The 57,671-nt window shown below is 74.2% G+C and carries 45 protein-coding genes and 2 pseudogenes (1 of these 47 running past the window's edge); 21 read left to right on the top strand and 26 right to left on the bottom strand.

Translation table 11 applies throughout. The annotated features are described in order from the left end of the window. Nucleotides 1-107: 107 nt before the first annotated feature. From ACFV0O_RS15645 to ACFV0O_RS15685, 9 genes are all read right to left on the bottom strand, one after another. Entirely contained in the window at nucleotides 108-2,939 is a 2,832-nt protein-coding gene (locus tag ACFV0O_RS15645) for a condensation domain-containing protein (RefSeq protein ID WP_380341448.1), read from the bottom strand. Continuing rightward, on the bottom strand, nucleotides 2,936-4,843 hold the full coding sequence (locus ACFV0O_RS15650) for an amino acid adenylation domain-containing protein (protein ID WP_380341451.1): 1,908 nt from the start codon (nucleotides 4,841-4,843) through the stop codon (nucleotides 2,936-2,938). The genes ACFV0O_RS15645 and ACFV0O_RS15650 overlap by 4 nt, the downstream gene beginning before the upstream one ends. Nucleotides 4,844-4,909: 66 nt before the next feature. Further along, nucleotides 4,910-6,736, bottom strand: a complete 1,827-nt coding sequence (locus ACFV0O_RS15655; RefSeq protein ID WP_380341454.1) for an amino acid adenylation domain-containing protein — start codon at nucleotides 6,734-6,736, stop codon at nucleotides 4,910-4,912. Nucleotides 6,737-6,763: 27 nt separating this feature from the next. Further along, the gene (locus tag ACFV0O_RS15660; RefSeq protein WP_380341457.1) at nucleotides 6,764-7,939 is read right to left on the bottom strand and encodes an acyl-CoA dehydrogenase family protein; all 1,176 of its coding nucleotides are present in this window, start codon (nucleotides 7,937-7,939) and stop codon (nucleotides 6,764-6,766) included. Nucleotides 7,940-7,953: 14 nt separating this feature from the next. Next, nucleotides 7,954-11,094 carry an amino acid adenylation domain-containing protein gene (locus tag ACFV0O_RS15665; protein WP_380341460.1) on the bottom strand — a complete coding sequence of 1,047 codons (3,141 nt, stop codon included), beginning with the start codon at nucleotides 11,092-11,094 and terminating at the stop codon, nucleotides 7,954-7,956. A gap of 326 nt (nucleotides 11,095-11,420) precedes the next feature. After that, on the bottom strand, nucleotides 11,421-12,779 hold the full coding sequence (locus ACFV0O_RS15670) for a non-ribosomal peptide synthetase (RefSeq protein WP_380341462.1): 1,359 nt from the start codon (nucleotides 12,777-12,779) through the stop codon (nucleotides 11,421-11,423). A gap of 48 nt (nucleotides 12,780-12,827) precedes the next feature. Continuing rightward, nucleotides 12,828-14,258, bottom strand: coding sequence for an MFS transporter (locus ACFV0O_RS15675; protein WP_380341465.1), 1,431 nt, complete (start codon nucleotides 14,256-14,258; stop codon nucleotides 12,828-12,830). A gap of 401 nt (nucleotides 14,259-14,659) precedes the next feature. Beyond that, the gene (locus ACFV0O_RS15680) at nucleotides 14,660-15,790 is read right to left on the bottom strand and encodes a PP2C family protein-serine/threonine phosphatase (protein ID WP_380341468.1); all 1,131 of its coding nucleotides are present in this window, start codon (nucleotides 15,788-15,790) and stop codon (nucleotides 14,660-14,662) included. Between the two features lie 290 nt (nucleotides 15,791-16,080). Next, nucleotides 16,081-16,743: a maleylpyruvate isomerase family mycothiol-dependent enzyme gene (locus tag ACFV0O_RS15685; protein ID WP_380341471.1), complete on the bottom strand. Its 663-nt coding sequence runs from the start codon at nucleotides 16,741-16,743 to the stop codon at nucleotides 16,081-16,083. A gap of 71 nt (nucleotides 16,744-16,814) precedes the next feature. Here ACFV0O_RS15685 and ACFV0O_RS15690 point away from each other — a divergent pair. Then, nucleotides 16,815-17,828: pseudogene (locus tag ACFV0O_RS15690) on the top strand (LysR family transcriptional regulator); the annotation flags it as partial. A gap of 11 nt (nucleotides 17,829-17,839) precedes the next feature. Here the strand turns inward: ACFV0O_RS15690 and ACFV0O_RS15695 are convergent. Then, entirely contained in the window at nucleotides 17,840-19,093 is a 1,254-nt protein-coding gene (locus ACFV0O_RS15695; protein WP_380341474.1) for an erythromycin esterase family protein, read from the bottom strand. Between the two features lie 112 nt (nucleotides 19,094-19,205). Here ACFV0O_RS15695 and ACFV0O_RS15700 point away from each other — a divergent pair, with 112 nt between their 5' ends. After that, complete coding sequence (locus tag ACFV0O_RS15700) at nucleotides 19,206-19,967, top strand: TioE family transcriptional regulator (protein WP_380341477.1); 762 nt, start codon at nucleotides 19,206-19,208, stop codon at nucleotides 19,965-19,967. 61 nt (nucleotides 19,968-20,028) lie between these two features. Beyond that, a complete protein-coding gene (locus ACFV0O_RS15705) occupies nucleotides 20,029-20,475 on the top strand; it encodes an SgcJ/EcaC family oxidoreductase (RefSeq protein ID WP_380341594.1) in 447 nt (148 codons plus the stop codon). A gap of 174 nt (nucleotides 20,476-20,649) precedes the next feature. Here ACFV0O_RS15705 and ACFV0O_RS15710 read toward each other — a convergent pair whose 3' ends face one another. The 4 genes from ACFV0O_RS15710 to ACFV0O_RS15725 all read right to left on the bottom strand — a co-directional run bounded on the left by ACFV0O_RS15710 (nucleotide 20,650) and on the right by ACFV0O_RS15725 (nucleotide 24,592). Continuing rightward, nucleotides 20,650-21,168, bottom strand: coding sequence for a hypothetical protein (locus ACFV0O_RS15710; protein WP_380341480.1), 519 nt, complete (start codon nucleotides 21,166-21,168; stop codon nucleotides 20,650-20,652). 366 nt (nucleotides 21,169-21,534) lie between these two features. After that, nucleotides 21,535-22,284: a C39 family peptidase gene (locus tag ACFV0O_RS15715; protein ID WP_380341483.1), complete on the bottom strand. Its 750-nt coding sequence runs from the start codon at nucleotides 22,282-22,284 to the stop codon at nucleotides 21,535-21,537. A 302-nt stretch (nucleotides 22,285-22,586) separates the two neighbouring features. Next, nucleotides 22,587-23,441 (bottom strand): AfsR/SARP family transcriptional regulator, encoded by an 855-nt coding sequence (locus tag ACFV0O_RS15720; RefSeq protein WP_360264476.1) that lies wholly within the window; start codon nucleotides 23,439-23,441, stop codon nucleotides 22,587-22,589. 428 nt (nucleotides 23,442-23,869) lie between these two features. After that, nucleotides 23,870-24,592: a ScbR family autoregulator-binding transcription factor gene (locus ACFV0O_RS15725; protein ID WP_380341487.1), complete on the bottom strand. Its 723-nt coding sequence runs from the start codon at nucleotides 24,590-24,592 to the stop codon at nucleotides 23,870-23,872. A gap of 462 nt (nucleotides 24,593-25,054) precedes the next feature. Between ACFV0O_RS15725 and ACFV0O_RS15730 the strand changes: the two genes are divergently transcribed. Both ACFV0O_RS15730 and ACFV0O_RS15735 read left to right on the top strand, forming a co-directional pair. Next, a complete protein-coding gene (locus tag ACFV0O_RS15730; RefSeq protein ID WP_380341490.1) occupies nucleotides 25,055-26,053 on the top strand; it encodes a ScbA/BarX family gamma-butyrolactone biosynthesis protein in 999 nt (332 codons plus the stop codon). Between the two features lie 801 nt (nucleotides 26,054-26,854). Beyond that, nucleotides 26,855-27,379: a DUF5959 family protein gene (locus tag ACFV0O_RS15735; protein ID WP_380341493.1), complete on the top strand. Its 525-nt coding sequence runs from the start codon at nucleotides 26,855-26,857 to the stop codon at nucleotides 27,377-27,379. A gap of 20 nt (nucleotides 27,380-27,399) precedes the next feature. Here ACFV0O_RS15735 and ACFV0O_RS15740 read toward each other — a convergent pair whose 3' ends face one another. After that, entirely contained in the window at nucleotides 27,400-27,774 is a 375-nt protein-coding gene (locus tag ACFV0O_RS15740) for a hypothetical protein (RefSeq protein ID WP_380341496.1), read from the bottom strand. Between the two features lie 1,174 nt (nucleotides 27,775-28,948). On the opposite strand from ACFV0O_RS15740, the gene ACFV0O_RS15745 reads away from it, so the two are divergent. After that, a complete protein-coding gene (locus ACFV0O_RS15745; protein WP_360264491.1) occupies nucleotides 28,949-29,617 on the top strand; it encodes a response regulator transcription factor in 669 nt (222 codons plus the stop codon). A 203-nt stretch (nucleotides 29,618-29,820) separates the two neighbouring features. Here ACFV0O_RS15745 and ACFV0O_RS15750 read toward each other — a convergent pair whose 3' ends face one another. From ACFV0O_RS15750 to ACFV0O_RS15760, 3 genes are all read right to left on the bottom strand, one after another. Further along, nucleotides 29,821-31,053 carry a sensor histidine kinase gene (locus ACFV0O_RS15750; protein ID WP_380341499.1) on the bottom strand — a complete coding sequence of 411 codons (1,233 nt, stop codon included), beginning with the start codon at nucleotides 31,051-31,053 and terminating at the stop codon, nucleotides 29,821-29,823. A 330-nt stretch (nucleotides 31,054-31,383) separates the two neighbouring features. Next, nucleotides 31,384-32,775, bottom strand: coding sequence for an FtsX-like permease family protein (locus tag ACFV0O_RS15755; protein ID WP_380341502.1), 1,392 nt, complete (start codon nucleotides 32,773-32,775; stop codon nucleotides 31,384-31,386). 5 nt (nucleotides 32,776-32,780) lie between these two features. Further along, nucleotides 32,781-33,554: an ABC transporter ATP-binding protein gene (locus tag ACFV0O_RS15760; RefSeq protein WP_380341505.1), complete on the bottom strand. Its 774-nt coding sequence runs from the start codon at nucleotides 33,552-33,554 to the stop codon at nucleotides 32,781-32,783. Nucleotides 33,555-33,908: 354 nt separating this feature from the next. Between ACFV0O_RS15760 and ACFV0O_RS15765 the strand changes: the two genes are divergently transcribed. The 9 genes from ACFV0O_RS15765 (at nucleotide 33,909) to gndA (ending at nucleotide 41,812) form a co-directional block, all read left to right on the top strand. Then, a complete protein-coding gene (locus ACFV0O_RS15765) occupies nucleotides 33,909-34,562 on the top strand; it encodes a class I SAM-dependent methyltransferase (RefSeq protein ID WP_380341509.1) in 654 nt (217 codons plus the stop codon). Between the two features lie 207 nt (nucleotides 34,563-34,769). Beyond that, on the top strand, nucleotides 34,770-35,345 hold the full coding sequence (locus ACFV0O_RS15770; protein ID WP_380341512.1) for a hypothetical protein: 576 nt from the start codon (nucleotides 34,770-34,772) through the stop codon (nucleotides 35,343-35,345). Continuing rightward, a complete protein-coding gene (locus ACFV0O_RS15775; RefSeq protein ID WP_380341515.1) occupies nucleotides 35,342-36,091 on the top strand; it encodes a hypothetical protein in 750 nt (249 codons plus the stop codon). Before ACFV0O_RS15770 ends, ACFV0O_RS15775 begins: the two co-directional genes overlap by 4 nt. 39 nt (nucleotides 36,092-36,130) lie before the next feature. Next, the gene (locus tag ACFV0O_RS15780) at nucleotides 36,131-37,036 is read left to right on the top strand and encodes a ketopantoate reductase family protein (protein ID WP_380341516.1); all 906 of its coding nucleotides are present in this window, start codon (nucleotides 36,131-36,133) and stop codon (nucleotides 37,034-37,036) included. A 113-nt stretch (nucleotides 37,037-37,149) separates the two neighbouring features. Further along, the gene (locus tag ACFV0O_RS15785; protein WP_380341519.1) at nucleotides 37,150-37,785 is read left to right on the top strand and encodes a DUF6817 domain-containing protein; all 636 of its coding nucleotides are present in this window, start codon (nucleotides 37,150-37,152) and stop codon (nucleotides 37,783-37,785) included. 108 nt (nucleotides 37,786-37,893) lie between these two features. Next, nucleotides 37,894-38,292, top strand: coding sequence for a hypothetical protein (locus ACFV0O_RS15790; protein ID WP_380341522.1), 399 nt, complete (start codon nucleotides 37,894-37,896; stop codon nucleotides 38,290-38,292). 190 nt (nucleotides 38,293-38,482) lie between these two features. Then, entirely contained in the window at nucleotides 38,483-39,442 is a 960-nt protein-coding gene (locus ACFV0O_RS15795; RefSeq protein WP_380341597.1) for a DUF5996 family protein, read from the top strand. Nucleotides 39,443-39,964: 522 nt separating this feature from the next. Further along, on the top strand, nucleotides 39,965-40,228 hold the full coding sequence (locus ACFV0O_RS15800; protein ID WP_360264513.1) for a hypothetical protein: 264 nt from the start codon (nucleotides 39,965-39,967) through the stop codon (nucleotides 40,226-40,228). A gap of 138 nt (nucleotides 40,229-40,366) precedes the next feature. After that, nucleotides 40,367-41,812 (top strand): NADP-dependent phosphogluconate dehydrogenase, encoded by a 1,446-nt coding sequence (gene gndA / locus ACFV0O_RS15805; RefSeq protein ID WP_380341525.1) that lies wholly within the window; start codon nucleotides 40,367-40,369, stop codon nucleotides 41,810-41,812. Between the two features lie 430 nt (nucleotides 41,813-42,242). Here gndA and ACFV0O_RS15810 read toward each other — a convergent pair whose 3' ends face one another. The 6 genes from ACFV0O_RS15810 to ACFV0O_RS15835 form a co-directional block, all read right to left on the bottom strand. Further along, nucleotides 42,243-43,130: a branched-chain amino acid aminotransferase gene (locus tag ACFV0O_RS15810; RefSeq protein WP_380341528.1), complete on the bottom strand. Its 888-nt coding sequence runs from the start codon at nucleotides 43,128-43,130 to the stop codon at nucleotides 42,243-42,245. Continuing rightward, entirely contained in the window at nucleotides 43,127-44,407 is a 1,281-nt protein-coding gene (locus ACFV0O_RS15815) for an ATP-grasp domain-containing protein (RefSeq protein WP_380341531.1), read from the bottom strand. Before ACFV0O_RS15815 ends, ACFV0O_RS15810 begins: the two co-directional genes overlap by 4 nt. Next, nucleotides 44,404-45,450: a DMT family transporter gene (locus ACFV0O_RS15820; protein WP_380341534.1), complete on the bottom strand. Its 1,047-nt coding sequence runs from the start codon at nucleotides 45,448-45,450 to the stop codon at nucleotides 44,404-44,406. The genes ACFV0O_RS15815 and ACFV0O_RS15820 overlap by 4 nt, the downstream gene beginning before the upstream one ends. After that, nucleotides 45,444-46,712, bottom strand: coding sequence for a DUF6421 family protein (locus ACFV0O_RS15825; protein WP_380341537.1), 1,269 nt, complete (start codon nucleotides 46,710-46,712; stop codon nucleotides 45,444-45,446). The genes ACFV0O_RS15820 and ACFV0O_RS15825 overlap by 7 nt, the downstream gene beginning before the upstream one ends. Next, nucleotides 46,709-47,266 carry a bacilysin biosynthesis protein BacA gene (locus ACFV0O_RS15830; protein WP_380341540.1) on the bottom strand — a complete coding sequence of 186 codons (558 nt, stop codon included), beginning with the start codon at nucleotides 47,264-47,266 and terminating at the stop codon, nucleotides 46,709-46,711. Before ACFV0O_RS15830 ends, ACFV0O_RS15825 begins: the two co-directional genes overlap by 4 nt. 427 nt (nucleotides 47,267-47,693) lie before the next feature. Continuing rightward, on the bottom strand, nucleotides 47,694-48,131 hold the full coding sequence (locus ACFV0O_RS15835) for a PPOX class F420-dependent oxidoreductase (protein WP_380341543.1): 438 nt from the start codon (nucleotides 48,129-48,131) through the stop codon (nucleotides 47,694-47,696). A 231-nt stretch (nucleotides 48,132-48,362) separates the two neighbouring features. On the opposite strand from ACFV0O_RS15835, the gene ACFV0O_RS15840 reads away from it, so the two are divergent. The 4 genes and pseudogenes from ACFV0O_RS15840 to ACFV0O_RS15855 form a co-directional block, all read left to right on the top strand. After that, nucleotides 48,363-49,058, top strand: a complete 696-nt coding sequence (locus ACFV0O_RS15840) for a transcriptional regulator (RefSeq protein WP_380341546.1) — start codon at nucleotides 48,363-48,365, stop codon at nucleotides 49,056-49,058. 721 nt (nucleotides 49,059-49,779) lie between these two features. Next, nucleotides 49,780-51,072 carry a hypothetical protein gene (locus ACFV0O_RS15845; protein ID WP_380341549.1) on the top strand — a complete coding sequence of 431 codons (1,293 nt, stop codon included), beginning with the start codon at nucleotides 49,780-49,782 and terminating at the stop codon, nucleotides 51,070-51,072. 94 nt (nucleotides 51,073-51,166) lie between these two features. After that, nucleotides 51,167-52,351: a macrolide family glycosyltransferase gene (locus ACFV0O_RS15850; RefSeq protein WP_380341551.1), complete on the top strand. Its 1,185-nt coding sequence runs from the start codon at nucleotides 51,167-51,169 to the stop codon at nucleotides 52,349-52,351. A gap of 99 nt (nucleotides 52,352-52,450) precedes the next feature. After that, nucleotides 52,451-52,730 (top strand): annotated as a pseudogene (locus tag ACFV0O_RS15855) (hypothetical protein); the annotation flags it as partial. A gap of 514 nt (nucleotides 52,731-53,244) precedes the next feature. On the opposite strand, the gene ACFV0O_RS15860 reads toward ACFV0O_RS15855, so the two are convergent. Together ACFV0O_RS15860 and ACFV0O_RS15865 are read right to left on the bottom strand one after the other, a co-directional pair. After that, nucleotides 53,245-53,469, bottom strand: a complete 225-nt coding sequence (locus ACFV0O_RS15860) for a LuxR family transcriptional regulator (protein ID WP_380341553.1) — start codon at nucleotides 53,467-53,469, stop codon at nucleotides 53,245-53,247. 161 nt (nucleotides 53,470-53,630) lie between these two features. Then, nucleotides 53,631-54,392: a thioesterase II family protein gene (locus ACFV0O_RS15865; protein WP_380341556.1), complete on the bottom strand. Its 762-nt coding sequence runs from the start codon at nucleotides 54,390-54,392 to the stop codon at nucleotides 53,631-53,633. 367 nt (nucleotides 54,393-54,759) lie between these two features. Between ACFV0O_RS15865 and ACFV0O_RS15870 the strand changes: the two genes are divergently transcribed. Both ACFV0O_RS15870 and ACFV0O_RS15875 read left to right on the top strand, forming a co-directional pair. After that, nucleotides 54,760-55,596, top strand: coding sequence for a metallophosphoesterase family protein (locus ACFV0O_RS15870; RefSeq protein WP_380341559.1), 837 nt, complete (start codon nucleotides 54,760-54,762; stop codon nucleotides 55,594-55,596). Between the two features lie 260 nt (nucleotides 55,597-55,856). After that, nucleotides 55,857-57,671 carry the 5' portion of a BTAD domain-containing putative transcriptional regulator gene (locus ACFV0O_RS15875; protein ID WP_380341600.1) on the top strand. 12 nt of this gene lie beyond the right edge of the window, so the window shows 1,815 of its 1,827 coding nt (coding positions 1-1,815); it begins with the start codon at nucleotides 55,857-55,859; the stop codon falls past the right edge of the window.

The raw sequence follows: 57,671 nt of genomic DNA on the forward strand, positions 1-57,671 counted from the left end.
TGTCGCCCGGGGGGGCCGGGGGGGGGCGGCCCCCGCGCTGGGGGGGGCGGGGGGGGCGGCGGGGCGGGGGGGCCCGCGCCCGGGGCCCCCCTCCGCCCGGGGCGGGCTCAGCCGACCATCGCCGCGAGCACGCTGCGCCAGTCCTCGCCCGGTTCCGGCGTGAGCGGGCCGGCCAGCGCTTCGGCCCGGTAGCGCCAGGGGCGGCGCAGTTCCTCGTCGGCGTCGGGGCCGACGACGAGCGGGCTCGCGGAGCCGAGCAGCCGGACCAGCTCGGCGGTGAAGTCCGCCCAGGAGACGTGTCCGCTCACCGCGTTGACGACGCGCCCGGCCGCCGGGTGGTCCGGCGCGGCGCAGACGGCGAGCGCCCGGGCGAGGGCGGCGGCGTGGACCCAGGAGGCTCCGTACCAGTCGTCGGCGGCCGGGAGTGCGATCGGCCGGCCGGCCAGGGCGGCCTGGTAGAGGGCGCCGGTGGAGCCCCAGCGGAGCTGGTCGCGCAGGCGGTGGTGCGGGCCCCAGACGATCGGGGCGCGCACCGACGTGGCCGGGCCGCGACCGCCGGCGGCGGCCTCGAACAGGATCCGCTCGCAGTCCAGCTTGGCCTGCCCGTACGGGGTGACCGCCTCGCCGCTCGGGCTGCCCTCGACGACCTCGGTGCCGGCCGGGCGGCCGTACGCGTCGATGCTGCTGACGAAGACGAACGGGCCGCCCTGCCAGCCGTCCACCAGGGTGCGCATCGCGGCGAGGTCGGTGGCGTGGTCGGTGAAGGTGCAGGCGGAGTGGATGACGGCGTCCACGCCTTCGACGGCGCGGCGCAGACTGTCCAGGTCGGCGAGGTCGCCCTCGGCCACCTCGGCGCCGTGCAGGGCGGGCAGGTGCGCGGACTCGGGCCGGACCAGGGTGCGGACCGGCCTGCCCTGGGCCATCAGCTCCTGCAGGACCGCCGCGCCGACCCCGCCGGTGGCGCCGGTGAGCAGGACGGTGCCGGTGCGGGTGCGGGTACGGGTGCTCGGACGGGCGCCGGTCCGGGTGAGGGCGGTGCGGCGCTCGTCCGCGCGGGTGGCGAGCACGGCGGCGAGGGCGCGCGGGGTGCGCTGCTCCAGGATGTCGAGGCCGGTGAGCGGCAGCCCGGTGCGGGTGCGCAGCCGTTCGGCGAGTTGGACGGCGACCAGGGAGTGACCGCCGAGGGCGAAGAAGTCGCCGTCGGCGGGCGGGGTGGTGCCCAGGAACTCGCCGAAGGCCTCCCGGACGTCGTCCACCGGGCCGTCCCCGTGCGGGCCGTCCGGGGCGGGCCCGTGCGGCGCGGCGCCGGGCAGCGGGCCGGGGTCGGGGGTGCCGTCGGGGTGGCGGGGGATCCGGTCCACCAGCGTGACCGCGAGGGGGAGTTCGCCGGCCGGGACCCGCCCGCGCAGGGCGGCCCGCAGCTGGGCGCCGTTCGGGGCGACCGGCCCGCGGACCACCGCGTAGGCGAGCGGCGGGCCGTCGGCGCGCTCGATCACGGCCGCCTCGACGACCCCCGGTTCGGCCGACAGGGCGGCCGCCACCGGGTGTTCGGCGGCGACCAGGAGCCGGCCCGGCAGCTCGGACAGGCGCGGGTCGGTCTCCCCCGCGACGGCCGTGAGCAGGGCGGCGAACGCGTCGAGCAGCTGCCCGGCGGTCGACTCGTCGAGCACGTCCCGGTCGTGCTGCACCAGGCAGCGCGGCGCCGGGCCGTCCTCCAGGAGCAGCGCCAGGCCGAACTTGGCGAGCCCCAGGTCGAGTTCCACGTTCGTGGAGTCGAGGCCCGGCAGCGTCAGCGGCGCGACGGGCTGGACGAGGTCGCAGGTGACCGAGAGCAGCGGGGTGCCGTCGGCGCTCCGGGCGGCCGCTCCGAGCCGCTCGACCACGAGGTCGAACGGCACGTCGTGGTGCTGCTGGGCGTCGAGCAGTGCGCCGCGGACCTCCGTCAGGAGTTCCGCGAACGACCGGTCCCCGGCCGGACCGGTCCGTACGGCGAGCGTGTTGACCGCGAGGCCGACGGTGTGTCGCAGGTCGGGCCGGGCCCGGTGGCCGCTGGCACAGCCGAGGACGAGGTCGTCCTGCCCGGAGGCGGTCCGCAGGGTGGCGAACGCGGCGGCCAGGACGACGGTGAACAGGGTCGCGCCGTGCCGGGCGCCGAGTGCGCGCAGGCCGTCGACGACGGCGGGGGCCAGCGGGGCGGCGTGCAGCACGGCCCGGCGCTCGCGGGCGCCAGTCGGGGCTGGCCGCAGCAGGGCCGGCGGGCGGGCGCCGGCCAGCCGGGCGGCGAGGGTGTCGGCGGCCGCCGTCAGCTCGGCGTCCCGGGCGCGCTCCTGGCGGGCGTAGTCGGCGTAGGCGGGCCCGGGCGGCGGGAGTTGCGGCGCCACGCCGTCGCGCGCGGCGGCGTAGAGCGCCGCGAGGTCGGCGGCGAGGACGGGCAGCGAGCCGCCGTCGACGGCGATGTGGTGGATCGTCAGTACCAGCGTGTGGTCCTGCGGCCCGTGCCGCAGCAGCAGGGCGCGCAGCACCGGTCCGGTGGCGAGGTCGAACGGGCGGGCGGCCTCGGCGGCGAGCTGCTCGGTGGCCGCCGTGTCCGTCTTCGCGTCGACGACCGGCAGCGGCACCGGGGTGACCGGGTCGGCCTGCTGGTACGGCTGTCCGCCCCGGCGCGGGTAGCGGGTCCGCAGGACGGCGTGCCGCTCGGTGAGGCCGGTGACCGCCGCGGCGAGGGCGACCCGGTCGAGCGGGCCGCGCAGCCGGGCGGCGATCGGGACGTTGTAGAGGGCGCCGCCCTGGCCGAGGTGGTCCATCAGCCACATCCGCTGCTGGGCGTGCGAGAGCGGGGCCGGGCCGTCGGCCTCGGCCGGGCGCTGCGGCTCCGCCGGGGTGGCACTGCGCCGGCTGCGGGCGCGGCGCAGCAGGTCGGCCTGGTCGACGGCGGTCATCGGACGCCTCCCGGGCCGGCGACAGCGGTCGGGGCGACTGCGGTCGGGGCTGTTGCCGCGTCCGGGCCTCCCTGGTTGTCCGGGCCGTCCGGGCCGTCGGCGGCCTGCAGCGCCCGTTCGAGCAGGTCCGCCTGCCCGGCGACGGTGGGGTGGCCGAGGAAGTCGGCGAGCGAGAGTTCGACCCCGAGGTCCTCGCGCAGGTCGTCGACGACCCACATGGCGAGCAGCGAGTGCCCGCCCTCGGCGAGGAAGTCGGCGGCCGGGTCGGTGATCGGGCGTTCCAGCGCCCGGCTCCAGGCTTCGGCGACGACCTGCTGGATCGGGGTGAGCACACCACCCCCGGCGGGGCGCTGCCCGACCGGGGCGTCGGCGGCCAGGGCCCGCCGGTCCACCTTCCCTGAGCCGGTCAGCGGCAGCGCGTCGAGCACGGTCCACGCGGTGGGCACCAGGTGCGCGGGCAGCCGCTCGGCGAGCCGGTCGCGCAGCGTCCCGGCGGCCGGGCCGGCGCCGTCGGCGAGGACCAGGCAGGCGGTGAGGGCGGCATCGGGCTGTCCGGCGTGGCGGACCACGACCGCCGCCTCCGCGACCTCGGGCAGCCGGAGCAGGGCGTGTTCGACCTCGCCCGGTTCGATCCGGAAGCCGCGCAGCTTGACCTGCTCGTCCGTCCTGCCGTGGAACTCCAGCGTTCCGTCCGGGAGTTGGCGGACCAGGTCGCCGCTGCGGTAGGCGCGGCCGACGTCCGGCAGCTCGCGGAAGCGCTCGGCGGTCAGCTCGGGCCGGTTGAGGTAGCCCAGGGCGAGGCGGTCGCCGGCGATCCACAGCTCGCCGACCGTGCCCGGCGCCACCGGCGCCAGCTGCTCGTCCAGGACCAGGGCGCGGGCGCCGCCGAACGTACGGCCGATCGGGATCGCACCCGCGCAGTCGGCCTGGGTGACCCAGTGCAGGGTGGTGAAGGTGGTGGCCTCGGTCGGTCCGTAGACGTTGACCAGTTCGAGCCACGGGAAGGCGCGCAGCACCGCGCCGGCGTGCTCGGGCGAGAGCACCTCGCCGCCGACCGCCAGGGTGCGCAGCACCCCGAAGATCCGCGACTGCCGGGCGGCCAGGTGGTGGAAGAGCGCGCTGGTGAGGAGCAGGGTGGTGACTCCGAACCGCTCGACGTCGCGGCCGAGTTCCTCGGCGGTGGGCCGGTCGGCCGGGGAGACGGCGACGGCGGCGCCGCGGGCCAGCGGGGCCCACAGTTCGAAGGTGGAGGCGTCGAAGGTGACGGCGGAGTGGAACAGCACCCGGTCGCGGGGGCCGACCGCGATGGCGTCGGGGGCGGTGACCAGGTCGGCGACGGCGCCGTGCGGGACGACGACGCCCTTGGCCCGGCCGGTGGAGCCGGAGGTGTAGAACAGCAGGGCGGGCCCGGCCGGATCGGCGGCGTCCGGCGCCTCCGGCCCGGCGGCACCGGTGTCGTGCCCGACAGCGTCGGCGTCGTAGCCGGTGGCGCCGGTGCCGTGCCCGGTGATGTCGGTGCCGTGCTCGGTCAGGACGAGCGTCTGTTCCTCGGTGAGCCCGGCCTCGGCGAGCAGCGCCTTGTCACCGAGGACGAGCCGGACGCCGGCGTCCGAGGTCATCTCGGCGATGCGCGGGCGGGGGTAGGCAGGGTCGAGCGGCAGGACGTGCCCGCCGGTGCGCCAGATCGCGAGCTGGGCGACGACCAGGCGGGTGGAGCGGGCGCAGAGCAGGCCGACGGCGCTGCCGGGCCCGATCCCCCGGGCGGTCAGCACGGAGGCCAACCGGCCTGCAGCGTCGACGAGTTCGCGGTAGGTGAGGACGGTGGAGCCGTCGGTCACGGCGAGCGCGTTCGGCTGCCGTTCGGCCTGCCGGGCGATCAGCGCGGGCAGGGTCGCGGTGGTCATGATGGTTCCCTTCCGGGCGCCCCGGCGGTACGGGCCGGGGCGCCCCAGTGCGGAGGTGCGGGGAGGTCAGACGGTCGCGGTCAGGGCGGCCGTCCGCTCCTCGACCAGTCGGGCGACGGCCCGCAGGTCCGGCTGGCGCAGCACCAGGGGTGCGCGCAGCCGGATCCCGTACTCGCTCTCCAGCGCCTCCAGCAGTCGGGCGGCGGCCAGCGAGTTCCCGCCGGACGCCAGGAAGTTGTCGGTGGGCCCGAGGTCGGCACGGCCGATCAGCTCGCGGCACAGCTTCAGCACGACGCGCTCGACGGGGGTGTCGCCCTCCTCGCCCGCGGGCTCGGACGGCTCGGCGGCCAGCAGCGCCCGGCGGTCCACCTTGCCGTTGGCGTCCAGCGGGTAGCGGTCCACCAGCCGGACGGCCGACGGCACGGCCTGCTCGGGCAGCCAGGGCCGGACGGCGTCGAGCAGCCGTGCCGGGTCGACGCCGGAGTCCGCGCCCGCCCCGGTGCCGTCCCCGGCCCCGTCCTCGGTCTGGACGAAGGCGAGCAGCCGGACGCCGCCGGCCGGCGCCTGCTCGGCCGCGACCACCGCCCGGCGCACCCGCGGGTCGCGCTCGAACGCGGCCTCGACCTCGGCCGGTTCGATCCGCACGCCGCTGACCTTGACCTGGTCGTCCAGCCGCCCGTGGAACTCCAGCACCCCGTCGGGACGCATGACGACCCGGTCGCCCGTGCGGTAGACCCGGTCGGTGCCGTCCACGCCTTCGGGCGCGTCGACGAAGCGGCGGGCGGTCAGCTCGGGGTCGAGGTACCCGGCGGCGAGGCCGCGGCCGCCGATCCGCAGTTCGCCGGCGACGCCGTGCGGCACCGGCCGGCCGTCCTCGTCGGTGACCAGCACGACCGCGCCCGGGATCGGCAGCCCGATCGGCGGGGCGCCGTCGCCGTGGTCGACGCCGGGCGCCATGGTGTGCACGGTGGTGGTGACGGTGGCCTCGGCCGGGCCGTAGGCGTTGTGGACGGTCGCGGTGACGTCCGGCCCGGGGGCGCGGCGCAGCCGGTCGCCGCCGACGGTGAGGTGGCGCAGCGCGAGCCCGGTGGGCCAGGGGCGGTTCAGCACCGGCTCGGCGAGCGGGGTGGGCAGCACGGACACGGTGACGTCGGCGTCACGCCACCAGTCGGTGAGCGCCCCGGGGTCCCAGCGGACGGCTTCGGGGGCGATGACCAGGGCGGCGCCGGAGGTGAGGCCGGCCCACAGCTCCATCAGGTGCGGGTCGAAGGCGACGCCGATCAGCAGGCTGTGCCGTTCGCCGGGGCCGAGGCCGGTCAGGTCGCGGTACCACTGCAGCAGCGCGCCGAGGGCGGGCTCGGTGACGGCGACGGCCTTCGGGGTGCCGGTGGAGCCGGAGGTGAGCACCGCGTAGTGGGTGCCGGCCGGGACGACCGCCTGCTCGCCGGACGTGAGCGCGGCGACCGCGCCCCCGGTGGGCAGGTCCAGCGCCAACTGCTCGCCGCCGGGCGGCAGCAGGTCCGGTTCGCCGACCAGGCAGGCCGGGCGCAGCTGTTCGGCGACGGCGCGCAGCCGGCGCTCGCCGGGGCGCGGGCCGAGCGGCAGGTGGACGGCGCCGAGCTTGGCGGCGGCCAGGGTGACGGCCACCAGCGACACCGAGTGGCCGAGGCAGACCCCGAGCAGGTCGCCCGGGCCGACCTTGCCGCGCAGGGCCTCGGCGGTTCTGTCGGCGAGGCGGTCGAGTTCGGCGTAGCTGTAGGTGTGCTCGCCGTCGATCAGGGCGGGGGCGTCCGGGGTGCGGTGCGCCCAGCCGGTGAACAGGTCGAGGACCGCGCCGTCCTGGTGCGGACGGCCGTACCCGATGCTCCGGATGTCCGTGGTCTGGGATTCCATCGTCGTCTCCAAAGTCATGACGAACCGTCAGTTCAGGCCCATGGAACGGGCGATGATCACCTTCTGGACCTCGGAGGTCCCTTCGATGATCGTGGTCATCCGCACGTAGCGGTACAGGAACTCCAGCGGGTGGCCGCGCACCCAGCCGGTGGCTCCGTGCACCTGGAGCGAGCGGTCGACCGCGCGGACGGCGGTCTCGGAGGCGGTCAGCTTGGCGAGCGCGGCGTTCTCGGGCGACTCGGTGCCCTCGTCGACCAGCCGGGCGCAGGCGAGGGTGAGCAGCTTGGAGGCCTCGACCTCGGCGCGGGTGGAGACCAGGTGCTCCTGGACGTGCTGGTACTCGCCGATCACCCGGCCGAAGGCGCGCCGGTCCTTGGCGTACTCGACGCCGACGCGCAGGGCGTACTCGGCGATGCCGTTGCACATCGCGGCGACCACCAGACGGCCGCGGGAGAGGCTGTCCATGGCGAGGGCGGTGGCCGCGCCGACGCCCTCCTCGCCGCCGATCACGGCCTCCGGACCGACGGTGACCCCGTCGAGCAGCAGCTCGAACAGCGGCTCGCCGGACATGCCCTCGTAGCGCTGGCCGATCCGCAGCCCGGGCTGGTCCATCGGCAGCACGAAGGCGGTGGACCCGGTGGTCGGGCCGGCGCCGTCGCCGAGGTCGGTGGCGGCGACGACCAGCGCGAGCCCGGCGTGCTCGGCGTTGCTGACGAAGGTCTTGCGCCCGTTCAGCACCCACCGGTCGCCGTCGCGCACGGCAGTGGTGGTGAGGCGGAAGGCGTCGGAGCCGGCGTGCGGCTCGGTGAGGGCGAGGCAGCGGGTCTGCTCCCCGCGCACCAGCGGGATCAGGTGGCGCTCGACCTGTTCCGGGGTGCCGTTGCGCAGCAGCGGGCTGGGGCCGTCGGAGCCGGCCAGCGCGTACGGCGCGAGGACGCAGCCGCTGCGCCCGGCGGCGTGGTGCAGCAGGACGACGGCGGTGAAGGGCATGCCGGAGCCGCCGAGCTCCTCGGGGTAGTCGCCCGCGTAGAAGCCGAGTGCGGCGGAGCGCTTGCGGACGTAGGTGCGCAGGTCGCCCGGCACCTGGTCGGCGGTTTCGGGCAACTCGGCTGCCAGCGGGACGAGTTCGCGGCGGATGAAGCTCTCGAAGGCCTCCACGAGTTCGCGGTGGCCGGCTTCCAGGACGGCGGAGGGGGCGGTCACGTCTACTCTGCCTTTCAGTTCTGGCCGGTCAGGGCGCGGGCCTGGTCGGCCAGCACGGCGTGGCGGAACAGGGTGCGCAGCGGGGGGCGGCTGCCGAGGTGCGGTTCCAGCTGGGCGGCGAGCTGCGCGGCGAGCAGCGAGTGGCCGCCGACCTCGAAGAAGTGCGAGTCCGCGGTGAAGCGGTCGTGGCCGAGCACCTCGCGCCAGGCCGCGGCGATCAGCTCCTGTCCGGGGTTGGCGAAGGCGCTCGGCGCGGTGGTCTCCTCGGTGGCCGCCTCGGCGGCCTCGTCCGCCAGCCGGGCGAGGGCGGCACGGTCGGGCTTGCCGCCGGGCAGGGTCGGCATCGCGGCGACGGCGGTCCAGCTCGCCGGGACGAGTCCGCCGGGCAGCCGGCGGGCGAGCGCCTCGTGCAGGGCGGCCTGGTCGGGGCGGTCGGCGCCTTCCAGGAAGCCGACCAGGCGCGGCCCGGTCATCGGGTCGGTGTGCAGCACCACCGCGCAGGAGCGGCCGCCGAGTTCGGCGGAGGCCGCGGCCTCGATCTCCTCCAGCTCGATCCGGTGGCCGCGCAGCTTCACCTGGTTGTCGGCGCGGCCGAGGAAGCACAGCTGGCCGTCCAGGTCGCGGTAGCCGCGGTCGCCGGTGCGGTAGACCCGGGCGCCGCCGAGCGCGGGGACGGTGACGAAGCGGGCGGCGGTCGGCTCCGGCAGGCCGGGGTAGCCGTCGGCCAGCATCGTTCCGCCGACGACGAGTTCGCCGACGCAACCGGCCGGGAGCGGGCGCAGCGTGTCGTCGAGGACGTGCATCCGCACGCCGTCCAGTTCGGTGCCGAGCGGGATCTCACCGTCCGCGTCGACGTCGGCGGCGGTGACCCGGTGCACGGTGGAGGTGACGGTGGCCTCGGTGACGCCGTAGGCGTTCAGCACGGTGGTGGCCTCGGTCAGGTCGGCGAGCGCCCGGGCGGGCAGGCGCTCGCCGCCGAGGACGAGCAGCCGGGGCGTCCAGCGGCCGTCGCGCAGCGCCTCGCGCAGGTCCTCGCGGACGGCGAGCAGGTAGCTGGTCGGCAGGTTGGCGACGGTGACGCCGCGGGCGGCGAGGACGGCCACCAGCTCGGGGCCGGTGGGCACCTCGCGCTGCGGCACGACCAGGGCGGCGCCGACGGCGAGGGCCGGCAGCACCTCCTCCAGCGCCACGTCGAAGGACGGCCGGGCGAACAGCAGCACCCGGTCGGCGGAGGTGAGCCCGTAGCGGGCGCCGATCGCGGCGACGTACCCGGCGAGCGCCTCGCGGCCGACCTGCACGGGCTTGGGCACACCGGTGGAGCCGGAGGTGTGGATCAGGTAGGCGGCGCCGTCCAGGACGGCGGCGGGCTCGGCCTTCGGGAACGCCGGGCCGTCCAGCAGCGCGGGGGTGACGCCCTCGGCGGGCAGGGCGAGGGCGCTCTGCCGGGTCGCCAGGACGAGCGCCGGGCTCAGCCGCTCCAGCAGCAGGCCGAGCCGGGCGGCCGGGTCCTCGGTGGACAGCGGCGCGTAGACGGCGCCGTGGCGCAGGCAGGCGAGCAGCGCGACCACGCTGTCCGCGCCGCGCGGCAGGACGGTGGCCACCGGCTGGCCCGGCGTGACTCCGGCGGCACGCAGGCGCTCGACCAACTCGGTGACGCGGCGGTCGAGTTCGCCGTAGCTGATCCGCTCGGTGCCGGCCAGCAGGGCGAGCGCGGTCGGGTCGTGGGCGGCGGCCGGGTCGAGCAGCGCCGGGGCGCCGGCGGACAGGGCGGTCGCGGCGCCCTCGGAGGTGGCAGCCTCGGACGCGGGGGCTTCAGACGCCCCGGCCTCGGACGCGGGGGCCAGTTCGGCGATCGGTGCCTGCGGCCGGTCGAGGTAGCAGCGCAGCAGCTCCAGCAGCCGCTCGGACAGCAGCACGGCGTCGGACTCCCGGAACAGGTCCGCGTCGTAGTCCCAGACCAGGGTCATCCCGGCGACGCCGTGCTTCTCGCCGACCACCCGGCGGTCGTCCGGCAGCAGCACCAGGTCGAGGTCGAAGCGGGTGGTGCCGGTGTTGAAGCCCTCGTACAGCGAGACCTCCAGTCCGGGCGCCTGGACGTCGGGCAGCGCCGCGTCGTGGGCGCTGAACATCACGTTCCACAGCGGGTTGTCGGCTCCGCTGGTGTGCAGGCCGAGGCGGCGGGTCAGCTCCTGCACCGGCAGGTCCTGGTACGGCAGCGCGCGCATCAGGACGTCGGTGACCTCGTCCACGGCCTCGGTGCCGGGCGCCTGCGGGTCGAGCCGCAGCCGCAGCGGGACGGTGTTGACGAACATGCCGACGGTGCCCTCGAAGCCCTCGGGGCGGTTTCCGACGGCGGTGCCGACCACGACCTCGCGGTGCCCGCTGTGCCGGCGCAGCATCTCGGCGAGCAGCGCGAGCAGGGTGCTGAACGGGGTGTGGCCGTCGGCCTTGCTGCGCTCGCGCAGCCGCTCGGCGAGGTCGGCACCGATCGACTGGCGCAGCTGGCCACCCCGGTGGCGGCGCTCGGCGCCCGGCCGGGCCAGCCCGGGAAGGGTGACCTCGCGCGGCGCGTCGGCCAGTTCCCTGGTCCAGAAGTCGAGTGCCCGCTCGCGGGAGACGTCGGCGGCGGAGCGCGCGTGCTCCTCGTACGAGGGCGCGGTGGGCAGCTCGTACGACTCGCCGAGGACCCGGGCGCGGTAGACGGTGAACAGGTCGCGCAGCAGGATCGCGAAGGAGTGGCCGTCGTGCACGAGGTGGTGTTCGACGTGGATCAGCCGGTGGTGGTCCTCGGCGATCCTGACCAGGTGCCAGCGCAGCACCGGCGCCCGCTCGGTGTCCACCGGCTCCTCGGCCTCGGCGGCCAGCAGGCGCCGGAAGGCGGCCTCCGGGTCGTCCTCGCCGGTGTAGTCGCTGTGGCGCAGCTCGGGCTGACACCCCTCGGCGACCCGCTGGCCGGGCAGGCCCTCCGCCCGGGGCACCAACTCCAGCCGCAGGCCCGGGTGGTGGTCCAGGACGGCGGCGAGGCCGGCGTGCAGCGCCTCGCGGTCGAGGGTGCCCCACAGGTCGAGGACGGCGGTGAAGTTGTAGGCGCGGCTACCCGGCAGCATCTGTTCGTGCAGCCAGACGATCTCCTGCGACGGAGAGAGTGCGAACATGGTCGGTTCCCTTGTGTGGTGGGCGTGTCGGCACTGCGGTGGCCGGGGACGGGCGTGGGGTGGTCCCGCTCCGGCCGGAGGACCGGAGCGCACCGGGATGACGGTGCGGCCCGGAGTCCGGGCGTCCGCACGGGCGGGCCGCTCGGGGCTCGCGCGTACGGGCGCGGCGGATCCGGCGAGGCGGATCCGGTGTGGGAGTTCAGGCCCGCGGGGTGGGGCGCGGGGCCGTCCGGCCCGGGGCCCGCTCGGGGCGGGCCCGTCGGGGAGGGCGTTCGGGTCGTTCGGGTCGTTCGGGTCGGGGCGGGCGCGGCCGGGGGCCGCTGCGGTCAGCCGCGGTCGTCCGTGCCGGCCGTACCGGCCGTACCGTCCGTACCCGGCCGGGCGTGCAGGTGCCGGCGCAGCACGGCGAGCAGGTCGTCGAAGGCGGCGCGGGCGTCGGCCTCGGCGAAGCGGTCGCTGTCCCAGGCCAGCCGGACCAGCAGGTCGTCGCCGTGCGAGGCGGAGACGGCCAGCGGGGCGGCGAGCGGGCGGCCGGCCAGATGGGTCTCCCGGCCGGGTGTGCCGCCGAGCACCAGCGGCGGGCGGCGGTGCAGGTCCTCCAGGGTGAGCATGGCGTCCAGGTCGCCCGTCCAGGGCGCCCCGGCGGTGCGGGCCGCGCGGACCACCTCGTCGAACGGGGTTCCGGCGTGGTCGAGGTCGTCCCACCACGCGTCGGCGAGGACCTCCGGATCGTCCGTGGCGGCCGCACCGGCCGGGTGCACCAGGGTGTTGAGGAAGCAGCCGAGTACGGCGGGCGCACCGGGCGGCCGACCGCCCCACGGGTAGCCGAGCGCGAGCTGTCCTCCCCCGGCGGGCGCGCCGGACGCCCCCGGTGTCCGGTGCAGCCGGTGCGCGGCGACCCCGACGGCGTCCAGCAGGGCCGGGAAGACGGCGCTGCGGGCGGCGCCGCCGGCGGCCGGCAGCCGCTCGGCGAGCATCCCGGTGGACGTGGCCGCGCCACCGCCCGTCCCGGTCAGGCCGCCGAGCCGACGGCCCCAGTGGGCCTGCGCGGCGGGTCCGCCGGCGGCGTCCTCCGCGGCGAGCTGGAGTTCGACGGCCTGCCGGTAGTCGGCGAGGGCCTGCGGAGCGGGCCCGGCCGCCGGCGGTTCGCCCCGGCGGTACGCCTCGTCCTTCTCGTACGCCTCGGTCAGTTCGGCGGTCAGCACCCCGAGGGACTGCTCGTCGCAGGCCGCGTGGTCCAGCGCGAGGGCGAGCAGTTCCTCGTCGCCGTCCGGCTCCCCGGCGACCAGCAGGCGCAGCGCCGGCCCGTCGGCGGGCCAGTCCAGCAGGGCCGCGCGCAGCGCCTCGCGGGCCGTGCCGCCGGGGGCGACGGTGATCCGGGCGGCCTCGGCGGAGGGGCCGCCGACCCGCAGGACGGGTGTGCCGCGCACGGTCGCGAATCCGCCGCACAGGGCCGGGTGCCGGGCGGCGACGGTGGCCGCGGCACGGGCCAGCCGCTCCTGGTCGAGGGTGCCGCGCGGGTAGGCGAAGAACAGCGGGACGACGTCGGAGCGGCTCTGCGGCGCGAGTCGGCGGCTGATCAGGAACCGCCGTTGGGCTCCGGTCAGCGGGAGCAGTTCCACCGGGGACGCGGCGGCGGCGGAACGGTACCGGGCGAGGTAGGCGGAGGTGATGCTGGCGTGCACGGGAACGGTCTCCGGTTTCCGGTCGCGGCTCGGCAGGTGTGGGGTCGGTCAGGAGGTGGTGGGGCTCGTGGCGGGCTCCGCGGCGGCGGTCGGCCCGTCGGCGCCCTCGGCAGTGGTGGCTCCGACGGCGGCTCCGACGGATTCGGCCGCGGCGGGGCCGGCCGCGCCGGCCCGAACCGAGGCCCGCCCGTCGGTGTCCCCGTCGGCGGCCGGTTCCCCGGCAGCCGGCGCGCCGCCGCCCGGCAGGTCACGCATCCGTCGCAGCGGTGACAGCAGCAGCGGCACCGGCACCAGCAGGAACCCGACCGCGCAGAGCCACAGCGCGGCACGCGGCCCGGCGGCGTCGGCGACGATCCCGCCGCCCAGCGCGCCGATCGGCAGCGTGCCCCACACCAGGAAGCGCATGGTGGCGTTCATCCGGCCGAGCAGCTCGGGCGGGCAGACGCTCTGCCGGAAGCTGACCTGGGCGACGTTGTAGGCGACCGCGCCGAACAGCACCACACCGGACGCGAGGCCGAACAGCACCACGCCCGCGCCGCCGCCGGACAGCGGCCACAGCACCGCGAAGGGCGCCGTCACGACGGTGGACAGCCAGATCAGCCGGGCCTGCCCGACCCACCGCGCCAGGTGGCCGGCGCACAGCGCGCCCGCCAGCCCGCCGACGGCGGAGGTCGACAGCAGCACGCCGATGGCTCCCGGCGCCAGGTCGAGCACCCGCACCCAGAAGACGGTCTGCACGGCCATCAGCACGGCGGCGAACAGGTTGGACACGGCGGTGGCGGTCGCGATCGCCCGTAGCAGCGGGTGTCCCAGCACGAACCGGACGCCCTCGGCCACCTCGGCGCGCAGCGAGCGCCCGGGTTCGGGCTCCGGCAGCTGCTCCTCGACCCGGATCCGGGTGAGCAGCAGCGCGGAGAGCAGGTAGCCGCAGGCGTCGGCGACGATGGCGAGCGGCGCGCCGAGCAGTTGGACGAGCCCGCCGCCGAGGCCGGGGCCGGCGATCTGCGCCGAGGAGCGGACGGTCTCCAGTGCGCCGTTCCCGCCGACCAGTTGCTCGCGCGGCAGGACGGCGGGCAGGAAGGACTGGTGGGCGACGTCGAAGAACACCGTCGCCACCCCCGTGACCAGTGCCACCAGGTAGAGCTGCAACATGGTCAGCGCCCCGAGCGCCGCCGCCGGCGGGATCGATCCCACCGCCAGACAGCGCACGACGTCGGCGCGGATCAGTACCGGAAGCTTGCGCATCCGGTCCAGCCAGGCGCCGGCGGGCAGGCCGACCAGCAGGAAGGCCGCGGTCTCGGCGGCGGTCAGCAGACCCACCTCGAACGGGGTGGCGTCCAGCACCACCACCGCCACCAAGGGCAGGGCGACCAGGGTGACCTGACTGCCCGTCTGGGCCGCCGCGGCTCCGGTCAACAGGAGCCGGAAGTCGCGGTGGCCGAGCAGACGGGCCTGGCGGGGGTGAGGCTTCTCGTTCATCGGTTCGACTTTCTGTCACCCCTTCGACACGGGGCAAGCACCGGGTCCGTTTCCGGACGAACCGCCGGTCGGCCGGATCCCGCCACTCCCCCGACCACCCCTTGCGCGCCTCTTACGGCCCCTTATGGGCCGACCGCACCGTCCGCGCCGCCGGTCGGCCAAGGCGCCACCGGCCGGGCGTCACCCGGGCCGCCGCCGGCGCCACCCGTCCATTTCACCGTCCGATATTCGGACGTCACTTTTCCGGCCACCGGACGACACCAGTCAACTTGGCCGGATCCCGTGGAGTGCAGCCCGACCGTCACCTCATCGTGATATCGGCGTGACCATCCGTGGCCGTCGAACTGACCCAGGGGGCGCCACCCGGACCGCCGCCCCGGGCGAGCCGTCGCGCCGACCCCTCACCCGCCCGCCCGACGGGTGATCGCCAGCACCGCCATGTCGTCGTCCCGCGGCCCGCCGGTCCACCGCGCCACGTCCGCGACCAACGCGTCCAGCACCTCGCCCGGCCCGGCGAACGGACCCAGCGGGGCCAGCCCGAGCACCGGGTCGTAGAACTCCCCCACCGCGTCCCGGGCCTCGGTCACCCCGTCGGTCACCAGCAGCAGCGTGCACCCGGCCGGGAACGGCCGGACCTCCGACGCGGGCCGCGCGATCCCCAGCCCGCCCATCCCCAGCGGCAGTCCCGGATCGGCTGCGTCCAGGCGCCGCACCGCCGGCCCGCCGCCGCGCGCGGAAGCGCCGGGGTCCCGCGGGACCGGGCCGGGGCCCAGCAGGTACGGTCCGGGGTGCCCGCAGTCGAGCGTGCGCACCGTCCCCTCCCCCGGCGGGAACTCCACCAGCAGCGCCGTGATGAACCCCTCCATCCGCAGCTCCTCGCTCAGCTGATCGGCCTCCCGGAGCAGGGAGTCCTCCAGCGCGTCCGCGAGCCCCGCCAGGTCCGGCACCCGGTGCGAGTCCTCCCGGAAAGCGCCCAGGAGCACCGAGACCGCCCCCACCGCGTGCAGCCCCTTGCCCCGCACGTCCGCGATCAGCGCGCGCACGCCGTACGGGGTCACCTGCAGCGCGTAGGCGTCCCCGCCGATCAGCGCCTCGTCCTGGGCCGCGTGGTACGAGGCCGCGACCGACAGCTCCCCCACCCGGGCGGGCGGCTCGGGCAGCACCGCCCGCTGCGCCGCCTCCGCGACCGACCGCATGCGCTCCAGCCGCCGCCCGTGCCGGGCCACCACGCGGTTCACCCCGATCCCGAGCAGGGCGGCGAAGGTCGTGTTCACCAGCTCCAGGTAGCCGTTGCCCGTCCCGATCGAGCCGTCCCGGGCGGAGAGCACCAGGATCCCGGTCACGATCGCCACCGCGACCGCGACGGTGTCCCGCAGGGGCAGCAGCGCCCCGGACAGCACGGCGGCGGCCGCCAGCATCGGATCGCCCCAGTAGTCCGCCGGGTCCAGCGAGTTCCAGACCAGCCCGCCGACGATCAACAACCACGGCGCGACCCGCACGTACGGCGGCCACTGCACGGACCTCGGGGGCATCGGCGACCTGGCTTCCGTCTCACCACCATCCGGAAGAACGTCTTCCGATCGTAGTCACGGGGCCCCGGAGCTCGCACGACGACCGCCCGACCGCCTGAGCGCCCGACGTCCTGACGCCTGACCGCCTGACCGCCTGACCGACCGCACCGCCCGCACCCGGCGACCGCACCCGCGACCGCACCCGCCCGTACCCGGCAACCGGGGCCCGACCGGGCCGCCACCGGGCGCCGAGCGCCGAGCGCCGAGCACCCGTCGGGCTCCCCCACCGGCACGAGGCGAAGCCGCCCCGCTCAGCCGTCCCGGGTGAAGCGCCCCGCACCCGGCCCGGTGAGCAGTCCCTCCGGCACCCGGCGCCCGTAGGCGACCAGCAACAGGTGCTCGGCCTTCCCCTCCACCGCGAGCGGTCCCCGCCCGTACGACCACGCGGTGTCCGTCGCCCGCAGCGCGACACCGTCCAGGCGCGCCCCGAAGAACCGCAGGGTGCGGGGCGAGACGCCGGCCAGCAGGGCGTCGGCGCGCGCCACCGGCAGCCGCCCCGGCAGGCCGAGCGCGACGGTGATGTCGAGGCCGTGCACGACGTCGTGCGCAAGCGCCGCGATCCGGCCGCCGACCGGCGGGCGCCACGGGTGGTCGGCGTGGTCGGACAGCGCGGCCGCCAGGTCACGCTCGGTCATGGCGGCGGCGTCGCGGCGGGCGATCCGGTCGGCCATCCGGTGGACGCGGCCGCCGGAGCGTGCGAGTTCGAGGAGCGTGCGCGCCGTCGAATTCCGGAAGCCGGTGCTCATGTGCGCGGCGACCTCCCGCACCCGCCAGCCACCGCACAGCGAAGGCGAGTTCCACTGCTCCGGGGTGAAGGCGGCGAACACGTCGGCGAGTTCACGGCGCTCGGCCGCGATCTGCTGACGGATCCACTCGGTCGGCCCGGTGTCCTGGTCCTTCGGCACGGTTCCCATGCGTCCAGCCTGCGGCCGGAACCGCACACCCGTCCAAGACCGGCTGGTTCTGCCACCTATGATCAGGAGTCATGGAACTGCGGCAGCTCCAGTACTTCGTCACCGTCGCCCAGCACGGCAGCTTCACCCGGGCGGCACAGCTGCTGCACCTGACCCAGCCCGGAGTCAGCTCCCAGATCCGGCAGCTGGAGCGCGAGCTGGGCCACCGGCTGCTCGACCGCTCGGGCCGCACCGTGCGCCTCACCCCGGCGGGCGAGGCCGTGCTCCCGCATGCCCGGGCGGCGCTCGCCTCCGCGTCGGCGGTCCGGCAGACCGCCCAGGAGTTCGACGGACTGCGGCGCGGACACGTGCGACTGGGCATGGTCGCCGGGGCGGCGTTCACCCCGCCGCCCGGACTGGGTACGTTCCCCGGGCTCGCCACCACCCTCGCCGCGTTCCGCCAGGACCACCCCGGCATCGACTTCTCCCTGGCCGAGGACTCCACCGCGGCGATGATCGCCGCCCTGCGCGACGGACGACTGGACCTCGCCGTGATCGGACTGCCCGCCGCCGCGAGCGGACACGAGGGCGACGACGGCTGGACGACACTGGCCGGAATCGCCCTGCACACCGTGCTGGAGATGCCGCTCGTCGCGGCCTGCCCCGAACAGCACCCGCTCGCCGCCGCCCCGGCCCGCGCCGCCGCCCCCACCGGCACCGCCGGCACCGCTGGCACCGCTGGCACCGGCACCGCCGGCGCGCACGGTTCCCCGCACGCCGCCGGCCGGGGCGACCCGCTCCCCGTCGCCGCACTGGCCGGTCATGCCCTGGTCAGTACCCCGCGCGGCACCGGGATGCGCACCGCGCTGGAGCGCGCCCTGGCCGAGACCGGGACGAGCCCGGCCATCGGCGTCGAGGCGGCCGCGCCACCGCAGCTGGCCGAACTCGCCGCGCACGGACTGGGTGTGGCCGTCCTGCCGGACCCGGGTGCCGTCCCCGGGCTGAGGGTCCGCCCGTTGGCCGACCCCGTCCCGCTGGTGCGGATAGCGCTGGCCTGGCCGGGCGGCCGGCCCCTCACGCCACCGACCGCCGCCCTGGTCGCCCACCTGCGGACGGCCTACCCGGGCCCGGCGGCCCCCCGGTCCGCGGGTGCCGGCGGCGTCGCGTTCGACACCGCGACCGCAGCGGCCGTCGCCGCCGCCCCGTCGGGGACGTGCAGGAGCGCAGCCGCGCCGGCGACGGCTTCCCGGTCGAGCGGGAAGTAGCCTTGCGGCGGCGTGGTGTCGGTGCGGGTCCGGCCTCCGGCGGGCAGCACCGGGTCCGTCAACTCCCACCTTTCGAAGCGCTGTTGCAGGGACGCCTCGTACGTTCCGGCCGCCGGCTCGCCCAGTCCGATCGCCTCGCTGCGCCCCAGGCTCCCGGCGACGAAGGTGTATCGCTCGCCGAGCAGCGCGCCGACGATCCGCCCCGCACCGTTCCAGCCGCAGGCCAGTTCCCCCGACTCCCAGGCGCTCGGATTCCGCTGCAGGTGCTGGTTGTGCGAGAAGACCAGGGTCGGTCCGCGCCGCGCTTCGAGGTCGCGGATGTCGAGGAGGTTCTGCGCCATCAGCGCATCCCGCAGTCCGATCAGCCCGCTCAACCGCTCGCCCGGGGTGAGGCCCGGGACCGCCGACTGCGCGTGGTAGCGCAGCAGCCCGATGCCCGCGGTCAGCCACGTCCTGGCCCTGGACCACTCGGCGCGGGAGGTCGCCGCGATCAACTCCGGTGCCCGCGCGTGGAGTCGGACGAGGAGGTCGTCGGCGGCGCAGCGCAGCCGCGCCGCCTCGGCGGTGGCACCGGGCGACTGCGCCGGGTCCAGCACCGCCTCGGCCCGGCTCCAGCACTCGTCCGCGCCGGCCGGTCCGGCGATGTCGGGTGCAGCCGTATCCGGGTCGGGTTCGACGCCGGACCGGAGACCGGTTCGCAGGTAGTCGCGGGCATGCTCCAGGTAGCGGCGCGGGCTGGGGGCGCTGTAGTTCTCGGTCGGGGCGTCGAAGCCGTGGAAGGACAACTGCTCACCGGGTGCTCGGTCGCGGTTGAACTCGCGTATCCAGACGACGAGTTCACGGTTGGCGCCGTGCTCTCCGAAGCCGTGCGAGAAGCCCCCGGCCATCGCGGCGCCCAGGGAGCCCACGCCCTCCCGGACGTAGTCGTCCACCGTGAGCGCGGCCACCCGGTCGGTTTCCAGGGCGATCGACCGGAAGCCCCGCTCGACCAGCCCGGCGAACAGTTCGTTGCGGACCCACCCGAAGGCCGGTTCCTGGTGCGTCGGCTCGCCGAGGCCCAGCAACTCGCACATCGGGGTGACGAAGTCGTGAATGTCCTGACTCATGAGCCTCAAGCGTATCCTTGAAAGAACGGTTGAGACTTTGCCCGCACCAGCCCGCAGACTGCCGAGATCACGGCCACGGAAGTCTCAAACGGGCCCGAACGGAAGACGACAGTTGCGCCCCTCCGACCTCGCACGCGAGCACGGCATCTCGACCCAGGCGGTCCGCAACTACGAGCGCGACGGCTGTCTCCCGCCCGCCGGCCGCACCCCCACCGGCTACCGGATCTACACCGAGCGGCACGCCGCCGCCCTGCGCGCCTACCTCGCCCTCGTCACGGCCTGCGGGCACACGACCGCCGGCCTCGTCATGACCGGAGTCCACACCGACCGCCTCGACCGGGCCCTGACCGCCCTCGACCGCGGGCACGCCCAACTGCTGCGCGACCGGGAGACCCTCGCCGCCGTCCGGGAGGCCGTCGGCCACCTCACCGCGGCACCGGCCGCCTCCTCCTCCACCCCCGCCACGCCGGGGACCGCGCCGAACCGCCCGACGCCGAACCGCCCGACACCGACCGGCGCCCTCGCCATCGGCGACGTCGCCCGCCGCCTCGGCATCACCCCCGCGACCGTGCGCACCTGGGAGGTCGCCGGCATCCTCGCCCCGGCCCGTGACCGCGCCACCGGGCACCGCGTGTACGACCCGGCCGACGTCCGCGACGCCGAACTCGCCCACCTGCTGCGGCGGGGCGGCTACCGCCTGGACCACATCGCCACCGTGGTGGGACAGGTCCGCACCGCGGGCGGCACCGAGGAACTGGCCGCCGCCCTCGACGGCTGGCAGCACCGCCTCACCGCCCGGGGCCTCGCCATGCTCACCGCCGCCGCCCGCCTCGACGACTACCTGACCCTGCGCTCCGCACCCCGAACCGCTTGACCTCAAGCGGACTTGAGGAGGCAGGATCATCCCCATGACCACCGAAGCGAACCGCACCGAAATGACTCCTGCTCAGACCACGCACACCGTGAGCACGGGCCCCGAAGCCGCCGACGCCGACATCCGCGCCATCGAGGAGGTCGTGGCCGCCGTCGAACGCGCCCAGCGCGCCAAGGATCCCGACGCGTTCCTCGCCCTGTTCCACCCCGAGGCCATCTGGACCACGGCCCACGGCAAGGTCCTCATCGGCCTCGACGCCATCGCCGAGTTCACCCGCGCCGTCCTGCCCGCCGCGACCTGGGACGGCCGAGTCACCTACGAGCCCGCCCACATCGGCTTCCTGCGGCCCGACGTGGCGGCCGTCAAGGTCCGCCAGGTCTACGAGGCACCGGCCGACGACCCGACGGGCGGCTCGGAAGGCGCCCCGCTCTACATCATGACCAAGCAGGACGACGGCCGGTGGCTGCTGCACGCCTGCCAGAACACCGAGGTGAAGACCGGCCGGTAGCGCCCCGTCAGGCACGGCGGCGGGATCCGGGCGGCCCCCGACCGGGAGACGGCCCGCACCCGCAGCCGGCGACCGGTGGAGCACGAGCCCGACGTCGCCCGGGTCGCTCGGCGGACTCGACAGGCTCGGCGGACTCGACAGGCTCGATGCTCTCGACGGGCTCGACCGGTCAGGTCACCGGGTCGGCCCGGGTCGGCCCGGGGCTTCGGATGACCGGGGGGTGGACAGCTGGATCCGGTCGACGAGTTCACTCCATGTCCGCGCGACCGTCGCCCACGGTGGCACCTCCGCCGGGGGGCGCTCGTCACCCAGTCCGCCGATGAACAGGTGTCGGTGGGTCACCGTGTCCAGATGGCCGAGGACGTCGAGGCGGTCGTCCACGAAGTGGGTGACCGCCAGCCGCTTGCAGACCGGTCCCTTGTCCGCGCGCTCCCGGACGAAGTGCACGTTCTCCGCCGGGACACCGGTACGGAGGAAGAACTCGTGGTGATGCAGCCACGCCCGGGTCCTACCGGCCACCTTGGGCCCCGCCTTGGACACGAGGTGCACCCGCCCCTCGAAGGGCTCCGCCACCAGTCGGGCGAGGGCCTCGAACACGCCGTCCACGGCCGGGGTCAGCAGGGGCTGGGAGCCGAAGAACGAGGTGTCCTCTCCGGCGGCGATCCGGTCGACGATCACTCCGCCGACGTCCACCCCGAGCGTCGGGGGTGCCTGACGGGATCCCGGTCCTCGGTAGGGGGCAGGTCCGCCGGGTGACAGCCGCTGTTTCCTGGCCCGCGCCATCACTCTCACCCCGTGTCACCGACGTCCTCGACAGTGCGGGAGCATGGCAGGTGCCCCCGCCCGGGGGCCAGTGAATTTCCGCCCTCCGTGTCCGGTTCCGAGTCCGTGTCCGTGTCCGTGCACGTGTCCGTGCACGTGTCCGTGCACGTGTCCGCGTGTCCGCGTGTCCGCCGCACTGATCCGGCCGCCTCCGCGGTCCGCCCCGCTTGGCGGGGCCCGTCACCCCGGGTCGCCCTCACGGCGTCGGGCGGCCTGGGGTGAATGGGCGGCGCGGGGTCACTGGACGATGACCGCCATGTCCTGGTACGTCGCGTAGCCGGCGTCGAAGGTGGCCTCGCTGATCCAGGACTCCCCGCGGTTCGGGTCGTCGATCAGGAGCTGGCCGTCACGGACCGCGGAGACGACCACGGTGTGCTCCGCCGGCCCCGCGTAGAGCACCTGGCGGCCGTCGTAGGCGGTGTACGAGCCTGCCGCGACATCGCGCCAGCCGTAGTTGACCCAGACGATCGCCGGATGGCCCGCGGCCACCTGCGCGCGCACCTGGGACGGGCTGACGCCCTGCCCCGCCTGCACGACCGAGAGGCCGTAGGACCGCGCGGCCTGGGCGACCGGCGGGTAGTAGACGCCGTAGCCGGTACCGGCCGCCTCCGAGCCGTTGGGATCGCCGACGAAGGCACGGTACGGATCTCCGGAGAGCGGACCGGAGACGCCCACCTGGTAGTGCACCCGGTCGACGCCGATCCGAGCGAGCACGGCCTGGTCCCCGACCTGGACGCCGCGGGCCGCCAGCACCATGCGCAGCGATGCCGCCTCGCAGTCGTTGGCCAGCTGCTGGGAGTAGAACGGGACCCCAGTGGCGGCGGCGCTCGACGGTGTGGCACAGAGCAGTGTGGCCGCACCGGCCAGGGCGGCGGCCAGCGCCGTCAACCGCCCGCCGCGCGGTAACCGCCTGGCCCGGCGATGCGTGGGCTGCGGGTTGCGCGCGCGGTCGCGGACGTGGTCGCGGACGTGCTCGCTCCTCGTCATGGCGCTTCTCCTTCGCTGGATTCCCCCTTCCATGGCACCTCGTCCTCGCCCGTCCCGCAGCTGGGGAGACGGGGCGTGCCGGTGGGGGCCACGGTGCGCGACCTTCCGGAGTCGTTCCCGGCGGCACGGCGCCGGGGGGAGAACACGGCGGGAGGGGACCGGCGACAGCGCCTCCGCTGCCGCCGGCCGGGCGTGGTGCGGCAGGCTCCGAACCGACGCCCGGGAGCGTGCCGGTGCACCGGCCGCCGTGCCACCGTGCACCCCGGCCGGCCCGGGGTTCGCGCCGCCGGGGGGCCTGTGGGTCAGCCGACCCGGGTGAGGCGGGCGGGACGGGAGGTGGGTCCGTCGACCGGCGCGGGAGGCTGGTCCTGGTCGGGCCGTTCGGGGTTGGCGAGCAGGATGGAGCGCTGGAGGCGGCGCAGCGCGGAGGACGGCTCCATGCCCAACTCCCGTACCAGGGTGTTCCGCAGGCGCTGGTAGGCCTCCAGGGCCTCGCCGCGCCGCCCGGAGCGGTGCAGGGCGATCATGTACTGGCCGTGCAGGCTCTCGTGGGTGCGGTAGCGGTCGACCAGGACGGTGAGTTCGGCGAGCAGGACGCGATGGCGGCCGAGCCTCAGGTCGGCCTCGATCCGCTGGTCCAGTGCGCAGAGCCTGGTCTCCTCCAACCGCTTGGCCTCGACGGCGAGTTGGCCCCCGACCGGGATGTCCGCGAAGGCCGGGCCGCGCCACAGGGCGAGCGCCTCGCCCAACTGGCGGGCGGCGAGCGGGAAGTCGCCGGCGTCCATGGCGCGGTAGCCGTGCCCGGCGAGGCGGTCGAACTCCTGGAGGTCGACCAGGCCGCCCCCGCTGTTCAGCATGTAGCCGCCCGCCGAGGTGACCAGGACGTCCTTGGCGCAGGAGGCTCCGGGACCGTCCTCGCCCTGGGCGAGCGCGCGGTCGATGAGGTCGCGCAGTTGCAGGACGTAGGTCTGCACCGTGGTGCGCGCGCTGCGCGGCGGGCGGCCGCACCAGAGTTCCTCGGCGAGGACACCGGCCGGGACGACCTGGTCGGCCCGTAAGGCCAGCAGGGCGAGCACCTGCCGCGGTTTCGGGGCGGTCGGTACCACCGACGCCCCGCACAGTCGGACCCCCAAGGCCCCCAGCACCCGGATTTCCATGACGACCACCCCAAATCCAGACGGATCGGCGACCCCGACGGCCGCCGACCGGGCGGGTGCTCCGCTGCTCGGCGCTCCCGCGAGACAGTGCGGAGAGACCGGTTGAGCACCCGACGCCTATCCAAAAACAGGACGGACGGTTTGTCAATACAAAACCGAACGCGCTGTTTGTTTTTGGGCGGAGCAATCGCCCCTGGAGCGGGTCGACGGCTTCAACCGATCCGCACCGGCCGCCCGCCCGACCCACCGGGACGAGACGAAACCGACCCCCGCACCCCCGCCGAGCGGAGCGCACGGAGCGGACAGAAACACATGGAACGGACAGAGCAGACGGAACAGACGGAGCAGAGCGAAACCGGGAGCGACCGGTACTGCCGGCCGAGCGGATCGGGGGCGGAGCGCCGACGGAGGAAACGGAACCCGGCGTGTCAGACGGAGCCGATCCCGCCGGCGCCCGCCTCCGCCTCGACCTCGGCCTCCGCCTCGGCCTCGCCTCCGCCGGTCTCCACGGCCCGGGCCGCCTCCAGTTCGGCCACCACGCGGCCGCCACGGTCCATCCCGAGGTCGAGGGTGGCGAGCACCCCCGGCACCGCGATGCTCGGCATCAGGTGCTGGTACAGCGCCGCGATGCGACGCTCCAGGTCGGCCCGGCCGGACAGCTTCTGGGACTGGATCTGCACGCCCGTCCAGGCCCCGGTCACCAGCCACGCCGTCTCGGCGGGGATCACCTGGGGCAGCAGCTCGCCCCGCTCGCCGGCCGACACCAGCACGCCCTCGGCCCGCTGGATCCACCCGGGCGCGGCGCCGCCGCTGAAGTCACCGAACACGTCCTGGCCGAGCGAGAGCCGCGCACCGGCGCTCAACAGCGGGTCGCGCGGCATGAGGTGGGCGACCACCATCCCGAGGTCCACGAACTCCTGGAGTTTGCAGTGCCGTTCGGGGAGGTCGTCCCGGCCGAACTGCTCCTCGACGACCCCCTGGGCGAGTTCCCGCTTCGACGCGAAGTGGAAGTACACCGCACCGCGGGTCACGCCCGCGCGGGCGACGACCTCGCCGATCGTGGCCCCCTCGTAACCGTACTCGTCGAAGACCGACGCCGCCGCCTCCAGGATCAGTCGACGCGTCCGGACCGCCCGCTCCTGTCGCACCACCGCAACCACCCCGCCCGAAACGCTCGGCAAACAAAACCAAACACCCCGTATCTTACCCGTCGAGCCCGTGGACGATCCCTGCGTCCCAGGTCACATAGGGCCGTCCTTGAGCGATGAAAAACCGCGTGGACGGTATGGGTCGCCCAGGTGGCCGGGACCTCCACTGGAGGCCGCCGAACCGGAACAGCAGCTCCTACTTGTGGCCGCCACTCCCGCGCGGAGCCCCCTCGTGATAATGAACTCGTCAAGTCCGCGTCATGAAGTCGCCGCAGGTCAACCGGCCTTCACCAATCCGACACAGCCCATGGAAGGGGTCGAAGCCCCTACCCGGACGCTCGAACACCCATGCTCGGCCGCCGACGAACCTTCGTTCTGGCTCCTTGAAAAGCAAACCGGTAGGTACGTATCTTACGAGCCCTGAGCAGCCCACCCCGCCCGTCACGGCCTTTCGGAGCGCTCCCCATGACTCTGCTTGCCTTCCGCACGCCTGCCGCCGCCCTCACCACCGTCGAGGCCCCCGGGACCGTCCCCGGCCCGGGCCCGACCACCGGCCCGGCACCTCGCCTGACCAGCACCGTCGCCAAGGAGTACGTCCACCGGGCCTGCCACGCCGAGGTCTTCCTGACCGGCAGCCGGCAGCTGAACGAGACCACCTTCGCGGTCTCCGCGCAATGGCCCCGGGCGCACACCTTCTTCAGCACTCCGGACGGCACCCGGCACGACCCGATCCAGGCCGCTGAAACGATCCGCCAAGCCGGGCTCTACCTCGCCCACACCCAGTTCGGCGTCCCGCTCGACCACAAGTTCATGATGTGGAACCTCGACTACACCACCCGGCCGCGCCACCTGCTGATCGGAGCGGAGCCCACCGACCTCACCATCGAGGCGAAACTCCTCGCCCAGCCGCGCCGCAACCGCACCTCGGTCGACTTCACCCTGAGCACCGTCGTCCGGCGCGGCCCGCACCTGGCCGCCACCGGCTACGCCCGCTTCACCACCGTCCCGGGCTCGACCTACCAGCGGCTCCGCCGGGGACGCCACGACGTCGACGCCCTGCCCGTGCCCGGCACGACCGCCGAGCCGCTGGCGCCGGCCCGGGTCGGCCGGCTCCGCCCGTGCGACGTCGTCCTCGCCCCCGCCGACGCACCCGGCACCTGGCACCTCACCCCCGACTTCTGGCACCCCATCCTCTTCGACCACGCCAACGACCACATCCCCGGCATGGTCCTGCTGGAGGCGGCCCGCCAGGCCACCAACGCGCTCGCCAACCCGGCGACCGTCACGCCGACCGCCGCCGCCACCACGTTCCACCGCTACGCCGAACACGACGCACCGACCATCATCACCGCCCGGCACACCCCCGGCGGGGACCCGGACGCCCTCACCACCACCGTGACCGGCCACCAGCACGGCGAGCCCATCTTCACCACCGTCCTCACCGGACACCCGGACCACCGCTGACCCGACGCCCGCCGCCGCACCGCGCGGGCAGCCGGTACGGCCGGGACCGCCGCAGCGACCCGCACCACCCCGAACGGCCCACCCGACCTCCTCGACGCTCTCCCGTGGTCATCGCACCGCGTGGTCGGCTCGACCAGGCCGCCATGAGTTCAGGCAGACGCCCGACCGGGTTTCCCGGCCGGGCGTCCTGCGTGGTCGGCCGTCGAGCGCGGCGACCACGGCCGAAGTCCTCCGGAGACCGGGCGGTCAGGTCGGCACCGTGGGGACAGCACTGCTGCAGCAGGTCGTTGGCGATCTCGTTCGAGGAGCGCTGGCGGGGCCGGCAGACGGCAGACGGCAGACGCGGACCGGAAGGTCGGCGGCGGGGGTGCACCACGCCGCGCGCCACCGTCTCGGCTCCCCGGCCGCGCACCGGTCCCGAGTCAGCGACCGCACCCGGTGGGCGGACAGGGTCGGGGCGTTGCGGCATCCTTCGGGACCCGAGCCTCGGCCCGGTGGGCAGTCCTCGTCCGGGCACCGAGGTCCGCAGGTCCTCAGGCCGACGGTGCTCGCACACCGGCGGTGCTCGGACACCGGTGGTGCTCGGACACCAGCGGAGCCGCACGGGGGTCGGAAGCGGACACGGACGGGAAAGGTCACCGCCGGCCCGGCGCCGAGCGCCCCGGACGGCGAGTGCCGACCGGAACGAACGTCACCGCGGCGGATCCCGGGCGAGAACGCACCACCCCCTCGGTCTGGCACCGGAACGAACACCTGCGCGAGGATGTCAGCCCTTGAATCCGCTGCCAACGGGAGCACGCCGTGAGTGAAGTCGCTTCGCACCAGCACGAGTTGATCAGACTGACGGACCGCCCCGGCACCGACGACGCCCCCGGCCGGGACGGGCGGACCGGTGGCCGCGCGGTCCGCGTACGGGTGCTCGGACGGCACGCGCCGGGCTCCCCGCTCGGGCACGACTGGCTGGACTGCGAGATCACCGTCACCGCCGACTCGGTGCGCGGTCAGTTCGTCACCCTGGTGACCGATCGCCATCTGCAGCGCTGGGAGACCGCGTTGGACCGGCTGCGCCAGGGCTTCGCGGTCCGCTGGCTCGACGAGGAGCACGGCCCGGAGCTGAGGATCGAACCCGGGCGGCCAGGCGGGCTCTGGGTGACCGTCTCGGACACCGAGGACTCGGGCGTCACTCTCCGCGTCGTCCTCTCCCCCGCTGCGGGCTGGCTGGACGAGCAGCACGCGCTGCTCGCGCTCGTCCGGGACGCCTACCCGCCCGGGGAGATCGCCCCCGGTGTCCCGGCCTGGCGCGGGACGCCCGCGGACGACGACTGACCACGATGACTGATCGATCGTCAATGTCCCTGTACAGCTCGCCCTGACATCCGTTCCGGCGAGCGGTCGGTAAGCGCGAGAAGGAACAGCAGGGTCGCGCCGCCGAGCATGAACAGCGTGAGGTGGTGCAACCCGTCCCTGGCGGCTCCGCGGGGAAGGAAGGCGGCGTTCGCGGCGGAGGCGGCCAGCGCGCCGAGGCAGGTGAACGTGCGCAGCAGCCCGGCCGCGGAGGCCATGGCGGCCGGGTCGGCCTGGTGGTGGAGAGCGGTCCGGGTGCCGGGCCCGATCAGCCCCCGCGGGATGCCCGCCACCGCGCCCACCGCGCCCAGCAGCAGCACCGCCGTACCGTCCGCGCGCGCCGCCAACAGTGCGGCGCAGCTGGGAAGCCGGCACACGGCGCCGACCAGGAGCTTGCCGCGGACTGCGGCCGGTGAGACCGGACACCGCGAGAGCGGTGGACGAGAGCGGCAGCAGGACCAGTCCGGCACCGCCGGCGGACAGGCCGCGCCCCTCCTCCAGCCGCTGGGTGCGGCCGTAGCGGCAGGCGAAGGCGACCGTGTAGCCGTGGAGTTGGCGTACGCAGGTGGCGAGTGGCGGCCGGTTGGGGCGAGCGCCCGCAGGTCGATGAAGGGGCTGCGGGCCCGTGCTTCTCGGACGGCGAAACCGACGGCGGCCGGGAGGGCCGACAACGGCAGGTACCAGCGGTCCGGACTCGGCTCCATCAGGAACAGCATCAGCGGGAGCAGCAGGGCGGCGAACAGCGAGATCCCGACGAGGTCCAGGCGGTCGGGCCGGTCCGGCCGATCCGGCGGTCGACGGTCTGACGGCCTGACGGGCTCCGGAGATCGCGCCGGCCATCCGGGCCATGGGGCCGGCCCGGTCGCGGCGTTCGGCGGGCACGGGCAGGCGGGCCGGCCCGAGCGCCAGGCAGGCCGGGGACAGCGGGATGTTGACGGCGAGGACGGTCCGCCGGCCACCCGCGCCGATCAGCAGACCGCCGAGGGTCGGCCCGGCCACGGCGACGGTCTGGACACGGCGACGGTCCGGTTGGCGACGGCGAGCACGGACGGCACCCCGTGGGGCTGGACCGTCCGATGCGCTCGGCCTCGCCGCGGGTGAGGTGCATCGCGGCGGGATACGCCGGCGAGGTGCCCAGCCCGAGCAGCACCCGGGCGACGACCAGCAGTCCGACGAAGGGGCGAGTGCGCCGGCGGAGGCCGGGCCGTCGGTGACCAGTCGGCTGAGCACGGCGGTCCGGAAGGGGTGAGGTCGCCGGTGTCGCCGGCCTCCCGGAGCCTACGGCACAGCCGGCTGAAGACGATGCGCAGCTCGCGGGCAGCCAGGGCGACGGGGGCGACGGGTTCTGCGACGGGAGCAGAGCCGGAAGCGACAGCGGGAGCCGCGGGAGCAGTCGCAGCAACGACGGCAGCGGGAGGGCGCTTCGCTTCTCGGCCTTCGCTTCTCGGTCATCGTTCCACGGCAATGTCACCGGTCTGGTGTCTCGTCTGGACTGAAGACCTCACCGGACTGCGGGGACGGCCCGCCTCGGTCGCCCGGAATAATGGCGGCATGACCGACAAGCAGCTCCGCATCGTCCTCGCCGAGGACTCGGTGATCCTCCGGGACGGGATGGTCGAACTCCTCACCGCGCGCGGCTGTGCCGTGGTCGCCACCGCCGGCACGGCGCCCGAGTTGGTCGCCGCCGTCACCGAACACCGGCCCGACGTGGCCGTGGTGGACATCCGGATGCCACCGACCCACACCGACGAGGGGATCCGGGCGGCCGTCGAGATCCGTGCCACGATGCCCCGGGTCGGGATCCTTGTCTTCTCCCAGCACGTCGAAACCGCCTGGGCCGCCCGGCTGCTGGCCGACGGCGCCGCCGGCGTCGGCTACCTGCTCAAGGAGCGGGTGGCCCGCACCTCCCAGTTCGTGGATGCCCTCCACCGGGTCGCCACCGGCGGCACGGCCCTCGACCCGGAGATCGTCAACGGACTGATCCGGGGCCCGCGGCGCAACCGGGTGGACACGCTCACCCCGCGCGAACGGGAGGTGCTGGAGCTGATGGCACAGGGCCACTCCAACCGCTCGATCGCCGCGCAGCTCGTGGTGTCGGAACGGGCTGTGGAGAAGCACGTGGCCGCCGTGTTCACCAAGTTCGACCTGCCCGCGACCGATGCCGACAACCGACGGGTCAAGGCCGTGCTCACCTACCTCGCGGAGAACGGCGCGTCCTGAGGCAGGCCCGCAGATCACTCATGAGCACCACGCATGGGTCGGCTCGTGACCTGAGGGGTGCTCACGGGCTCGGCACATGAGCGTTACTCATGGAGCAGTCATCAGCGTGACTCATGACCGGCTCATGAGCTTCACTCATGGGCCTGGCCCATGAGCCCCGCTCATGGCATGCCCCGCCCCGATCGGCCCCCGCCGACTGTCCGTCACAGCCCGACGGGGAGCTCGGCGCTGACCACCGTCGGTCCGCCGGGCGGGCTGTCCACCCGCAGTACCCCGTCGACTGCCGCGAGCCGCTCGGCCAGGCCCGCCAGTCCGCTGCCGCTGCCTGTACCGCTACCGGTGCCGCTACCGGTGCCGGTGCCGATCGAGGCACCTCCACACCCGTCGTCGCGAACGGTCAACCGGACCCTCCCGTCGACCGCGCTCGCGGTCAGCTCCGCCGACCGGGCTCCGCTGTGCTTGGCCACGTTGGTCAGCAGTTCGGCCGCACAGAAGTAGACGGCCTGCTCGATCGCCTCGTCCGGCCGCTCCCGCAGGTCCAGCCGGACCGTGACCGGCACCGGCGCGGTGGCGGTGAGGCCGGGCAGCGCCTCGGCCAGCCCGCCGTCCAGCGCCACCGGGTGGATGCCGCGGGTCAGCCGGCGCAGGCCCGTGATGGTGTCGTCGGTCTGCCCGCGGGCACGGTCGAGCAGGGTGCGCAGGCGCCCGAGGTCGGGTGCGGCCTGGTCGGTGAGGGCGTCGTCGGCCAGCGACAGGGTGATGGCGAGCGCGACCAGTTGCGCCTGGGTGCCGTCGTGCAGGTCGCGTTCGAGCCGCCGCAGCCGGCCGCTGTTCTCGGCCAGCAGGGTGACCCGGGCGCTCTCCAGCTCGCGCAGCCGCTGCTGCGAGCGCACCGGCCCGAGCAGGGTGCGGGCGAGCGCCCGGTTGGCGCGGCTCAGTGCCCGCAGCACGGCGGGGACCACGGCCAGCAGCGCGAGGCCGACCGGTACCGCGAGCACGTCCGACCAGCCGATCGGTCGTGGGCCGGGTTCCAGCAGCCGCACCCAGGCGGGGAAGCCCACCAGCCACAGGGATCCGAGCGGCATCCCGACCGCGGCCAGGAAGCCGAGCACTCCGACCGGCAGCCGCAGGAAGAGGTAGAGCAGCACCCGCCAGGCCACCGGATCGGTCAGCACCACCCGGCCCCGGGCGAGCACACCGGACGGGCGCGGCAGCGGCGGCGGTTCGGGCACCGTCTCGTCGAGCAGCCACTCGACCAGTCGGCGGTGGAACCGACCGATCCACCGTGCCCCGATCAACGCGGCCACCACGAACGGCAACCCCAGCACGGTGAGCGAGAGCAACACCCCCGCGTAGAGGACGGCAACGGCGTAGACACCGCCGAGCACCCCGAGCGGCAGCCCGAGGACGGCGAACGCGACCTCGTCACCCCGCACCGCCGGCAACCGCCGCCGCTCAGCCGCCGTCCGTGTCACCACCGTCCACCGCACCACCGTCCGCCGCACCACCCGCCTCCACACGTCCGTCCGTCGCACCGCCGTCTGCCTCACCGCTCACCCGCGGACCGGCCCCAGCATCCACCAGGCACCGTCGGAACCACCACATCCGCCCCGCTCTGCCGCCGTACCGGGCCCTGCCGCCGTACCGCGCCGTTCCACTGCCCGGGACGGCCCGCAAGGAGCCGCCTCGCCGTCCACGTCCAGGTCCGCCCCAGCCCGCACCCTCGCCCCGCGCCCGCCCCCTCCCCCGCGCCCCACACCCGAACCTCACATCCGCGCCCCGCCCACCGACTCGACCGCCGATCCGCCGGTCGCCCACACTCCGGTGCCCACGATCCCCGGCACCGTCAGGACCACCGCCCCCAGCACCACCCACGCACACCCCGTGCCCGGCACCACCGGTACCGCCGACCCGCGCACCGCCCAGCTGAACGCCCCGGAGGCCGCGGCCGCCACCGCCGAGCCCAGCAGCACGCCGACCGCCGTGGTCAGCAGCGCCTCCACGGAGAGCATCCGCAGCAGTTGCCGCCGGGTGGCCCCGACCAGGCGCAGGAGCGCGAACTCGCGGCGCCGGTCGGCGGTCAGCGCGACCAGGGTGTTGACGGTGGAGACCGCCGCGAAGCAGACCAGCAGGCCGAGCTCCGCCTGGCGAAGCCAGATGTCGCTCGCTTTGGTGACGCTGGTCTCGGCGCCGGTCGCCCGGGCCACCCGCTCGGCGGTGCTGGTCATGATCAACATGGTGCCGGAGAGTCCGACCAGCAGCGCCACCGGGACCACCGCCGAGGAGAGCCGGGCCGCGTAGCCGCGCAGGTTGGCGTCGGCCAGCCAGCCCGCCCGCGGGACCAGCGCCCGCACCGGGAGGCCGAGCAGGGCGGCCGGCACCCGGGCCGCGAGCGGCCCGAGCAGGGCGACCGCGACCGACAGCACCAGCGAACCGAGCAGGGACGCCTGCCCCGCCTTGTCCAGTTCGCCGGCCGGCCTGGTCGCAGCCAGCCTCAGCAGCAGCACACCGCCCGCCAGCACCACCACCCCGGCCGACAGCCGCAGAACGCCCGTCCCCCGCGGCCCGCCGGTCCCCTCGGTCAGGGCGACGGCCGGCGCGGGCCGGGTGATCCGGCGGGTCACGGCGGCGGCGGCCGCCAGGGCGACCAGCAGCGCCACCACGAGCGCGATCAGCATCGGCACCGGCGTCCCGGGTACGTGCAGACCCGGCGCGGCCATCCCGCGCCGCTGCAGGGCGGCGAGGAAGGCACGGGCGGCGAGGGAGCCCGCTGCGCAGCCGGGGACGGCCGCCAGCAGGACGGTCGCGAGGACCTGGGCGCGGACCACCCGCCGCACCTGCCGGGGCGTCGCCGCGACGGTTCGCAGCAGGGCCAGGTCACGGTGCTGCTGGCGGAGGGTGAAGCCGAGCGCGTTGACCACGACGAACAGCGCCACCAGCACGGCGATCTCGCCGAACGCCGCGGCGATCACCAGCACGCCCGGCCCGGCCACCGGTGCCCGTGCCACTCCCCCGGGGGCCGTCACCTGTGCGGCGACCAGGGAGCCGAACAGCGTCACCGCCGCCATGGCCAGGAACAGCGCCGCCGCCAGCCCGGCGAAGGCCGCGGGCCGCCGCCGGATCTGTCCGACCGACAGGGCCGTCACGGGACCGCTCATCGCGTTCACCCGCCCAACCGGCTCAGCCGCTCGCCGACCTGCGCGGCGGTGGGCCCGACCAGTTCGTCGACCAGCAGGCCGTCCGCGAGCAGCAGCACCCGGTCCGCATACCCGGCGGCCACCGGATCGTGGGTGACCATGACGCAGGTCTGTCCGTCGACGTCGACGCCCTCGCGCAGCAGGTCGAGGATGTCGTGCCCGGTCGCCCGGTCGAGCGCGCCCGTCGGCTCGTCGGCGAACAGCACCTCCGGTCGGGCGACCAGTGCCCGGGCGATCGCCACCCGCTGCTGCTGGCCACCCGACAGCTGCCCCGGGCGGTGCCGCTCGCGCCCGGCCAGCCCGACCCGGTCCAGTGCCTCCCGCACCCGGCCCCGCTCCGGTGGCCGCCCGGCCAGCCGGCCCGGCAGCTCGACGTTCTGGGCGACGGTCATCGCCGGCATCAGGTTGAAGGCCTGGAACACGAAACCCATCCGGGTGCGGCGCAGCTCCGCCAGCCGGCGCTCGGGGAGCCCGGACACCTCCGTCCCGCCCCACCGGACGGTGCCCCGCGTCGGCCGGTCCATCCCGGCCAGGCAGTGCAGCAGAGTGGTCTTGCCCGAGCCCGAGGGCCCCATCACCGCCGTGAACGTCCCCGGCGCGAAGGCCACGGACACCCCGCGCAGCGCGCGGACGCCCGCCGAGCCCCGCCCGTACTCCCGGTGCAGTCCCTCCCCGCTGAGGGCCGCGCCCGATACCCCGTCATGTGCCGCCGAGGCTGCGGCTGTCGTCATCCCGTTCATGCCTTCCATCGTGGGCGTCCGGGGCCGGGGGATCGATCGGGCTGGCCCCCGAATCCGGGGTTCGGAAAACCGAACCCCGCAGGTGGTGCCGCGTACCCGAGTCGCGGCTCCGGCACCGGTCGGGTGCAGGTCGCCCCGGTCCGAACATCCCGCCGCCGTCGGTCTCCGGTGTCCGCCGGGAGGCGCCGCAGCCCGTGGAGGGCCGGGCGCCGGGCGCCTGGCGCGTCGGCCACCGCCGGTGCCAAACGATCACCGCGTGGTGTGACGGCTGGGTGTCGGACGCGGCGGATGTCGCGGGGGTCGGCTGACGGTCGTGCCGTGCGCCGTCGGTTGCCTTTCACTAGGGTCACCCGCATGGCTGAGCCCTCCTTCCTGACCGCTGTGCGCGAGTCGTACGACACGGTCGCCGCCGACTACGTCGAACGCGTCCCGCCGCCATCCGAGATGGACCCGCTGTCACGCGCGATGCTGGCGGGATTCGCCGAACTCGTGCGGACGGCCGGTCCGGGGCCGGTCGCGGACCTGGGGTGCGGGCCCGGCCGCGTGACGGCGCACCTGGCCGGGCTGGGGGTGTCCGTCTTCGGCGTGGATCTTTCGCCGAAGATGGTCGCACTGGCCCGGCACGCCCATCCGAACCTGCGGTTCACTGAGGGCTCGATGACCGCGCTGGAGCTGACGGACGACGAGCTCGGCGGCATCCTGGCCTGGTACTCCACCCATCACACGCCCCCGCAGTGGCTGCCGGACGTCTTCGCCGAGTTCCACCGCACGCTCGCGCCCGGAGGCTACCTGCTCTGGGGAGACTACGTCGGCGATGAGCGGCTCCAGCCGACCCACGGCTACGGCCGTCCGGTGTCCTACGAGTCGTACCTCCTGCCCCTGGACCGCATGGCCGACCTGCTGGACCAGGCCGGACTCGTCGTCACCGCGAGGCTGGAACAGCAGCCCGGCGGACGCGTGACCAGACCGCACGCCTGCCTCCTGGCCCGCAAGCCCGAGACGCCCTGAGGGCTCGTCCCCGGGTGAGGCCGCTCGACGGGGCCGCCGACGATCACGGGACGGGCGGTCGGACCGCCGGTCGAGAGGGCGGCCGCCCCGGCGGATGCGTTTCTCGCTGCAGACACGGGCACGTTCCCGGCACGGCGGGAGCCGGACGGACCCGCCGGTTTCCGCCCCGAGCTCCCCTCCGCCCGGCTCACGGGGGATCATGACCGGGTGACCATCGACCTGCTGCCCGGCTGCGGAGTCCGGCTGCCCGCACCGCTGCCCGTGGTGCGCTTCGGCCTCAACGAGGCCGCGGTGCGCGCGCTGCTGGCCCCGCACGGCGACCTGCTGCCCGGCGGCGTGCGGAACACCTTCGTCTGCGGCTGCCGGTGGGCGCTGGTCTTCGAGCTGCCCGGGGTCGGCGTCACCCTCTGCTCGGACGACCGCGACCGCCTCCGCAGCGTGACGGTCGGCCGCAACCCGGGCGACGACCGCCCGGCCTGCCCGGTCGGCTACCACGGGATCGACCTCCTCGGCTGGCCGGCCCACGAGCTGGTCGAGGCGCTGCGCGCCGAGGGCCTGCCGGTGCCCGATCCCGTCCGCGGCACGCTCCGCCACGGTCCGCTGTACCTCTCCCGCCACCCGGCGCCGCGCCGCCCGGCCACCCCCGACCGGAAGCCGCGCCACGAGGCACCGTTCACCTTCGACTGCGTCTCCTACGACGACGGGCACGAGCACCACGACGAGCGCCACGACGCGCGCGACGGCCTCACCGGACGCCACCCGCGCCCCGAGGCCGCCGTATGACCCCGCCGGCCCCGCACCCGACCGGCACCGCGACCGGCCCGCACGACGCCGCCTTCCTCCCGCGTCTGCAGTTCACCCTGCGGCCGGCCGAGCGGCCGATCACCACGCCCGTCCCCAAGCTCGGCGGCGAGCCCTGCTGGCTCGCCGAGCCCTCGTGGCCGCTCTCCCCGACCACCGGTGAACCGCTGCTGTTCGTAGGTCAGTTCGCCGTCCCCGGGGAGGAGGGCGCACGGGACTCGGTACGGCTGGCCTACCTCTTCCTGGAGGAGGGCGAGATCACGGGCGGGCTCGACCCGGAGGCGGGTGACGCCGTGCTGCTGGTGCAGCCGGGCGGGCGGATCCCGTCCTTCGCGGTCATCGGGCCGCCCGGTACCCGCGGTCGGACGCTGTGGCGCCGCGACCCCGACGGAGGCGGCACACCGGTCGAATTCCACCTCGACCTGCTGCCGCTGCCGGCCGACCTCGACCGGTCGATGGACGAACGGGCGGCCTTCCAGCGGTACTTGCGCGGCGAGGGCCCCGAGGTCCGGTTCCCGGACGGCGGCCACGTGCACGACCATGTCGGCGGTCTCCCGTCCTTCCCGAGCGGCCGGGCCGAGGTCCCCGCGCCGTGGCGGTACTTCTTCGCCCTCACGGACGCCTCGGACGAAGGCGAGCCGTACGTCCTCGACTTCGGCTACGGCGACGGTTTCGGCTTCCTCAGCCCGGACGGCTCGGAGGGCCGCTTCTACTGGGACATCCCGTAGCCGCCCGTCCCGTCCCCCTACTCACCCACGGGAGTCAGCATGACCACCAACCCCCTGACCGTCGCGGTCCTCGGACCGGGGGGCGTCGGCGGACTGCTCGGCGGACTGCTCGCCCGCGACGGGCACCGCGTCGTCTGCCTGGCGGGCGAGGACACCGCCGCTATCCTCGCCCGCGACGGACTGCACGTCCGCAGCGGGCAGTTCGGCGAGTTCACCGCCCGGGTCGAGGCCGCCACCGAGCTGCGCACGCCGGTCGACGCCGTCCTCGTGACCGTCAAGGCGACGGCGCTGTCGGCCGCGCTCGACCGGCTGCCGCCGCAGGTGCTCGGCTCCGCGCTCGTGGTCCCGCTGCTCAACGGCCTGGACCACATGGCGGTGCTGCGCCGGCGCTACCCGGCCACGCGGGTGGTGGCCGGCACGATCCGGGTCGAGGCGACCCGTACGGCGCCCGGGCGGATCGAGCACACCAGTCCGTTCGCCGCCGTCGAACTCGCCGCGACCGGCGAACCTCTGTCGCCCGTCCCGGAGTTCGCCGAGCAGCTGCGGCGCTCCGGCCTGCCCGTGGCACTGTGCGAGGACGAGATCGCGATGCTGTGGAGCAAGCTCTCCTTCCTCGCCCCGTTCGCCCTGCTCACCACCCGCCACCCGGGCGGGATCCGCGCCGTGCGCTCCGAGCACCGGCCCGAACTCCTCACCGTCCTGGACGAGATCACCACCGTCACCCGCGCGGTCGGCGCTCCGGCCGACGCACAGGCACTGCTCACGATGTTCGACCGCATCCCCGGCACGATGAAGTCCTCGATGCAGCGCGACGTGGAGGCCGGCCGCCCGACCGAACTCGACGCGATCGGCGGTGCCGTCCTGCGCGCCGCCGAGGCGCACGGGGTGGCCGTCCCGGCCCTCACCCGGCTGGTGGACGAGCTGTCGGCGCCCACCGAGGGGTGACGGGGTGACCGGGCGTCCACGCCCCACCGGCGGGAGGGCGAACGGAACGCGCACGAACAGGAGGAGAGGCGGGAAGCGGGGAGAAGCCGGCAGAAACGGGTAGGACCGGCGGGGTGACGCCTTCCGAGTATCCGAGCGGCCCCGCCCGGCACCGCCTCGAAGCCTTCCTCCGCGCCCACGAAGCCGATCGGATCCCCCATCCGGGCGGCACGCTGCTGGCCCATCTCCAGCGGGTGGCAGGCCTGTTGGCGGACTGGGGCTGCGACCCCGCCGTCCGGGCCGCCGGACTCTGCCACGCCGTGTACGGGACCGACGGCTTCGACCGTGCCCTGCTGGCGCCCGACCGGCGCGGCACCCTGGTCGACCTCGTCGGCGCCCGCGCCGAATCGCTGGTCCACCTCTACGCGAGCTGCGACCGGGCCGCCGTGTACCCACGCCTGGGCATCGACGAACCGGTGGTGTTCCGTGACCGGTTCACGGGGACCGACCGCACTCCGCCGGAGGAGGACCTGCGCGCCTTCCTCGCCATCACGGTCGCCAACGAACTCGACGTGCTCGCCCACGACACCGACCTGGCCGCCCGCTACGGACCGGGCCTGTACCAGCTCTTCGCCCGCACCCGCGACCGGCTGCCGCCCGCCGCCTGGCGGGCCTGCACGGACCTCCTCCGGCCGGACTCCGGCGCCCCGGAGGAAGAGCACGGGCCACAGGAGAACAACAGCACGAAAGCCACCGGACAGGGAATCTGACGGAACGTCATGTTCCGTAGTGAAATGAGACTTTGCCTACCGTTCACCCGCTCCGCCGGAACCACCGCACGGCAGGACGGCGTTGTCCACGACGGGAGGGATACTGACATGACAAAGAAGCCGTACCGTCTGGCCGCCACCGCACTCGCGGTGCTCATCGCGGCCCCGCTGTTCACCGCGTGCAAGAACGCCGACCAGGCCATCGACTGCGGGAAACGCGCGATCAGCCTCACCGGCGACGTCCAGGACCTCGCGGACTCGGCGGTCAACGTCGGCCAGATCACCGACGACGAACGCCGCAAACGCACCGTCAACGCGTTGAAGAAGATCGTCGACGATGCCAAGAAGATCCGCCAGGACGGTGGGGACAAGCTCGACACCGCCGCCGACAAGCTCTCCAAGGCGGTCAACGACGCCATCGACAAGGTCTCCGACAACAAGCAGCCCGACCTCGGGGCGATCACCAGCGCCGCCGGCGACGTCACGAAGGCCTGCGCCGGAGCCTGACCGGAACGCACCGCGCGCCTCGCACCGCGACGGCCACCGCCGCGATCCACCGCTCCCGGCCCCGCCCGGGCCGGGAGCACCACCACCGAACGGAGTCTCGCGACCGCTGGTCCCGTCCCGCCTCCGTCTGCGCGTTCGGACGACCGTGGTCATCATGGAACTGCGGCCGGACCGGCAGGAGGGACACGCGATGGAGCTGTTCCCGGCGATACCGCTCGCCGAGTGGCGGGACACGAAGGAGACCGTGCACCGCTTCACGCAGGTGGTGGGCAAGATCCGCCTTGCGGCGAGCGTGCGGCGCAACCACTGGTGGAACGTCCCCTTCCACCTCACCGGGCGTGGGATCACCACGCGGCCCATGGGACAGGTCGACGGCAACCCGATCTTCACCATCGACTTCGACTTCGTCGACCACCGGCTGGTCGTCACTGCGGCGGACGGCGGGAGGGAGTCCTTCCCGCTCGTCGGCCAGTCCGTGGCCTCGTTCTACCGGCAGACCCTGGAGGCGCTGGCGGCGATGGGCGTCCGGGTGGAGCTCCAGCTCCCCCGGCCCTACCGGCTGGCCGACTCCGACCGGCCGTTCGCCGAGGACGTCGAGCACGCGACCTACGATCCCGCGTGGGCGAATCGCTACTGGCAGGTGCTCAGCCAGGTCGGGCTGGTGCTGGAGGAGTTCGCGGCGCGCTTCTCGGGCAAGGTCAGCCCGGTCCACCTGTTCTGGCACTCGTTCGACGTCGCCCACAGCCGGTTCTCCGGACGCGCCGTGGACCAGCCGGCGCAGGTGGACCCGGTGACCCGCGAGGCGTACTCCAGGGAGCTGATCAGCTTCGGGTTCTGGTTCGGGGACGACAACCTGGGCGAACCGGCCTTCTACTCGTACACGGCTCCCGAGCCGGCGCACCTGGCCGAAGACCCGCTCGCACCCGCTTCCGCGAAGTGGACCGAGCTGGGCGGCAGCCACCTTGCGGTCCTGCCCTACGCGGCGGCGCGGAACGAGGCCGATCCGCGAGCGGCCGTGCTCGCCTTCTACGAGAGCGCGTACCGGGCCGGTGCCGTCCGGGCCGGCTGGGATGTCGGCGGCCTCGCCTGCCCCGGTGGAGTCACGGACCCGCGCCTGCCGGCCGCACCGCTCCGGGAGGACGGTCTGTGACGTCGGGCCGCATCCGGCAGGCGGCTGCCCCGGAGTGCCGGTGAAAGGCCCTGATGGCGATCCTCCGGGCCTTCGTCGGCGCGGACCAGCACGAAGAGGCCGGTGACGGCGTCCGTGCCGCACCGGAGCGTCACGGTGACGGTCGCGACACTGCCGTGGACGACGGAAGCCGAGCCTTCCCGTCGACAGGTCCCACCTTGTGGCTCGCATGCTCAAGCAATGAGGACGATGGGCGTGCGCACCGTGAGCACCTTCGACATCGCCCACGACCGCCGTCGACCGGACGGTCGGGATGGTCGGGATGGTCGGGATGGTCCGGAGTCGAGCGGCACCGCTCGGATCCGCGGTTCAGGCTGTGCCCGGGGGTGGCCATCCGCTCGGCAACCCGAACGGAGTAGGCCAAGCCCGGCGGACCCCGGGGCCCCGGCACCGATCGGGTGCGGGAACGCCGAACCCCGGCAGAATCGATGTGGGGGGAGGCTGCCGCTGCTCTGCAGACGCACACGTGAGAGGAAAACCGTCATGCCCGACTTCCACCCGAAGCACGACCACCTGATCGTCAAGCCGATCGGCGAGGCGGCCCCGCAGGACCCGGACCGGTGGAAGGGCGAGGTGGTGGCGGTGGGGCCCGGCCGGCCGCTGGGAAGCGGCAAGCCGCACCCGGTGGACGTCAAGGTCGGCGAGCGGATCCTCTTCAATCTGCGCGCCGGGGCGCAGTTCGAGGCGGGCGGGGAACAGTACGTCGAGCTTCCCGAGGACGAGGTCCTCGCACTCTCCGCAGAGTAGGAGCACGAGCAGAAGTACCGGATGCGCAGGAGCACCGGACACGCAGGAGCACCGGACGAGCAGGCAGCGGGCGCACCCTGCGTCCTCGAACCCCGCGGCCCTGGCCGCAAGCCCCCGAAAGCCCTGGAGGTTCCCGCCATGACCGAACAGTCGTCGGCCCGGGTCGGCGTCACCGGCCTGGCCGTGATGGGCCGCAACCTGGCCAGGAACTTCGCCCGCCACGGACACCGTGTGGCTGTGCACAACAGGACATGGGCACGGACCGCGGCGCTGCAGGAGGAGTTCGGGCACGAGGGCGACTTCGTGGCCGCCGAGACCGCGCCGGCGTTCGTCGCGGCTCTGGAGCGCCCCCGGCTGATCGTCATGATGGTCAAGGCCGGGGCACCGACCGACGCGGTCATCGACGAGCTGGTGCCACTGCTCGACGCGGGTGACGTGGTGGTGGACGGCGGGAACGCGCACTTTCCCGACACCAGGAGGCGTGAGGCCGCCCTGCGGGAACGCGGACTGCACTTCGTGGGCTGCGGGATCTCCGGCGGCGAGCAGGGTGCACTGGAGGGGCCGAGCATCATGCCCGGCGGCACGCCGGAGGCCTACCGGGTCCTGGGCCCGCTGCTGGAGGACATCGCGGCCGAGGTCGACGGCACGCCCTGCTGCACCCACGTCGGGCCGGACGGCGCCGGCCACTTCGTCAAAATGGTCCACAACGGGATCGAGTATGCCGACATGCAGCTCATCGCCGAGGCGTACGACCTGCTGCGCCACGGAGGCGGGCTGCAGCCCGCCGCGATCGCCGAGGTCTTCCGGACGTGGAACGGCGGGCGCCTGGAGTCCTATCTGATCGAGATCACTGCCGAGATCCTGGCCCACACCGACGCGGCGACCGGCAGGCCCTTCGTGGACGTCGTACTGGACCGGGCCGAGCAGAAAGGCACCGGCCGCTGGACGGTCCAGAGCGCGCTGGACCTCGGCGTGCCCGTGAGCGGGATCGCCGAGGCGGTCTTCTCCCGCGCGTTGTCCGGCAGCGTGCCGCTGCGGCGGGCCGGCCGGGACCTGCCCGGTCCCACCGAGACCTGGCTCGACAGCGCGGCGGCGGACCGTTTCGCAGACGACGTCGAACAGGCCCTGTACGCCTCCAAGATGGTGGCCTACGCCCAGGGCTTCAACCAGATCCAGGCCGGGAGCGCGGAGCACTCCTGGGACATCGACCCCGGCGCGATGGCCACGATCTGGCGCGGCGGATGCATCATCAGGGCCCGCTTCCTGGAACGGATCAGGGCCGCGTACGAGGCGGACCGGGAGCGCCCCACGCTGCTGACCGACGCGCACTTCCGGGAGGCTCTGAACTCCGCGCAGTCGGCCTGGCGGCGGGTCGTCTCGGCGGCGGTCCAACTGGGCGTTCCCGCCCCCGGCTTCGCCACCGCGCTCGCCTACTACGACGGCCTTCGGGCAGGACGCCTGCCGGCCGCGCTGGTGCAGGGCCAGCGGGACTTCTTCGGTGCGCACACCTACCACCGCGTCGACCGGGACGGGATCTTCCACACCCGCTGGGAAGTCCCGGGCCGCCCGGAGGAGCAGCGCTGACGGGCCCCTCGACCGCCGGCGAGGGTTCGGCGTCGGCTCACGCCTCATCGTCCCGGCCCTCGACCACACGGTGCTCACCGGCCCGCGTCGACCTGCCGGAAGACCGGCCGGAAGACCGGCCGGAAGACCGGCCGGCGCACCGCCCGCGGGCCCGCGCCGCCGCCGGGCACCCGGGCCGCCGCGGGGGCCGCGCCGGCCGGGTGGTCGCGCAGCCCTGTGGTCCCGCTCGTGAGCGCGGTGGCGCCCCTGGGTGTATCGCCCGGCCCCCCCCCCGCCCCCCGCGACTGCGCGGACGCGGAACTCCAGGGCCTCGCGGAGTCCGGCGCTGCCGGGAGCGCGGCGGAACGAGGCGCGCGTCCTGCGCCGCTCCTCGCAGGACGCGCTGCCGGCCGGGACTGCTGTGGTCCAGGCGCCGCTCGGACGGGCCTGCTCAGCCGCTCGCGCCCCCGGCGTGCACCAGGCGGGTGTACGCCTCCGACAGGGACCTGACCGTTTCGCCGATGCGGTACTCGTGCGTGTCGATCGAGCGCACCGGCTGGACCTCGTACGCCGTGCCGGTGAGGAAGCACTCGTCGAACGTGCCCAGTTCCTCGGGCAGGATGTGGCGTTCGACGACCTTGATGCCGAGGTCGTCGGCCAGGTCCAGGACGGTTCGGCGGGTGATGCCCGACAGGAAGCAGTCGGGGGTGGGGGTGTGCAGGGTCCCGTCGGATACCAGGAAGAGATTGGCGCCGGTGGCCTCGGCGACGTACCCCCGGTAGTCGAGCAGCAGGGCGTCGTCGTAGCCGTGCCGGTCCGCCTCGTCGCGGGCCAGCGTGCAGATGTTGTACAGCGAGGCCGCCTTGGCGCGGACCGGGGCGGTGTCCGGGGCGGGGCGGCGCCAGCGGGAGGTGCCCAGCCGGATGCCGCGTGACGCGGCGTCCGCCGAGAAGACGTGCGGCCACTCCCAGGTGGCGATGGCGACGTGTACGGAGGCGAGCGTTCCGGCCACGCTGATCTGCTCGCTACCGCGCCAGGCGACCGGGCGTACATAGCCGTCGCGGACCTTCTGGCGGTCGACGAGTTCGCGGGTCGCGCGGTCGAGTTCGTCGACGGAGTACGGGATCTCGAAGCCCAGTTCACGGGCCGAGGCGTGCAACCGCTCGGTGTGCTCGGTGAGTTTGAAGATCTGCCCTTCGTAGACGCGTTCGCCCTCGAACACGCCCCCGCCGTAGTGCAGTCCGTGGGAGAGCACGTGCAGCCGGGCGTCGCGCCAGGGCACGAAGCGGCCGTCGTACCAGATGACGCCGTCACGATCGTCCAGGGCGGGGGTGTTCACTGGGTGTCGCCTTCCGGGGCGTAGTCGATGCGGATGCTGTCGGCGAGGAACCGGTGGAACTCCTCGGCGTCCTCCGTGCTCGGGTGGTGGGACAGCACGAACGCCGGATAGCCCGTGAAGTGCGGGTAGGGGCGTACCACGTCGCCCGGGTGGAGCATCTGCACGACGTGGTCGACCCGGGGGTCCTTCGCCACCTCGTCGAGGCCGTGGAGGGCGACGATCCGGCCCGAACCCCCGCACGGCACGATGTAGTTGGCGGCCGCCCCGACCGCCGGTGCGAGCTGCCCCGGCGTGGGCGGCAGGACCGGGGCGAGGCGGACCGCGATGCGCAGCGCCTGGGCGGCCAGGTCGACACCGGTGACGTGGTGCGCGATGTAGTGGGAGACGCCGGAGCCGCCGACGCGGGCGCCCAGCTCCAGGAGGTACGGGCGTTCGCCGCCGCGCAGCCGCAATTCGGTGTGCGTGGGGCCGTCGGTGACGCCGAGGGCCGCGTGCGCGGCGACGACCTCGCGGACGACGGCCTCCCGGACGTGCGGCGGCAGGAGCGCGGGGGCGCGGTAGACGCCCTCCTCGAAGTAGGGGCCGACCGGTTCGCCCTTGTAGCCGATCGACAGGACGTGGACCCGGCCTTCGTGGGCGAGGGACTCCACGGCCAGCTCGGGCCCGTCCAGGTACTCCTCGACGACCAGCCCCGTCACCCGGCCCAGCTTGCTCGCGCAGACCTGCCAGACCTCGTCGACGACGGCGCCCAGCTCCTCGGGCGTATCGACCTTGGTCACGCCCAGGCTGGAGAATCCGTTGGCGGGCTTGACCACGACGGGGAAGTCGAGGCGGGCGGCTTCGGCCCGGTCCTCCGGGGCGTCCACGGTCGCGAAGCCGGGGACGTTCAGGCCCGCGTCGGCCAGCCTGCGGCGCATCAGCCGCTTGTCCTGGACGGTCCGGGCGACATCGCCGCCGAGTCCGGGCAGGCCGAGGGCATCGGCCACGTCCGCGACGAACGGCACGGCCGGGTCGTACAGCGTGACGATCCCGTCGAACGGCACGGCACGGTGTCGTTCGGTGAGCGCGGCCAGTGCCTCGGCGGGCGCGCCTTCCACGTCGAGGCGCAGCACCTCGACAACGGCGGGAGGCAGCCGTTCGGGGTCGACGTCCTCGTCCGGGCGAGGGACGAGGACGAGGTCCACACCGGCGCGCAGCGCGCTGTCGAAGATCCAGGGCAGCGAGGTGCGTTGGTAGACCAGGACGACGGTGGGGCGGTCGGTGGGTGCGTGGTTCACAGGGTGCTTCTTTCGGACGGGTCGGGGCTCGGGGACGGGACGCCCGTCGCCGAGGCGCCGGCGGCCTGCTCGGACGGGTCGGGGTCCCGCTGCTGTTCGTCCGCCGTGGCTGCGGCGGCCGGTTGCGCGGCCACCGTCATCCAGACGCCCGCCGCGCACAGCGCGAGGAACAGCAGGGCGAGCGGGCCGGGTGCGTCCGCCTCTCCGGTCGCCCACTCGCCGAGCCGGATGAGGAACGGCACGGTGAGGGCGACGGCGGAGGTGAACAGCGGCCCCTTGCGCAGGATCAGCTCGTGCGAGATGAGGAAGACGGGCGCGGTCAGCACCGCGCCGAGCAGCGCCACCCCGGCCCACTGGGCGGCGGAGACGCCGCCCAGTGGGCAGTAGAGGGCGGTGGCGACGCCGAGCATCACGGTGCCCGCGCCGGTGACCGCGGGCAGTGCGGCCATCGGCGGCACGTCCGCCATGTGGCGGCGGTAGACGTATCCGTACAGCGCATACGTGAACGTCCCGGCCAGGGCGAGCAGGACGCCCGTCGTCAGTGACCCGGTGGCGTCGCCGCTCGCCGGGCCGTCGCCGAGCGCGTAGCCCAGGGCTGCGCCCACGGCGAGGACGGCGCCCGCGGCCTTGCGCACGGTGGCGTGCTCGCGGAAGGCGACGGCGCCGATGGCGAAGGTGATGCACGGCAGCAGGGACACGACGAGGCCGACCCGGGACGCGCCGATCTGCTCGACCCCGAGGAGGGTCCCCGTGTAGTACGCGAAGAAGCCCAGGAACGCCAGGAGGACGACGGCGCCGTAACGGCGGGAGCTCGCGCGGATGGCGCTCCAGGTGCGGGGGCGCAGCACGGCGACGGCGGTGATGGTCACGAAGCTCGCCGCGGTGCGGCCCGCGGCGACTGCCAACGGCGGTGTGCCACTGACCAGTTTCCCGGAGGCGACCCACCCCGCCGCCAGCAGGAGCACCATCAGGCAGGACAGTGCGGGGACGACCAGCCGTCCGTCTCCGCGCACCGTCGTGCGCGTACCGTCCTCCGTCACCATTCCGCTTCCGCGAAGCGCAGTGGCGGCAGGCCGGCCAGCGGGAGCTTCGCCCTCAGCAGGACGCTCTGGTCGTCGGTGAACCGGTAGCGCTGCTTGGGCTCCCCCTCGGGCAGGTAGGTGCGGACGAGGGCCTTGGCGGCCGCCCGGTACTCGTCGTCCGTCCGTACCTGCTCCTCCAACTCCTCGACGGTCGAGACGAACGCGCGCAGTGCGTCCAGCGCCTTGTCGCGGTCGAGGTGCAGCAGGGCGCCGTTCTCGGGCGAGCCGGTGAGCGCGCCGTGCTCGCGCAGCCAGGAGTAGAGGAAGACGCCCGTGCCCGAGTCGAAGTTGCGGGTGGCGTCGTCGGCCTGCGGGTAGCGGAAGATGCGTTCGAGCAGGATCATGTCGATCTGCTCGCGGGCGAACGGCACGTCGCCGTCCGCGCAGGCCAGGACGGTCTTCGCGTCGACCTTGATTTCTTCGAGAAGCCCGACGAACCAGTTCATCTTCAGGGAGATGTGCTGGTCGAACGGCCAGCGCCCCTGGTAGTGCATCGAGTCGTGCAGGTAGCCCCAGATCGCGCGGGCCTCGAAGCACACCTCGGGTGCGAGCCCGGACGAGGCGCGGGGCACCGAGTCCGCGGTGAGCACGGCTTCGGCGCCGGGCAGGGCGTACGTCTCGTGGATCTTCCGCATCTTGTTGTAGAAGAACATCGCGTAGGCCTGGTCGACGACCTTGTCCCGCGCGGCGACGTTCTCGGGGAAGAAGACGATGCAGTTGCCGTGCGTGAAGCCGTCGCTGCCCGCGATCAGCACCAGCGACTGGCAGTTGTTCTTCGGGTGGGGGTACGTCTCGGCGAGGCTCGTCAGTGCGTCGGGCTCCTTGCGCACCGCGAAGAAGCAGTCGAGCCGCTTGCCCACCGGGGGAACCGAGTTGGTGCTCTGGGCGGGGGCGAGGAAGAAGACCGGGGCGCCGTCCTCGGGGGCGTGCAGCGCGTCCCTGGAGCGTGCGAAGTGTGGCGCGCTGTCGAGGCCTTCGGCGATCCAGTCGTCCACGTCGGCGGCGAGCGCGTCGGCCTGGTGGCCGAGGCCGCCGCGCGCGTACCAGGCGGTGGCCTCGTCGCGGATCGCGGTGAGCAGGTCGCGGTCCTCGACCGTCGGTGCGGCGACGGTGCCGTCGTCGGCCTGGCGGGCCCGGAAGCGGTTGACGCGTGGGATGAGCGAACCGGTGAGCTCGGCGGCCCGGGCGCGCAGTTCCTCGCTGAGGGGTGCGTTCGTCGTCACAGCAGGACCCCCGCGCCCTCGGTGCGGTCGGCCGGCTCGTCCACGGCCAGGACCTGGTGGATGGTGAACACCATGGGCACCGGGCCGAAGTCCCGCAGTACGCGCAGGCCGTGGCGCTCGGCGGCCACGATGGTGGTGATGCAGCCCTCGGTCACCCCGGCGGCGCAGTCGATGGCGGCCTGGGAGTTGCTCAGGACGATGCGCGTCTCGGCTGTCGGCGCGATCAGGCCGGCGGGCGCGGGGTGTGAGGACACGGTCCTCGGGGTGTCCGGGCCGGCCGTGGCCAGGACCATGTTGTGGGTCGGCATGATGAAGCTGTCGACCATGTGCAGGCGGTGCAGGTTCCCGAAGGTCAGGGTGTGCAGCGCCGGGTAGACGGCGCAGGCTGCCAGGGCGTGCCGCCCGTCGGCGGGAACGGATTCGAGGGCGCTTTCCAGTGAGGCGTGGAGTTCGACGCTTCCGTCGATGCCCCTGCGCCGGAGCCACTCGTGGGCTGCCGTCTCCAGGTTGGTCCCGTGCGGGCCCAGGGTGTGCAGATATCGGATGCTGTCCACGCCGATGCCCGTACGGGGACGGGTTCCGGTGGCGATGCTCAAGACTCCCCCATGCGTACGCGGTCCCGGTCGGTCTCGGAACCGGGTTCTTCGGTGGGGCCGGTGGGGTGCACCGACCCGCGCGCACCGGCGTCGTGGCACGGCTGCGCGTCTTCCCGTTGCGGCGGCGTCGCCGCGTCCAACTGCTGTGGCCTGTCTGCGGTCTCCCCCCGGCGACCTTCTGTCTCGGACCCTCTCACGTGCCATTGGGCAGGTCCTTGAACGAGTGTAAGACTTATTGATCAAACACGGCGCCGTCGGCCCAGGCAAGGGCGGTTCCGTGAAGTCTCGAATCCCAAGATCGCGACGGATCCGCGTCGTACGCCGACGCGCGCTCGACGAACGGGTGCCGGTCCTCCGGACCCGTCCGCGCCGCGGGTGCCCTGGGTCAGTCGGCGTGCCGGGCGGCGGCCGGCAGGGGTTCGACCCCCACGACGCGGCGGATCCGGGTGGGCTCGACGAAGACCGTGACCCGCCGCTCGCCGGGGATGCGCCAGCCGTACTCCTCGACGCCGAGGTACGTGCGGGCGAGGCGGTCCATCTGCCGGTCGGCCCGCTCCCCGGTCACGAACTCGACGGCCCGGCCGTGGATCTGGATCCGGTCGTAGGGATCGGCCGCGTCGGAGCTGGAGAGGCAGACCCGGGGGTCGTGACGCAGGTTGCGCTCCTTGATCCGGCCGATGGAGGTGTTGAAGTACACCCGGTCGCCGTCGATGCCCAGCCACATCGGGGTGACGTGCGGGGCGCCGTCCTCCCCGGTGGTCGCCACGAACCAGATCCGCGGCTCCGCCACCCTGACCCGGATGTCCTCTGTCCAGATGCCCACCGGCCGGCCCTCCGTCTCGCCGTCGCGGCGGCCCTCGCCGCGACTGGTCACTGATGGTGCCTCAGTCCGGCGTCATGGGTGGGGAGGCGCGGTGGCCGGCGGCGGACCGGCTCCGACCACCGAACGGGAACACACCACCGGGCCGGGAGCACCACCGGACCGCGACCGCTCAGCGCCACCCCGCCGCCCTTCGGCCTGTCGGCGCCGCCCGGATGCCACCAGCCGATAGGAATGAGCACCGGACCGAACCGCACCCCGGAGGCACCGGTGAACCACCCGATCCTCGACCAGATCCAGCAGCTGCGCGCCGAGTCGGCGCCCGGCGACGCCCCGCCCTTCGTGGTCACGGCGCTCGCCGACGGCACCGCCCCGCGCCGGCTGCTGGCCGAACTCGCCGCCCAGCAGCACCGGATCATCCGCTCCGACCGCCGCAGTCTGCTCGCGCTCGCCACCCGTTGCGCGGACCGCCCGGTCGGTGCCTGGTTCGCCACTCTGGCCGAGGGCGAGAGCGCCGCGCTGCGCACCCTGCCCGCGCTCGCCGCCGCCTGCGGTCCGGGCGGCACCGCGCCGCAGGCCCGGCCCCCGCTGCCCGGCTGCCAGGCCTACCCCGGCTACCTGGCCTGGCTCGCCCTGAACGGCCGGCCCGATGCCACGGCCGCCGCCCTGGTCGCCAACTTCGCGGCCTGGGGGAGCTACTGCGCCGCCATCGCGCAGGCGCTGCGCCGGCACTACGGCTTCGCCGACGAGGCGTGCGCCTTCTTCGACTTCTTCGCCCGGCCGGCGACGGAACTGGAGCAGCAGGCCGCCGACGCGCTCGGGCCGGACCGGCTCGACGAGTCGGCCCTGGCCGCCGCCCGGGAGTACGGGTCGATGCTCCAGTCCTACGAGCACCTGTTCTGGGACACCCTGGGCGTGCTCGACGTCTGACCGGCGACGGCCCCGCTCGCCCCACCGTCGGCAGGCGGCCTCCACCTCGCCCCACAGGCTGCGCAGCCCGGACCGGTACTCCGCCGAGCGGGCGAGGGCGTGACGCGAAGGCCGCACCGCGGGATCGCGCCCTTCTCGTTCCCGGCGGCGTCGTAGTCGGCCACGATCCACAGTGCGGACTCGGGAGCCGAACCTGCGGTGCTCCGGCCTCGGGGCCGGGCCGCACCCGGGCGGCTCGGTCACTGGTCATGGGGGTGGAACTGCCCCTCGTGTCCTTGCGGGCCGCCCCGGCCGGCGGGACGGTCCCGCCCGGGGCCGTCCCGCGGGGGCCGGTGGATCCGGGGTCGGGGCCCGGTCGCCCGACGATCACCGACTCCGCCGCTGCCACGAACGACACCGGGGTGACGGGTCCAAACATGCGGAACAGCGGTGCCCCGATTCTGGCTCGTTTCCCGCACTCGGCCGCCCCGTGGCCCCGGGTCGTGCTTGTGGCGGGAGGGATGCGCACCTAGATTCACGACGTGTCGATCCAGTAACTGAGAGTGGCAACGGCGTCCCGCCGTGAACTCGGTGCCCGACGGTCCGATCGTGGTGGCCAACGCCCTCTTCCCCGGTCGGGTGGAGATCCCGCCGCCGGCGATGACCGACGACGTCACCCCGGCCTGGAAGAAGCCCCGATCCGTTCCCCGTCCTCTCGACTCCCTCGCGGAAAGGCTCACGCATGACCGCCCTCACCGGACAGCACGAGAACGGCCGGCACGTGAACAGCCCGTCGGACCACGACTCGGACCCGCACGAGACCGACCTGCGCCGGATCCGCGCCCTGATCCTGGCGGCGGACGGGCCCGAGGAGCAGCTTGCGGCGGTGATCAGGTCGGCGGGCGCCGAGCAGACGGCCGCCGACCTCGTGGACGAACTGGTCAGCCGGGCCGACCTGAGCGAGCAACTCGCCGCCGCGGCGGTGGTGGTGCAGTTCGAGCTCGCCTTCGACGGCCAGGTGCTCCGGCACCACCTGCTGGCCGGCCCCAAGGCCGAGCACCGCACCGGGCCGGCCGACGAGCCCAGCGCCACCGTCCAGCTGGACCTGCTCGACCTGGCCCGCGCCGTCTTCGGCGCCCGGCACACCGCAGGCCACCGCACGCCCGGGATCACCTGGCACGGCATCGAGGACCCGGCTCGGCTGATGCCCGTACTGGCGGCCTTCCCGGTCGTCCAGCAGCTGCTCCGCGGCTTGGTGGAACAGCCGCTCGACCTGGGCGAGTTGTCGCTGCGCCACGGTTCGGACAAGTGGGGGCTGCACTACTACACCGAGCACTACGCCCGGCACTTCGCCCCGCTGCGGGACCGGCCGCTCACCGTCCTGGAGCTGGGGATCGGCGGCTACGCCGACCCGGCGGCGGGCGGTGGCTCGCTGCGGATGTGGAAGCGCTTCTTCCGGCGGGGCCTCGTCTACGGGGTCGACGTCTACGACAAGACGGCGCTGCGCGAGCAGCGGATCCACACCGTCCAGGGCGACCAGGCGGACCCGGCCTTCCTCACCGCGCTGGCCGAGCGGATCGGGCCGATCGACATCGTCATCGACGACGGCAGCCACTACTGCCCGGACGTCATCGCCGCCTTCGGCGCGCTCTTCCCGCACGTGGTCCCGGGCGGGCTCTATGTGATCGAGGACCTGCAGACCTCCTACTGGCCGGGCTACGGCGGCAGTTCGGAGCGGCTCGGCGACCCGACCACCAGCATGGGCTTCCTCAAGCAGCTGCTCGACGGCCTCAACCACGAGGAGCACGAGCCGCCGACCGCGCACCGCCCGAGCAGGACCGACCGGACGCTGGCCGGCGCGCACTTCTACCACAACCTGGCGATCCTCGACAAAGGCCGCAACGAGGAGGGCACCGTCCCCCCCTGGATCCCGCGCCGGCAGCTGAGCGCCGAGGAGATCGCGGGCGCCCGGTGGGCCGCCGAGCAGCAGTCCGAGCCGCAGCCCGAGGCCGGCCCGGACCAGGACCCCAGCTGAGCCGCGCGGTCTGCCGCGCCCCTTCTCCCGTCCCGAATCGCGCTTCCCGCTTCCCTCTTCCCTCGTTCCTCCTCCCGATACCGACGGAGTAGCAGTGAGCCACATCCTGATGGTCAACATCCCGGCCCACGGCCATGTCTTCCCCACTCTGGCGGTCGCCGGTGAACTGGTACGCCGCGGGCACCGGGTCACCTACGCGGCCGTCGACGACTTCGCCCCGGCCCTGGCCGAGGTCGGCGCCGAACACCTGCGCTACGACTCCACCCAACCGCTGGACAGCGTGGGCGGTCCCGAGAACGGGCGCACCCCGCTGATCTTCCTGGACGAGAACATCGCCATCCTGCGCGCGGTCCAGGAGTGGTTCGGCGACGCCAGGCCCGACGCGGTGGTCTACGACGCCGTGGCCTTCCAGGCCGGCCGGATACTGGCCCACACCTGGGGGCTCCCGGCCGTCCAGTCGACGCCGTTCTTCGCCTCCAACGACACCTACTCCTTCGTGCAGCAGATGATGGAGGCGGACGGCGCGGTCCCGCTCACCGAGGAGGTGGTGGTCGAATTCGGCGTCCGGATGGCCGAGTTGCTGGCCTCGCACGGCATCGACGAGCCGGCGCACGAGTTCATGATGCGCACCGAGGGCCTCAACATCGTCCACGTGCCGCGGTTCTTCCAGCCGCACGGCGAGAGCTTCGACGAGCGCTTCGCCTTCGTCGGGCCGTGCCTCGCGGACCGCTCCTTCCTGGGGGAGTGGCAGCCCCCGGCGAGCGGCCTGCCGGTGGCGCTGGTCTCGATGGGGACCGTGCACAACAAGCATCCGGAGTTCTTCCGGCTGTGCGTGGACGCCTTCGCCGAGCTGCCCTGGCACGCCGTCATCTCGGTCGGCGGGGGGATGGACCCGGCCGACCTCGGTCCGCTGCCGGACAACGTCGAGGTCCACCACTGGGTCTCGCACCTGGCGGTGCTCCGGCACGCCCGGCTGGTGATCACCCACGGCGGCATGGGCGGCGTGCTGGAGTCCCTGGACGCCGGCTGCCCGATACTCGGAGTGCCGTCCTGGCCGGACGTCGCGGCCAACACCGCGCGGGTGGCCGAGCTGGGCCTCGGCCGGGTACTGCTGCCGGCGGAGGCCGACGTGAGCCTGCTGCGGGCCGCGATCACCGAGGTGGCCGCCGACGCGGCCGTGCAGGAGCGGGGCACCGAGGCGCAGCGGCTCACCCGGGAAGCGGGCGGTGCCACCCGCGCCGCCGACGAGATCGAGGCCTACCTGAAGCGCACGACCTGATCCCACCACAGGGCCCGGCGTCCCCGACGAGAAGCGGAACGATCAACGGACGCCAAGGCGGCCCACCATGGGGGCGGTGCGCGCCACTGTGGTGGGCCGATGTCAACGATCAAGCAATTCCCGGTCACCTTCGACGGTGCGGAACCCGAGCGCCTCGCGCGTTTCCGGTGCAACGTTTCCGGTGCAACGTTTCCGGTGCGAGGTGTCGGGGTATGTCGTGCCGCCGCCACCGGAGGGGTTCGCCACGTGGGAGGACGACAAGAGCGCGCAGCCGGCCGAGCGGCGGGACGCGTGGCTCGCCTGCGTCGATCCGTCAGGCGTGGGGCCGCGGTTGTTGTACTCCCAGCACGTTCCCGAGGGCAAGGCCGCCAAGAACCGTTGAACGAGACGAGTACGTCGTGCACGCCGATCGCGAGGGCGGCTTCGCGGACTGTGCCGACACTCTGGCGCTCCTCCTGGGCGGTCGGGAGGTCTTCCTCCAGGATCTCTCCGACCGTCAGCCCGGTGCCCCGGAGCCCTGCTCGTACCGGCCCTGCCCGACCTCGTAGGTCCGGTAGGGCTCCAGGCCGTGCGGCTCGGTCCCGACGCCGCCGAACAGGCACCCCGGACTCATGACAGCTCCTGTGAATCGGTGCGACAGGAGGGGTGCCAGTGCCGCCCGAGCATAGTGCAGCAGAAGTGGGCCTGACAGCAGAATGCCGCAGAATCCGACGTTCGACCGGACACCCGGGAACCCGTCTCGTGGCGCGCTATCGATGCGATATCCGGGTCTGGGAAAATATCCGACAGCATGCCGGCGGAGTGAATTTTCCGCTTTCGGAAAGGATATTCTCGACCCACCCTCCGGCAGGGAGCTCACGGGGGGAGATCAGGGAGCGGTGCGCCCCGCCCTTCTAGGGCTCAAGGAATTCCGGGAGAACGCGAGGTGGCCATGTCCCGACGCTCAACACGCCGAGGGAGTGCGCCCGGGAGACCAGAGCGGGCCGGTTCGCGGCCTGGAAATGGCGCATCATCAGCCCGATGCGGTACTCGATGCCCTGCGGGCTCAGATAGAGCGATGCCGCCAGCCGGACGGTCGGGGTGCCGACCGCGACGCCTTCCAGGATGCGGGCGTCCACGGCGGTCAGCCGACGGACGCCCGCGCCGCCGGCAGGGCCCCCGGCTGCCGGACGGGCGTCGCCGGCGGGCCCGGACCGCGGCGGCCGCGGCGCGGGCTTGATCTCCTCAGAGGTCGCTGACGGTGTCACTCCTCGGTCCCCCTTCCCTGTCGTCCGCGGTCTCAGGCGCGCAGCGTGCCGGCGAGGTGGTCGCGGAGCATGCCGGTCACCTCGTCCGCCCGGGTGCTGAGGTAGAAGTGCCCGCCGGGGAAGACCTTGAGGTCGAACGCGGCCGTCGTGCGGTCGCGCCAGTGCCCGGCCTCGGGGACCGGTGTCCAGGCGTCCTGGTCCCCCACCACGGCGGTGACCGGGCAGGTGACCGCGGCGTCACGGTCGGTCCGGTAGGCCCCCAGGGCCCGGTAGTCGCCGCGCAGCACGGGCATCACCATCCCCAGCAGTTCCTCGTCCTCCAGGAGCCGGGCGTCGGTGCCGCTCATGGCCCTGACCTCGGCCACGATGCCCGCGTCGTCGAGTGGGTGGGAGGGCCCGGGCCGGTCTGCGGACGGCCCCTTGCGGCCGGAGACGAAGAGGTGGTCGATCCGACCGCCCGCGCGCTCGATCCGCCGGGCCACCTCGAAGGCGACGAGCGCGCCCATGCTGTGCCCGAAGAAGGTCAAGGGGAGGTCGTCCCAGCGGCGCAGCGCTTCGGACACGTCGTCGGCCAACCGGTGCAGGTCATGGACGCCGGGTTCCTCCCGGCGGTCCTGCCTGCCGGGGTACTGCACGGCCAGGAGGTCGACCGGACCGCACAGTGCGGCGGATACCGGGAAGTAGAAACTCGCCGATCCGCCGGCGTGCGGAAAGCAGACCAGTCGGCGCGTGGCCGTCGGCGAGGGATGGAAGCGACGGCACCACAGGTCGCTGTCCAAGGAGAGGGAGGTCATGTCGGCCTTTCATTCCTTTCGCGAAATCCGCGCGGTGCCGGCGGACGGGGTGTGGTGATCACGTCGGACACCCGCCGCACCGGTGGGCCGGCTGGTACGAACTAATACGGGGATCCCCGATCGGCGACGATCGGCGGGTCACGGGCACCGCATATGACAGCCTGCCATGCCTCCGGGAATGTCAGCAAGTACGCATCGGAGCGCATCCGGAACTCATGTTCGGGTTCAAAACCGGCCGTTTCTTCGGCGAATGGCAAGAGCGTTGCCGTGCGGAGCAATCCTGTGGGATTTACTTGGCTCCAACTCGGCATGAACGGTCCGGCCGGACCGCGCACCGCGGATCCGGGCGAGGAGGCGAGGGCACCTCATGGCAAGGTTGTACGCCGTCAGCGACCTCCATGTCGCCCACCCGGAGAACAGGGCGATCGTCGAGGGGCTGTTCCCGGTGGACGAGGAGGACTGGCTGCTGCTGGCCGGGGACGTGGGCGAGCTGGCCGCGGACGTGGAGTGGGTGCTGCGGCTGCTGGCCGACCGGTTCTCGACCGTGGTGTGGGTGCCGGGCAACCACGAGCTGTGGACCCATCCGTCCGACCCGGTGCGGCTGCGCGGCGAGTACCGGTACCGGTATCTGGTGGAGCTGTGCCGACGCCTGGGCGTCATCACGCCCGAGGACCCGTATCCGGTCTGGACGGGGCCGGGCGGACCCGTGACGGTGGCTCCGCTGTTCCTCCTGTACGACTACAGTTTCCGGCCGCCCGGGGTGGCGGACGCGGGGACCGCGCTGGCCCTGGCGGAGGCCGCCGGCGTGGTGTGCAGCGACGAGTTCCTGCTGCACCCGGACCCGTATCCGACGCGGGCCGACTGGTGCCGCGCGCGGGTCGCCCGTACCCGGGCGCGCCTGGCTGCCTGCGATCCGGCGTTGCCGACGCTGCTGGTGAACCACTTCCCCTTGATCAAGGAGCCGACGGAGGTGCTGCGTCATCCGGAGTTCGCGCTGTGGTGCGGGACCACGGCGAGCGCGGACTGGCCGGTGCGCTACCGGGCGTCCGCCGTGGTCTACGGGCACCTGCACATTCCGCGGACCATCCACGCGGACGGGGTGCGGCATCAGGAGGTGTCCCTCGGGTATCCGCGCGAGTGGCAGCGGTGGGGCAAGCCGGATCCGCTGCTGCGTGAGGTCTTCCCGTCCGGTGCGGAGCGGTGACGGGCTCCGGCCGGTGGGCCGTGGTGGGCAGGCCTGGTCCTGACCACCGTGACGGTGCCGCGCAGCGTAAACCCGGCATGCGCGCAAGGCCTGTGCTCTAGGAATACCTCTAGACAGGACAGGACCGCGTTGACCCGCACAAGGTCACCCAAGACGCTGGAGGCAGTCTTGCCCACCGGTCGTGCGATGAAGAGGACTCCCCCTTGAACTTCCTGTTGCTGGGCCCGCTTTCCGTCCGGTTGAACGCGCGTGAGGTGCACGTGTCGGCGCCGAGGCAACGCGTGGTCATGGCAGCCCTCCTCCTCAACGCCAACCGGGTGATCTCGGTCGACCGGATCGCCGAGTACGTCTGGGACGGCGCCCCGCCGCCGAGTGCCGCCGCGACCGTCCGCACCTATGTGATGCGCCTGCGGCAGTCGCTGGGCGAGCACGCCTCCGCCCGGATCCTCACCCGGGCGCCCGGCTACCTCCTCGAACTCGGCGAGCACGAGAGCGATCTCGGGCAGTTCACGGCCCACCGCCGGCGCGCGGCGGAGCTGGCCGAGCGCGGAGACCTGGAGGGTTCCTCCGCCGAGCTGGCCGAGGCGCTCGCCCTGTGGCGCGAGGAGCCGCTGGCGGACATCCCGTCGCAGACGCTGCGGGATGTGGAGGGCCGCTACCTCCAGGAGCTTCGCCTGCAGACCATGGAGATGCGGTTCGACGCGGAGCTGGCGCTGCTGCGGCACGCCGAGGTCGTGCCGGAGCTGGTACGGCTGGTGCGGAAGCACCCCTTACGGGAGGCCCTGGTGGGCAAGCTGATGCTGGCACTGGGCCGCTCGGGACGGCAGTCGGAGGCCCTGGACCTCTACCAGCGCACCCGGGCGCTGCTCGTCGAGCAGCTCGGCGCCGAGCCGAGCACCGATCTGCGCGAGGTCCACCGGCACATCCTCTCGGCCCACGACCGGCCCCGCGCGCCCGACCCGCTGGGGCAGCCCGCAAAGGCCCCGGAGGCGGCCGTCGCGCCGGCGTCGGCCACCGCCTGGGAAAGGTCCTGCTGGCCGAGCCCGGCGCAGCTGCCCTCGGTGCCGCTGCCACTGTCGGCCCGCTCCGGTGCACTGGCGCGGCTGCAGCACTTCCTCACGACCGGCACGATGCCCGCGGGCATGGTGGCGACGGCGGTGGTGACCGGCCGGGGCGGTGTCGGCAAGAGCGCGCTGGCCCTGCAAGCGGCGCACGCCGTGCGCGGTTCCTCGGTGCACGGCCAGCTCTACGCGGATCTCGGCGGAGCCGCGCGGCCGCTGACCGCCCGGGCGGTGCTGCCGCGGTTCCTGGCGGACCTCGGTGTGCCCCGGGACGAGATACCCGAGGAGGAGTCGGAACGGGAGAGCCTCTACCGCTCGCTCACCGCGGGCCGCCGTCTGCTGGTGGTCCTCGACAACGCCTCCAGCACCGCGCAGGTGCGGCCGCTGATACCGGGTAGCGGGGGCAGCAGGCTGCTGGTGACCAGCCGACGGCGGCTCGCCGATCTGGAGGGGGCGTCCCCCCTCGTACTCGGCCCGCTGGACGAGGCCGGGTCGCTGGAGCTGCTGGGCAGCATCGTCGGCCCGGCCAGGGTCGGTGCCGAACCGCGGTCGGCCCGTTCGGTGCTGACGGTCTGCGCGGGCCTGCCGCTGGCGATCCGGATCGCGGGGACCCGGCTGCTGGAGCGCCCGCACTGGACCATCGGGCACTTCGCCCGGCGGCTCACGGACGCCCCGCAGCTGCTGGACGAACTGTGCGCGGGCGACCTCGGTGTCCGGCCCTGCCTCGACGCCGAGCACGCCGGGCTCCGGCGGACGGCTCCGGCCGGGGTCGACCCGGCCGAGGTGTTCACCGCGCTGGGGGCCGCCGGATCGCGTTCGGTCTCCAGCAGTAGGGTCGCGGTGATGTTCGGCTGCTCCGAGGCGCAGGCCGAGGAGGCCTTGGACGCCCTGGTCGAGGCGAATCTGCTGGGTGAGCCGGCGGGGGGCCGCTACCGGCTGGACGCGCTGCTGCGGGCGTACGCCCGCGAGCGGGCGCAGGCGGTCGCCGTACGGCAGCACGGTCACCCGTACATG

The sequence above is a fragment of the Kitasatospora sp. NPDC059577 genome (genome assembly GCF_042735475.1).
GTDB lineage: Bacteria > Actinomycetota > Actinomycetes > Streptomycetales > Streptomycetaceae > Kitasatospora.

Coding starts and splice junctions, on each gene's coding strand:
- ACFV0O_RS15820 (WP_380341534.1), bottom strand. CDS start 45,450: ATGGTGACGGAGGACGGTACGCGCACGACGGTGCGCGGAGACGGACGG.
- ACFV0O_RS15665 (WP_380341460.1), bottom strand. CDS start 11,094: ATGTTCGCACTCTCTCCGTCGCAGGAGATCGTCTGGCTGCACGAACAG.
- ACFV0O_RS15645 (WP_380341448.1), bottom strand. CDS start 2,939: ATGACCGCCGTCGACCAGGCCGACCTGCTGCGCCGCGCCCGCAGCCGG.
- ACFV0O_RS15685 (WP_380341471.1), bottom strand. CDS start 16,743: ATGGGAACCGTGCCGAAGGACCAGGACACCGGGCCGACCGAGTGGATC.
- ACFV0O_RS15705 (WP_380341594.1), top strand. CDS start 20,029: ATGACTCCTGCTCAGACCACGCACACCGTGAGCACGGGCCCCGAAGCC.
- ACFV0O_RS15745 (WP_360264491.1), top strand. CDS start 28,949: ATGACCGACAAGCAGCTCCGCATCGTCCTCGCCGAGGACTCGGTGATC.
- ACFV0O_RS15760 (WP_380341505.1), bottom strand. CDS start 33,554: ATGAACGGGATGACGACAGCCGCAGCCTCGGCGGCACATGACGGGGTA.
- ACFV0O_RS15795 (WP_380341597.1), top strand. CDS start 38,483: ATGGAGCTGTTCCCGGCGATACCGCTCGCCGAGTGGCGGGACACGAAG.
- ACFV0O_RS15790 (WP_380341522.1), top strand. CDS start 37,894: ATGACAAAGAAGCCGTACCGTCTGGCCGCCACCGCACTCGCGGTGCTC.
- ACFV0O_RS15780 (WP_380341516.1), top strand. CDS start 36,131: ATGACCACCAACCCCCTGACCGTCGCGGTCCTCGGACCGGGGGGCGTC.
- ACFV0O_RS15655 (WP_380341454.1), bottom strand. CDS start 6,736: ATGGAATCCCAGACCACGGACATCCGGAGCATCGGGTACGGCCGTCCG.
- ACFV0O_RS15650 (WP_380341451.1), bottom strand. CDS start 4,843: ATGACCACCGCGACCCTGCCCGCGCTGATCGCCCGGCAGGCCGAACGG.
- ACFV0O_RS15755 (WP_380341502.1), bottom strand. CDS start 32,775: ATGAGCGGTCCCGTGACGGCCCTGTCGGTCGGACAGATCCGGCGGCGG.
- ACFV0O_RS15775 (WP_380341515.1), top strand. CDS start 35,342: ATGACCCCGCCGGCCCCGCACCCGACCGGCACCGCGACCGGCCCGCAC.
- ACFV0O_RS15720 (WP_360264476.1), bottom strand. CDS start 23,441: ATGGAAATCCGGGTGCTGGGGGCCTTGGGGGTCCGACTGTGCGGGGCG.
- ACFV0O_RS15730 (WP_380341490.1), top strand. CDS start 25,055: ATGACTCTGCTTGCCTTCCGCACGCCTGCCGCCGCCCTCACCACCGTC.
- ACFV0O_RS15840 (WP_380341546.1), top strand. CDS start 48,363: ATGAGCACCGGACCGAACCGCACCCCGGAGGCACCGGTGAACCACCCG.
- ACFV0O_RS15865 (WP_380341556.1), bottom strand. CDS start 54,392: ATGACCTCCCTCTCCTTGGACAGCGACCTGTGGTGCCGTCGCTTCCAT.
- ACFV0O_RS15675 (WP_380341465.1), bottom strand. CDS start 14,258: ATGAACGAGAAGCCTCACCCCCGCCAGGCCCGTCTGCTCGGCCACCGC.
- ACFV0O_RS15845 (WP_380341549.1), top strand. CDS start 49,780: ATGACCGCCCTCACCGGACAGCACGAGAACGGCCGGCACGTGAACAGC.
- ACFV0O_RS15800 (WP_360264513.1), top strand. CDS start 39,965: ATGCCCGACTTCCACCCGAAGCACGACCACCTGATCGTCAAGCCGATC.
- ACFV0O_RS15695 (WP_380341474.1), bottom strand. CDS start 19,093: ATGAGTCAGGACATTCACGACTTCGTCACCCCGATGTGCGAGTTGCTG.
- ACFV0O_RS15680 (WP_380341468.1), bottom strand. CDS start 15,790: ATGCCCCCGAGGTCCGTGCAGTGGCCGCCGTACGTGCGGGTCGCGCCG.
- ACFV0O_RS15765 (WP_380341509.1), top strand. CDS start 33,909: ATGGCTGAGCCCTCCTTCCTGACCGCTGTGCGCGAGTCGTACGACACG.
- gndA (WP_380341525.1), top strand. CDS start 40,367: ATGACCGAACAGTCGTCGGCCCGGGTCGGCGTCACCGGCCTGGCCGTG.
- ACFV0O_RS15715 (WP_380341483.1), bottom strand. CDS start 22,284: ATGACGAGGAGCGAGCACGTCCGCGACCACGTCCGCGACCGCGCGCGC.
- ACFV0O_RS15870 (WP_380341559.1), top strand. CDS start 54,760: ATGGCAAGGTTGTACGCCGTCAGCGACCTCCATGTCGCCCACCCGGAG.